Genomic DNA, 57,671 nt, shown 5'->3' with positions numbered 1-57,671 from the left:
CCGAGTGCCTGGGCTTCTTCCGTGTTACCAACAATCAATGATTTCAGCAAAAACGTTGGCAGAATATCGAGCGGCATTACCTGTTCGTACATGCCTATCGGGACCATGGCCCGTTCGTTGCCTTCCTGAGACGTCGAGAACGCAAATCGCTTCGTTCGGTCCAGTGCCGACGAGAAAATTCGTCGGACTGAAAATCGATTTGCCCCGGGGGTCAACCAGCCCAGAAATTCTCGCTGGTTCCCCTCAGCAACAGCAGTCGCCTGCAGATGATAACGACCCAGATAGGCAAAGACTCCCGAAGAGGTTCTGCCGCTGAGTACGCTGCCGGAGATACACCGATGATTTCCCTCCGTAAGTCGTCCTGCGAAAAGTTCATCCAGAGAGGCACCCATTCTCGAACGAATCACCTGAGGAGTCTCAACGGACGGACCTGCAACTGAGATGACTCGATCGACAGACAATCGTCCGGTTGTTACCAGATGACCAATGGCAATCACATCCTGATAATTGATTGTCCATACAGTCTTGGAGGGGCCAACCGGGTCCAGGAGATGAATATGTGTCCCCGGCAGTCCGGCGGGGTGCCGTCCGTCAAACTCTTCCGGCTGAATGCTGTCGCCGTCCTCGCCCGGAAGTACCTGAGCCGGAGGACGGCAGAGGAAAACCGGACCGTCCGTCAAACGCGACAGTGCCAGCAGACCGAAGTGAAAATCGTGTTCCCGTTCCTGAATGACCATGCGTGGCTCTGCAGCCAGCGGATTGGTGTCGATGGCCTGTACAAAGATTGAACGCGGTTGACTCGCCGGCAATGGTATTCGACTGTAAGGTCTTGTACGGAATGACGTCCACAGTCCGCTGCTGACCAGGAGGTCGACCAGTTCACTTCGGTCAACAGACCGGAGATCTTTGTTCGCCAGTGCCGGAAACTCGATGGAGTCGTCACCTTTCACATCGATGACGACTGACTGGAAAACCCGGCGTTGTCCCCGATTGATTTCAGAGACCTGTCCCGCAGCCGGACTGGTAAAGACGACACCCTCTGTTTTTTTGTCTGCAAACAGTGGCTGCCCGAGTTTGACGGTGTCTCCCGGTTGTACCAGCATCGTTGGCTTCATGCCGATATAATCGGCGCCCAGCAGTGCCACTTTTGTGACCGGGGGCCCCGCAGTGATCCTCTGTGGAGGATGCCCGGTGATCGGCAAATCCAGACCTTTTGTGATGCGATGCATTGGTTGGCTACAGATTGTTCGTGGCAAATTGACGGGTAGTGGGCCCACCTGGTGCGATTCGGCAGTCGGATACGGTTCCTGCGATCCCTGCCACGAGGGATCAGACATGATTGAGTACGGTAAAATGCGAGCGGAAACCGGGCGATCATCACGGAACCACCCCCACCCAAACTCACATGTTCGCGCGTATCTTAATCAGGCCCCTCCGTATTGGAAGCCCGATACTGTATGGTCGGAAGTCACCTTCAGATCGGCTCAGAGGTTCCCGACCACGAGAACTTCATTTCCTGGCGACAAAGCAGGTTCGAGCGATTTCGAGCGATGTGGACTGCGATTGGACCACCGGATTCAAGCCATTCTTTCGGCTCGACAGGAAAAATGACCACAATCAATCCACGAACATGAACTCGTTGCTCATCAACAGGACCTGAGCAAGTTGTTCTGTTGAACCTGCGGTCAAAAAATTCGCTGCCATCTGAAGTTCTGCGTGCGACGGCGAGCGTCCCAGCGCTTCAGTGTACAGGTAAATTATCTTTTCCTGCCCGGAAAAATTGTCGGCTAATTTCCCAAGCGCGTCAGCCGCTCTGGCAGTGAACTCCGAATTCATTGCGAACAGGGCCTGCTGTGGAACGGTTGTGTTCACTCGACGGGATGTGGAAGTGTCAGCATTTGCGAAATCAAATGTCTGTACCATCGCCGGGATGTTCTGCCGCTCAACAAATGCGTAAATCGTTCGGCGAGTATTTGAAGATTCCGTAATCAGCAGTGGACGTCCATACATTTTGGTGTCCATTTGGCCTGATACGGCCAGCATGCTGTCCCGCATTTGTTCAAAATCAAGCCGTCTGCGGTTCGCGTGCCACAACAGTTCATTCCTGGAGTCAGATTCAAGCTGGCGGGCCATTCGATCGGTTTCAGGAATTTGTGAGGCTCGCTGGTATGCCTGAGAGGACATGATCAGTTGATGGAGCGGTTTTGTCCTCCAGCCATTCCTGATGAATGAATCAGCCAGGTAGTCCAGCAGTTCAAAATGAACCGGTCGCTTGGTTCTGAGGCCGAAATCTCCGGGGTTTTCCACCAGCGGCTCCCCAAAATGGTGCATCCAGACTCGATTGACCCATACGCGTGCCGTTAAGGGATTGTCAGCAGCAGCGATAGCATCGGCCAGATTTCGTCGACCGCTTCCGTCAGGAAAGCTGATTCGGGGTTCTGCCGACAGGACCTTCAGGAAATGGCGTCCCACAGGTGTTCCTCGTTGACCAGGGTCACCTCGCTGGAAGATCACCGGTTCGTACAAAACTTCACTGTCAGCCAGCACCATGGCGCGTGAAGGCGCGTTCGGGTGCTTCACAGCAATTGCATCGAGTTCACTCAACAGGTCTTCGAAGTCAATCTTGTCAAACCTGGACAGATACAGGCGCAAATCCTCCCTTGGAAACCATATCGGACTTTGCCGTGATACCAGTAACGATCCCAGCGGATCATCCTTAAGTGCCAATTCATGACGCTTTGTCTGAAGTTCCAGTCTGTGGCGTTTGAGTTCTGCAGTCTCAGCACTTCGACGTTGATCGGATTCCCTGGAAAACTGAGGGACAATCTGCGGATTTCCGAAAACAGCCTGGCTGCGTGACGGATTCTGTGCCGATGCGGTGACCACTAGTGTAAGAAAACGTGCGTGTTCAGGAATACGGACGTCGATGTCAATGCCGTTCTTCTGAACGCCAACGTTGTTGTGTTCCAGAATTTTTTGAGCGTCGAGATAGAGACTCAGGTGAAGCCGGCTTTCGTCGGCCTCGCCAGTATGACCAAACACCGTTTTGAATCGGGACGCTTTGAAAATGCATGCGTCCCGCATTGCCTGAATGTCGAAGGTGATCCCCTTGTCGGCGCCTATTCCCAGCATCCGATTTGGAGCTGCGGAATAGTCAATTCCGTCTATTGAGTTCACGGTGGCTCCGCTGACCGGGCCATACCGGAAATAGTCCCAGGTTTGATTACTGGATTCCGTGTTTGTGGTGATCACAAGACCAGTGGAACTGATTGTTGTTTGCCCGGAGTTTGGTACGAACACCCCGTCGATGAATTCGCTGGTCTGAACTTCGACCAGCCGGCCGGGGTGTTCGATGTTCACCGATCCCTCCTGATCGCCTGTGATGTTTCCGGTGGCCGGGTGGATACCGCGACCTCGCCTGCCGCTGCCAAATCCATTGCCGCCGCCGGTGAGATCCGCGATGCTGACCGCATGGGTGTTCCGTTCTGTGAGGCGATCATCAATCTCACTGATCTGTTCGATCAGTTGTCTTTCTGCGTTCCAGACACTGCGGAGAACCTGCCCGTAGGTTCGGGCAATCTGTTCTGGAGTTTCAGGGGAGGCGGCAGTCAGAGCGTTGATGATGCGGGAATCCACTCCACGTTCGCGCCATTCCGTGGTCCGCAGTACGGGGCTTTGCATCAGATCATGCCACGGTCCAAACACAGGATCATCAGGAAACGCACGTTTTGAGATCAATTGTCGCCATCGCCAGGTGATTCCGGGGCGCAGTTGTTCGGGAACCAGAGAAAGAAAGAAAATTGAGGTTTCATCAATATCAGGTTCAGTGGTGGCGACTCGAACCAGATACTCGGGAGTGCGGACTCGTGCCGTATTCACCGTTGATTCGATGTAGGATTTCTGACTCGCCCGGACTTCTTCGAGCTTTGCTGAGTACTCCTGTTCAAATCCGCGGCCGTCTTCAGAGACCTCTGCGATTCGCGGACGATGGTATGGTTCGATACTACTGGCAAAAATGCCGTAAAGGGAATAGTAGTCCGCCGTAGGAACCGGATCGAATTTGTGATCGTGACATCGCGCACAACTGACTGTCAGGCCCAGAAATCCTCGCGTGATGACATCGATCTGGTCGTCAATCACGTCGTGACGATTTTTGTCAAACATGGGGCCCAGTGTCAGCAAGCCCATAGCAGCCAGCTCCGGTGAATGTTTCGGAAGCGACAGCTGATCGCCGGCAAGTTGTTCCTGGATGAACCGGTCAAAGGGTTTGTCCTCATTAAATGAACGGATAACGTAATCGCGATACGTGTAGGCAAACGGTCGAATACGTTCATCGCCGTACATCAGAACACCGTCCTTGGCGTCCGAATAACGAGCAACATCCAGCCAGTGACGTCCCCAGCGTTCCCCGTAGCGAGGCGACGCCAGCAGATGGCGAATCAGTTCAGAGAAACCCTCACGATATGCCGTCTTCTGTTCAGGAGTTGGCGGCAGTCCCAGCAGATCGAATGTTGCACGGCGCAGCAGCGTGTGCGCATCTGCACGTTCCGTGGATGCGAATCCGGCATCGCTGAGTTTTTGCAGGACCAGAAAGTCGACCGGATGAACATCGTCCGGGATCTGAGGAGGATTCAGAGGCTGAAACGCCCAGTGGAGTTTTGACTTCGTGTCGATATCGGTGAGGATCTCTTCGCCGCTTCGAGGATCCACAGCCCCGGTCCGAATCCATTCCTTCAACAGTGAAATGTCCTTGTCGGACAACTTACCGCCTGCCTCATCCGGGGGCATTTTTAGATCCGGGTCCTGCCAGGACACGGCCCGAAACAACAGACTGGACGAAGGATCACCGGGGACAATGGCCGGACCTGCATCTCCTCCTCGTTCCCATCCGGATTTCAGGTCCAGCCGCAGGTTTCCTGATGCTTCGTCTTCGCCGTGACAGTCGTAACAGTGGTTAGCCAGAATCGGACGCACATGATTTTCGAAAAACTCCACGGTGTCCGCCGGCTGATTCGATGCCTGGGCCGTTCCGAATCCGGTCAGGAACAGCAGAAGGAGAAAGCATCGTGTGGTTTCGCTTTTGTGACTGATCATTGACGCACTTTTTACATGCATTGGTGAACAGATTCTATGACGGTCATCGCCATACGCCTCGTTCACTCCTGTTTCATACCATTTGGGTCAGCTGCCACTGGACGGATTCCCTGGGTCGCATCTTCGATCTGTTTCAAAAACCGGTGACGGCCCGGCTGACTAGCGTGGCGACTCCGACAGATTCCGTCAACCGGTTGTTAGCGATGTGGTCTCCCGCCGCGGTTCTGAAAGGACCCGGAAATGTCGCCAGGGTTGGCTACGTGACACGGGACGTGGCTCCGTTGAAATCTCGTCAGTCTCGGGTATCTTCGGTTTGACCGGATGTTGTGGTGTCGACAGTGGAAAACGTCGGTTCAGACAACTGACTGAAATCTTGCAAACAGCCGGTCAATCTCCCGGCGCGTTTCATCGTCGAGGTCCCAGGCGTTCGGCTGAATGCGAATTGTATTGGGATACAGTCCGCGTTTATGCAACAGATATTTTTCGACCGCCAGGAAACCGTCGAGCCCGGCCTGGATCTGCAGAGTCACGATGGCGCAGATCGGCAGGGACAATTCGTAGATTCGGTTTTCATCTCCCGCCTCCAGTGCCTTCCACAGTTCGACAATACCATCGAGTAATTCCATGCCGGGCATCGTTCCCACAATTCCGCGGCGATGACAGTCCACCAGACTGATGCCTCCGGATCCTTCAAAAATCCTTGCCGCTCCGTCGGTTGCATCCCGCAGTTTTGAAAGGTTGGGTCCCAGCGGACTCGCTTCCGGTTTAAACAAAATCCGCTCAAACCCAAACTGATCCAGCAGACTTCGGTAAACCTTTAAATCAATACTTCCCCCCACGTAACTGGATGCATCCTGTACCACCAGGGGAATCGACACGCTTTGAGCGATGGCTTCGAAGTAGGACAGAGTCTGTGCACTGTCCAGTCGGGTTGCCACCGGCGGAATGGCCATGACTGCAGAGGCTCCCAGTTCTTCAGCGTGGCGGGCGTACTCGATCGCCTCGCCGGTGCTTTCTGCACCGGCGCTGATGACAGTGAAACCTCTTCCGGCGACAGCTTCGCAGACTTCAGCGGCCAGTTCCCTTCTTTGATGATAGCCAAGTCGCAGGACCTCACTGACCATGGCCACCACGACACCGTGGGCTCCGATCTTAAAGGCCCAGTCAATCCCTGCACGCAGAGTGTCACGGTCCAGACTGAGTTGTTCGGTGAACGGTGTCTGCAGAACGGTAAGAATGCCGTTCAGTTGTTCGTTACTCGTTGAGGACATGACGGATCGCTTTAGTCATACAGTCAAGTGTGAGTTCCAGGCTGCCCCGGTCAAATGGAGTCTGCCAGACAGGATAAACGTCGGTGTCGTACAGGTCAGCGGGTGGTAAATATCCGATTGAACCGTTGATCAGATTCATACATATGATGACGCGGTCAGGAAACTGTCGGCGTAATTCCTGCTGCAGAACAGAGTACGGTTCACAACAGCACCCAACCAGAACGGTGTCACCGATCCGCCAGGCATGCACCGCCAGTTCCCAGTCAGGACCGTTACCGATCGACCGACGTATATCTCGTTTCCGGCGGAGACGTTCTTCCTCTGCGCGTTCGTCGCAGGCGAGACGCTGCTGCTCCAGTTCCTCCGCGGTGGCCCAGTCTTTCAGCGGAAGCCGCACACTGGTCTGAAACGCTTTCAGTGCCGGAGATGATTCCGACGGCAGATGACGCCATGCCGCCAGCGGTGCCCCGGATTCCACTGCTTTCTGAAAAACCAGTTGAGTCTCAGGTGGTTCCATATCCTCCAGAGCAGATAACGCGGCCAGTGCCAGCTGCCGACCATGCCGATCGGCGACGCTGGGGTCACCCACGTACTGGTAACGAGGTGCGAGATCTCCACAGATCCCGAGCATGAAGAACGCCGGTGCACCTGTGTGGTTCTGCATCGTTTCCCGCATGGCACCCGGATAGTCGGGAGACAGTGCGGTGTTTTCCCACGCCAGTGTTGTGGGATGGCAGGCATAGTTCACCAGAGTCGCACGAATGTTTCCACTGGAATCAGTAATCCTGCCTAACAGCAGTGTGTCATCGGCTTCACCGTCCGGGTTGAAGCCGCACAGCAGGCGATTACGGCTGCTGTCCGGATCGGGCAGGTCTCTTACCGTAGCCAGTTGGCATCGACCTGTGTTCCATTCGAGAATGCTGTCCGTCTGAGCTGACTTTGCCTGACGTACTGCCTGGACGGTGCGGTGGTGCAGTGTTTCCATCCATTCCTTAAGCAGCCCACTTCCCGAAAGAAGATCATCCGGCTGCTCCAGCGGCGGACCCGCATGAGTATGGCTGAGCGCAAAGATCAGGTCAGAAGATTCCACCTCCAGCTCTCGAAGCAGCCGCTTGTGAAATTCGGTAAACACCTGAGGCGTTTTCCACCATCCCAGATCTGCATCAATGAATATCAGTGGTGATTCTTCAGTCTCTGAGGCCAGAGTGAGAACAGAAAGAGTCAGTGATCGGTGAACCGCATCAGCGACGTCGTGTTCAGCAGCGCCCCAGTTACGCGAATAAGTCCCGATGGCGGGCGTGATGTCCGTTCGGGCAATTCCAATCTGTCCTCGGAAAGATGCGTGCCGGAAATGACGTGGTCCGTTCGAGCTCATGGATTACCAGTCTCCCACAGCACCATCGCGATAAAACACACGTTGAGGAATTTCCTGTTCAAACGGATGTTTGAGAACCTCCGCTTCATTAATGGAGATCCCCAGTCCCGGTTTGGACGTTGCTTTGACCGTTCGGGTTGATTCTTCGACCAAAAAACCTTCCTGCACCACATCCTGTCGCCACGGAACATCGTTGTGGACAGACTCACAAATGATGTAGCCGGGTTGTGAAAAACCGAATTCCAGTGATGCCGCTGTACTGACCGGTCCCTGTGGATTATGCGGTGCTAAAGCGATTCGGTATGCATCCGCCAGAGCCGCAATGCGGCGTGCTTCACTGAAACCACCGCAGTGCGTCAGGTCCAGTTGACAGATCTCGCACCCGCGGAGAGTAAACAAATCACGAAATGCAGCAAGATCGGTCAGCCGTTCACCTGTTGCAACCGGTGTAGACACGGCTGCATTGATTGCTGCAAGAGCGGCCGGATTTTCGGGCCAGCAGGGTTCTTCGAAGAAGTACAGTCCGTACGGTTCCAGGGCCGTGGCGAACTGCATTCCCATGGCCGGTGAGGGACGCGCATGGCAGTCCACCATGATATCGATTTCGTCACCGACGGCGTCCCGCATTTCTGCCACACAGGCGGTGGCTGTCCGAATCGGTTTCAGACCTTCCACCGGCATCGTGGGAGGAACCGCCATTGACTTAAATGCGCTGAACCCGTCGGAAACGGCTTCCTGAGCCAGATCAGAAAACTGTTTCGCATTGTCAACCGAAGTTTCGTAGAACTTCTCCAGGTTTCCGCCGCCCAGGTGACAATACAGACGAATCTCATCGCGCACCGGACCGCCCCACAACTGGTGACAGGGCACGTCGTGAATTTTTCCCACGATATCCCACAGGGCAAGGTCGATTCCGGAGATTGCCGTCGAACGAACGATGCCCGAGCCATGCCAAAAATGCTGCCGCCACATCATTTGCCAGAGGTGTTCTACTCGCCGGGGGTCTTCTCCCAGTATGAGCTGTGAAATATCTTCAATAGCTCCTGCCACTGCCCGGGTGTTCCATTCGAGCGTGGCTTCTCCCCAGCCGATCAATCCCGGTTCGCTTGTCACAACCTTCACAAATATCCAGTTCCGCATCCGTGCATGGCAAATGAGTGTTTCGATGCTTTGTATGGTGATTGGCATGATTTCGTGTGGTCAGTGAGCAGGACAGTTCGCAGAGTCAGAGACGATGATAATCGTCACTGGTGATTTGTGCCATTCCACCGAAACATCATTTATGTTCGACAGCAAATCCTGATTCAGCCGTCACGCTCTGGCGCCGCTGGGTTCAGTCCGGCCCGCATGGCTTCGGAGAGGATTTGGGCGTTCTCCACGCGGGAGGGTTTTAGGAACAGCGGGTGACGGAAGCGGGCCGGACTGTTGTCGAGTGAGGAGTCAGAGCGTGGCGTCTGTCCAGCGTCCGAAACGTACAGTCATCTGTGCACCTGTCCGGTATGAGCTGAATTGCGTCAATCCGGTGACCCGTTATGCGGCTCGCGCCAGACGTCGTTTTTCACGTCGAGTCATAGGACGGTTTTCATCGCCCGAAACAGCGGTGCCTCCCTGTTCCTCAGCGGTTGCGTGAATCTTTGGCTCGGGTTGGGGGACTGTGGGCTTATGTGCTGCCGGGATCGTAACGACCGTCGGCTGGTGTCGTGCCAGCAGCGTAAGGATTGCGGGAAGTGGAACCAGGGCGACCAACAGACAACCGGCGACTCCAATTGCCATCACAATTCCCACACTTACAAGTCCCTGATGGCCGACAAACACGAGACTGCCAAAACCGATGATTGAAGTCAGTGACGTGAGGATCACTCCGGTGAGCGTTTCTCCGGACGGAGAATAGTTCCTTGATCCACCGGCCACCTGATGTCGGTAGTCATGTACAATATGGATGCCGTCATCGACACCGATTCCCAGCACCAGCGGCAGCACGATCAAATTCAGCGGGTTGAAGTCCACTTGCAGGATCGTCATTGCCCCTGCCATTACGACCGCGCCAAACAGGGGAGGCAGCAGTGCGAGGATTGTGTCTCGTAGGTTCCGGACGTCGACAACCAGTGCGATAAACACGACCATCGACAGGTAGATCGTCACTAACAGGTTGAGATTCAGTTCGCCGGTTCGATGCTGCATCGTGTAACCGATGAACCCGCTGATTGCCATTGGAATCAGCAGTGTCAGCACTTTCTGACCTGGACGCAGAAAATCAAACAGCAGGAACAGGCTGATAATTGCCAGAGAATAAACAGCAATCGCCTTCCACGAGGATTGCAGCTGTAAAAACGATTCGTAGTTCTGCACTGGTGCCCCGGTTACTTCAGGATCGACCGTACGAATGTCCTGGACGAATGTTGTCAGGTCAGCCTGGTTCCAGATGTTCCTTGCCGGGTAGATTTTGACCAGCCATCGCTGCTTTCCGTCGATTCTGCGGTACAGCCGATTTCTCCATTCGGCAGGAATGTCATCGGGCCGCACGGGATCCAGACTGGTAGCGCGACCGATCCTTTGGAACTGGTGCATCAGCGAACCTGCCAGCAGATCCTGATAGGCACTCAGAACGGCGGTTTGTGTTTTTGTATTCAGTGTTACGAATCGGTTTAGAAAACGGTCGAGTTTTTCGGCAGGTGCGACCGCGGCCGGATCTCGGGAGACTCGCAGTGTGTGGTACAGAGCGTCAAGTTCCGTGCCGATTGTGCGGGGTCGGGCGGGTGAAAATGAGGGGATGCGACGTGCCAGACCGGCCACGCGATTGCGCAGATTCAAAATCCGCTGCTGTCTCGTCTGATCCGGGGCCGGCCGAAGCCAGCTGGCGACTTCACTGACGTGATGAACCGAAGGAAGTTCCTCCATCCGTGAGCTCAGCCTGACTGCGTCCTGCCGGGAATCAGCGACGGCGATTGCATACAGCAATGATTCGTCTGCGGTTTGCCAGAGTCTTCGCTGAGCCTGAACACTGGGCAGGTCAGGATCCTGAAGATGCATCAGGTTAGAGTCGTAGTTCACCTGCAGCTTCGGTTCACCGTGATGCCATCGAATAGCTTTGGAACCCAGTCCTGTGACAGCCAGCAGGGAGACACCCGCAACGATCAGTGGAATACCGGCGACAATACGTCGGTACAGTTTACCGATGATTGGACCGGGTAGAGTCACAGGGTTGGTTCCGGCGTCAGAGATCGCTATCAATGCGGGCAGGAACAGGAATGTGCACGCGACACAAATCAGAATGCCGCTTCCGGTGATGATTCCGAGTTCTGCGAGTCCTGGATATCCGGTCAGCGACGCACTTCCGAAGGCAAGTGCGGTGGTCATCGCTGATGTGATGATACCACCGCCGGAAACCCGTCCCGTCTGCTTGAGGGCTTCTTCCACATCATGAGTGGTTTGACGAATATGAAGATAACGCGACAGAAAGTGCACACCGAAGTCGACACCCAGTCCAATCAAGATCGACGCAAAACACACACTCAGGATGTTGAGGTGACCAACCGTAAGGGTGGCCACGCCAAACGTACAACTGAGTGCCACGACAAGCGTCAGTAATACCAGCATCGGATGGCGTACATTTCGAAATCCGAACGACAGCAGGCCCCCGACGGCGATAATTGCAAGTAACGCCGCGAGGATCATGTCATGACCCGCTCGCGACAACTCGTCGTGTTCCAGAGCGGGGATACCGGTTACAGATACTTTGAGTGGAGCCCCGGTGTCCCGATAGGAGGTTTCGACCTCTGCACAGATTTCCCGCAGACGGAGAACACTGGCGGCACCCGGATCCAGATCCTTTTCCTGTGGAACCACCACAGCATGCAGCCAGCCCATGTTTTGTTCGTCAGTCATCAGGTAGGCGAGACCCTGATCCTCCGCACCGTGATCAATACCAACCGTTATGAAGTCCTGCCATGGTGAAGGGAATGTGGATGACGTGTAGCGAACATCCTGCATGGTTCCGGAAAGGAAATCATCCAGACTGGAGACAAAACGATCAGCGTTTCGCAGGAGTGCGGCTTCCGGTTTGCCGTGTTCATGAGCCCGTCGCAGACCGCCGCGAAGTCGGCGACTGAAAGAGGCAAGATGCAGATTATCCCACTGATCACGGTCCCCGGCATCAGCAAATTTGTCCACGCGGCGTGCAGCCTCCTGCAGTTCGCGATTAGTCAGAAACTGCAGGCCCTTGCTGCGGATTTCACGTTGATCAATGCGGTACAGTATATCTCGAAAGTAATCCGGTTCGTTTCGGAGTCGATTTGCAATTTGGTCGAGTGCCGCCCTGATCTTTAATTTGTCGGGTTTTTTGGTTTCAACCACGACGATCAGATCGCCGTGACTGGAAAAGTCTGCCGTGAACTGTGACCACGACTGTGAAAATTCGTCCGCCGGATCAATCAGTGCGTCCCGACCGGTTCGTAGTTTCAGTTCGGAAACCGTCAAACCGGCGGCAGCACAGCCGAGGATCAATACCGGCCAAATCATGAATCGCGGCCATCGGGCCACTAATCCAACGATTCGCCCGATGAATCGGGACGTCAAGCCGGTTGTGTTTTCAGATTTATCTGCCACGATCGATCCGTCAATCGCCAATAGTCCCGAAAACTGTCACGCTTCCGGTGCCGCTGTTCCGGTGCCGCTGTTGTGCGTAATGCAGCGCTGCAGAAATAATCGTCAAAGGTCCTGCATCCGCAACAGTAGAATCTGTGGTGCTGTGCGGAGTCGCCGTGTTTCTATCGCCTGTGACGCAGGCAACGGAAACTAAAGGGGATGACGGGGGTTCGGGGATCGGCAGGAAGTGCCGCACCGGGGGCGGGCGTGTGCCGACAGCAGCAGGAATCTGCGGAATGTTGCCGAACGAACTGCGTTCCGTGGATCGTTGGGTCACAGCGGAATACGGAACGGTCTCGAGCACTTCCGCTGTGATCTGTGATGCGTCATCAGAAGCACTGTGTCGCCGGGGCGTGTTGAGTTGTCAGTTGACACCGTGTTAAAGTTTTGGCCGTGTGTCCTCTCGTCGCTGATCACGTTCCCGCTGCTGGCGGCGGCGCTGACTGTCCTCAGGAGCAAATTGAGGTCGATTGTTGTTGTTGCCTGGTCGAGTTGGGGTCACCTGCACCGTTGCTTCATTCCAGTTCCAGCCAAGCGGTTGTTCAAGTTCGGCTCTGGCCAGCCAGGCCCAGGGGGTCGACGGGTGTTCATCTATGACCCGACTAAGATATTCGGCGGCAGAATTGTGCAGGTTTTTGACTCGGGCGCCGGCATCACTGGATTCGGACGGAGTCAGAATCCACTGATTGGAACCTTGTTGTCGGAAGGATCGGGGGTTGGATTTCATCTGGGCAAGCATTGAATTGTAGCCAAATGCCCGAACACGCATCGCCAGTACTCGTCCCATTGCGAGGTCGTAACTGGCTCTCCAGCGATCTGTATCGAGCCTGTGACGGTCGCTTTCACCGCGCTCCAGAATTTGATGCAGCTGTTTAAGATAATAGTCGAGCCTTGCCAGCGGTTTCTGTGCTTCGGTGATCTGCTGTTTGAGCACGGCGTCAGTTGTGGCCAGAAAGCGTCGCTGCGGCTGGGAAACAGAATCTTCAGGGATGCTGCTGCCGGCAGCTTCAATCAGCGCCGCTTTTGCCCTGTTAGATGACAATTGTTTTTCATATTCACGCTGCGGCCGATAGTCCGGGGCGTATTGCCGCATGACTGACGGGTCAAAGCGAGGTCCGGTGGTCTGATCGGCGATAAAATATATGCCGCCGGTTTCCGCACACAGACGGGTCAGGGCGTAGGGGCCGAATCCGGAAGACATGCGGGCAAGATTCCGTGGGCTGCCTGTCCAGAACGGCACCTGCAGTGATTCGACCATTGCCGTTTCGGGGCCCTGGTCGACCGGGAGGTCTTCGACAAACCGGTCGCCGTTGGATTCCCACGTGTAGCGAACGAATCCCTTTTCACGACCGAAAACGGCCGAGTTTCCGATGCAGTAAACACGGGTACCGCTTCTGGCACATTTGCGGATGATTTGTTCCAGTTCGCCGAAATCGTCTCCGCGTTCGTCAGTGACCAGGATGAACATCAGATTGGCACGTTGTTCCTTTTTGTGTTTCAAAAACGTTCGCAGCGCCCGGTCCACTGCAGTGAACACGAATTCCTGACCGGTTTGGTCACTTTTGATACTGCGGATCGTTTCGATCAGCTCGTTGCCGGCACGAATCGGAGTTCCCTGAAGCATGTGAACGTCTGCGCCAAAACCGACGATTCCGGATGTCAAATTTTCGTCGACGTTGACATTCAGCTGACCAAGCTGTTCGTAAATTGCTTCAAATCGGTCGGCGATGACGGATCGACGTTTACTGAGCGACAATGATTCGTCAAACAGCCAGACTGCGATGGTTTTGCGCTCACGTAATGAAGCTGCAATTTCCCAGGTAATACGATCGATCGCACCCTCGGTTCCACCAGGATGTTCCGTCGTTCCCATCAGATCAACGGGCTCCAGCAGTTCAGCTTCGCTGGGAACGGGAAGAGTCGCCACCATTGGCAGAGCGGGGCTAATTTCCTCTTCAATGTACCGCATCTGATCGGGATGGGATTCCAGACCGGAAGTCTGAGCAATCGCCAGCGAAGCTCCGGGTATCTTCATGGGGCTGTTGGTACCGATGACCTGGGTAATTTCCGTGTCAATCACATACTCAGGGATCAATGGTTCTTCAGCAGGAACGGTCGACGTCAAGTCCAGACGGGATTCGGCCACAATGACCATACTCACGCTGCCCAGGCCCAGGGCCAGCAGGCCATGAACCAGCAGACTAAGCCCCCATGCCGGTACATCGTTGAGCCACCCGGCATCGCTGCCGGTGTCGCGGGCTCCGGAATTGGGATCAGCGTGTGTTGCGCTCACCGCAGTAGCTTCCATCGCAGAGTTCAGACACCGATTTCACTCAATGTCTGAGCGAAAACCGAATTGAAGTGACGCTTACCGGAGTCTACGGGTTGCGTCCGGTGCTCAGTCGATAACAACCAGGCAACGCGATTTAACTGTTTACAGAACAGACTCCTTCGTACAGAACGGGCCCATGCCATCATAGGTCCGGTTCCAGTATCGGACAATCAGCTTCCTTGCTGAATCCTGTGCTCAACGGTCTGTGATATCGTGTCGTGAGTGTTGTCTTGTTCGGTTAGAGTCGTCCGGATGGCAGCGCAACTCAGGTTCACTGAAACTTCCACGCGCGGCGGGACGGAGATGTTCTTGCTAAACCTGCAGATTCGGTGATGAACGCAGGTGAAAGGGGGTATTTCTGTCTCACAGCAGGCACACGGAATGCGCATCCGGGCGTCTGTTTTCCTTCTGAGGACAGTATCATGGCACCGTATTGGCAGCATCCGGTGGTTCGACGGGCGATTTCGGTTCGCTGGCCGTGGTTTCCACCGCGTGGACATAGTCCTGCCAACTTCGCAGTCGAACGGGAATCGAGAGTGAGACATTTGTTCTGCCCGCGTTACCGATGGTTACGCGGTTGACAAGGACTTCGACTGAGTTGCCGGCTGCGAAATTGCGCAATTCACTAACAAGATCGTCGAATCCTGCGATTTCGCGGTCAGCCACAGCGGTGATCACATCCCCACTCATCAGTCCTGCTGCGTCAGCCGATCCAAACGGTACGACCGATCGAATATGACAGCCCGTACCGGCAGCAACACCACTTCCGGTGATTCCCAGCATGACCTCACCGCGTTCCTGCACACGCTGGCCGAAGATTCCTTTGATCCATGTTTCTGAGTCGCGATCGAGGCTGTTTCCATCAATCAGAAAGACCACCACCGGTGGCTGAGCCCCCTGGTTGCGGCCACCCGGCCGTCGTCGACCGGCACCGGCAACTGCACCAAAACCTGGATTTTTCTGTGCTTCAATCCCCGGAAGACGTCGGAGTAATCTCACCGTTGATGCATCGCCCTGCCATCTGTCGGTAAAAAACACCTGAATGCTTTTCGGTATCGAGTTCTGATTGTTGAACAATATTCTCGGTAACGCATTCTGCGGTCGTTTTCCCTGATTGATGCGACGGCGAGCGTGGACAGCCTGTGCTGCGGCAGCAACCTCCGGAAGCAAAACGGAAACGCCGAGCCGTCGCAGTTCTTTTATTGTCAGCTTTCCGCGGATCTCCCAGTGGTTTGACAGCACCCAGAGCGCTTCTTCACGAACCAGATGCCGCTCCGAACCGGGCAATAACTCAAGGCCCTCCCATGCGGTCCTGGCGGCCGTCGTATTATTGCTTAAAAAATGATACTCCAGAGCACGCACACAACGCACGGCGGTTTCGGCGGCCGGCTGTGTCTTTGCATGATCTGCCAGCAACGCGATCTGATGTTCATCGAGTTTTCTAAGTTGAACCTGAGCTGACTCCCGTGTTGCGAAGTCAGGAGAATTCAACTGCAACAGCACTGCCTTCAAATCGATTGTCCGGTCATCTGTGCCACGCGTTACCGCACAGACAGAAACGCTGCAGAGGAGACACATTATTAACAGGGTGACAAACTTCATGTGTCGTTCGGAAATCAAACCATGTGCTGCGCGAGGGGCAAAACATCAGACGGACTGCGGACGCCATTGTTTCAGCAGAGACACTCATCTGCAATATCACAGTCGCCATGCAGACGCAGAAAGGATGTTCCCGGTTTTGTGAGTCCATCTTCGAATAAATGTTCCGCTGAATTTCGGGGAACAGTCCCCGCCGTATTTGTCTGTTTCGCCCGGAATCACAAGATCCGAACCGTGTTTGGGTGTGCTCGTTGAATCGTTTCCCTCACGGTGTTAGAAAGTGATCGGAACCTCCATGCTCCATCCCGGGTTGGGGCATGGCCACTGACAGGGCAGGCTGCCGGTCGGGAACCGTGTTTTCCGGGAAACTGTCATCGGAAGTACTGTCATCGACTGTGGCTGTTTTCTCCTCAACGCGCGTCGGTCCGGTCAGGAGTGCATGTGATATCATAGGACTCCGGCGAATCAGGGATTGCGGGATGACTTTCAGAGATGTCCGAAACCTCAAAAAGCAAATCCGTCGCACTGCCCTTTCCCGGCGGGACGATCAGCAGCACAAAGATGAACTGAGTGCCCGTATTGTGGGGGCATTCATGTCGCTGCCCGAATATGCCACCGCGTCCAGCGTCATGTTTTACATCGATGTCCGCAGTGAAGTACGTACGCGTCAGTTTCTTCCGGATGCGCTCCACAGCGGAAAGACGATCGTTGTGCCCTGGTGCAACGACCGCGGTGAGCTGGAGCTGTTCCGTCTGGCGGGTCTGGATGAGCTGGAAACCGGCAGGTACCAGATTCCGGAACCTCGTGAAAATCTTCGAAACCTTCCGGACAAACAGGTCAGTTTGGAAGAACCGGATGTGATCATCGTACCCGGAATCGGATTTGACGTCCGCGGCGGTCGAGTCGGATCCGGCAGGGGATATTATGACAAACTGCTGAAACATGTGAGGACAGACACACAAATCATCGCACTGGCGTTTGAGTGTCAGATGTTGGACGAAATACCGGTTGCCGAGCATGACGTCCTGATGGACAAAGTTATTACGGAAGACCGGATCTATCCGGGACAGGGACGCTGATTTCCGGTCCACGGCCGCGGCCAGCTTATAGTCCTGTGACTCGGCTGCGCGGCGGGTATAGGTGGCGGAACCGGATGACACCAAGGTCCCGCTTTGCTCATGCACTCAGGATGAGTGCCATACAACTACCCGGGTCGCCCTGCAAATATTAATGGACGCCGATGAGAAGACAGTCATGCAGGTCGGCAGCTGTCGATTTAATCGTTGTGGAGTTTTCGAAGACGTCCGGACAATCGCAGCATCAGCTGAATCCGCTCAAACTCATTCAGCCATTCCTGGGTAACCTGCCGCAACAATGATGTTTCTGCTGCGGCGATTCCTGACGGGCAGGCGGTTCCCAGTTGTGTGGCCGCCATCTCCCGGTATTTGGCCAGTGTTCGGTCGCCGTAACGACCGCAAATCTGGTGATCTTCACTTAAAAACAATACTGAAGGCACACGCGCGGCCCCGCAGGTCGAAAGAATTTGAGCGAGATCAGCATGTTCATCACGGTCGAAATAGCGAATGTGAATTCTGTCGGTGGCTGTTGCGAAATGGTCGAAGATCGGACATTGATTGACACAGTCCCCGCACCAGGCTCCGGCGAGAACCAGTACCCGCATGTCACGGACAAAACCGGACAGCAGGTTTCGCTGCTCCTCTGTGAGACTGACCTGTTCGTGAATTGTGCGCCATCGCGTCTTTTGTTCGTCTGTCGCAAATTGGGTGAGGAATGACTCGTACGTCAGTCCGGATTCAAATTTTGTGGCAGGAATCATGAAATCTCTCTGAATTCTTTGGTGTGTCAGCATGAATTGGCTGTATCCACGGCGTCATCACGAATGACGCCCGTCCGTCGAGCGAACGTAGAGTGGATGGTGGGGAACCTAAGTGCCGGCGCGACACATAGCAGCCGGTTCGCATGTTGCCGGTATTAAGGTAATGGATACTGACCCGGTGCCCGTCTGATTATTCGCCGTAATCAAATCTAATTGTTTCACAGAATAAACGATAACGCGGACAAAGGGATGTTCAATGGCTCACAGACGAATCATACACAGACCCTGAAAGAGGATCAGAAAGGCCAGACCACCGGCGCGATCAGTAGAGTGACAAGACCAACCAGAATGGTGAGCGGAACGCCCAGTCGCAGATAATCACTGGAACGATAAGCACCCGGACCGTAGACCATCATGTTGGTTTGATAGCCAAATGGAGTGGCAAAACATGCGGCACAACCCATGATCACCGTCACCGCAAAGGGGGCAAACTGGGTGCCAAGTGACTCGGAGGCAGCCTGAGCAATATTGAGTGTTATAATGGCAGCCGCCTTGGCGGTAATCATGTTTGACAGCAATGATGCGATGACGAACACGGCCGTGAGCATGATGTATGGGTTTTGACCTACCACGAGAGTGAGCTGCTGTATGATAAAGTCATCGGCGCCGCAGACATCCATGGCGTTTCCGATTCCGATGCCCGCTGCCATGACTGTGATCACATTCCAGTCAATCGATCGTCGCGCTTCACTGGCGCGTGTGCATCGAAAAAGAATCATCAGCAGGGCAGCCAGCAGGGCAGCCAGCAGGGTAGCGGTGCTGCCGGGCAGCCACCGGGTCAGAACAGACGCTGCCAGTACAAAACTGAACATCAACAGGCGGGCGGTCCAGGCATATTCGTGACGAACCGGACTGGAATCCTGAACTTCGCTGACCAGAAAGAAATGTCGCGAGTTGCGCTGTTGTTTGGCAAATCCGTCACTGGCTTCCAGCAGAATTGTGTCGCCTGGCTCCAGACGAATATCGCCGATCTTTTCTGTGAGTCGAACACCGTCACGACTGACAGCGATAATGGCCGCATTGTAGTGAGAACGAAATTCTGAATCCCGGACTGTCATCCGCAGGAACGGATAGCTGGTGGAGACCACAGCCTCCACCAGACTTCGCAGAGATCGCGGACCGTCCAGTTGAAACAGTGGATCAATAGCAGGTTCCAGCCCCGGTATTCTCTGGAGGTCTACCACAGATGTGACAATTCCAACGAAGACCAGCTGGTCTCTGGCCTGCAGCACCGTTTCTGAACCGACCGCAGGAATCACCGTTCCGTTTCGGTTGATTTCCATCAGATACATGCCGGAAAGATGACGCAGACCGGCAGCTTCAATCGACTTGCCCACCAGCGGACTGCCTTCCTGTACAATCATTTCAACCGTGTATTCACGAGGGTCGTCCATCGCAGTAAATGCAGGCCGGCGTTCGGGCAGCAGCCATTGGGTGGCGGCTGCGATGAATCCCAGACCAACAACCAGTGCGGGAACTCCAATAATGGACAGTTCGAACATTGACAGTTGCATGTCCCGACTCAGTTGATTGTTGATCACGATCGTAGTGCTGGTCCCAATCAACGTGCAGGTGCCGCCCAGAATGGCCGCGTAGCTTAGCGGCAGGAACAAATGGCTGACGGAGATGCGATATTTTCGTGACCAGTCGTTGATAATGGGCATCATCAGCGCCACCACGGGGGTATTGTTCAGAAACGCACTCAGGATTGCGGCAGGGACCATAGCTCTCATCTGAGCTGACAGCCGACTTTTCGGCACGCCCAACAGCTGTAGTCCGATCCATTCAAAGGCACCGGTGCGGTACAGCCCGTCAGCAAGTACAAACAGAACTGCGACTGTCAGTACGCCCGGGTTTGCGAACCCCTTCAATCCGTCCTCGACACTCAGTCCGTTCACCGGGTCAAACACACCATAAATCAGCAGCAGGGTCAGGCCGCCCAGCAGAGTGATGTCTGCCGGGAACCGGTACAGCATGATGCCGGCAATTGAAGCGACAATGACCAACAGCGTGACAGTAACAGCCAGCCATTCCATGCGATCTGATTCCAGGGCTTAACGCTGGTAATCGGGCACCAGCCTGAGTGGTTTGCTGAAAAAAAATGTGAGTCCACCGATTGCTCGGGGCGACGTCCGTGAGTTTCTGCAGATCAGGCCGGTGCGCACGTGCCAACCACGTCGACCACCCGCTGATGAAACCGGCCGTTTGTTACGATCATTCCTTCGTTGGTCGACAGTGTCCGGCCATGATTGAATTCCGGCGGGATTCCATGAATGTCCGTGACACAACCACCGGCTTCTTCTACCAGGATCACGCCGCCGGCATGATCCCAGATCTTTTCCTGATAGTCCCTGCGCGTGGGCAGCCTGAGATAGATATCGGCATCTCCCCGGGCCACGGCGAGGTATTTGCACTGGCTGTCAATTCGGAATGGCTCTCGTGTGATGTTCAGAACAGAAGCAATTTTGCCTGACCAGTCGTGCGAACTATGGCCGGATTCGACTGATTCACAGAACCGGCCGGCGGATGCCTGTTGTGTATCCGTGACGTGGAGTCTCCGGGGAGGCGATTCGGCAGAATCCAGAGGAACCATCCAGCTGCCTTTCCCTTGAACAGCCCATGCGAGGACACCGCAGGCCCCGTCCGGTTCGCCAGAATTGACAGGCAGACCGGGACATCCAAGAACTCCCAGCGCGATGGTCCCGTCAATGATCAGAGCCAGTGAGATGGCGTATTGATCTTTTCGCAGAAAGCCTTTGGTGCCATCGATCGGGTCGAGTGTCCAGAATCGAGAGCAATAGGCGGACTGCTGACCGCGATCGATCCAGTCACAGACATCGTCGACAGAACAGGGTTCGCCGGCTGCGACACATTCCTGATGGACAAGCCGCAGAAACGCCCCCCCTTCGGGTTTACGCAGTTGGTCGGCTCCTTCTTCTCCGATCACCGGATCGTTCGGATACTCCTGCTGTAGCTGCCTGCAAATCAGAGCCTGACTCGCAAAGTCGGCTACGGTTACCGGACTGCTGTCTTTCTTTTTCAAAGCATCCGGATCCATCGATGCCTGAACGGATCGACAGACAACTGCTGCCTGACGCACTGCCGTCAGAGCCGCGTTCAATTCCGGAAGTTCTGAGGGGTTCATAAAATATGACAGCCGAAATAGTTCTGCGGAACGGACGAGTGAGCGGTGATTGTCGTTGTGTGGTTTCGAAAAACAAGCTTTAGCACACTCGTTCGTGTGATCGCTGAAATTCAGCTGAACGAGGTTCGATAATAAAGAGTGTGACGATCCACGAAACAGCAGACGCTGCGGAGACAAGTAAGAATGGAAGAACGTATCCTGTGTGGGTAATCATCACTCCTGCGACCGGGGACAGGAAAATGATCGGTGTGGTGCTGAGAGCTGTGGTGCTGATGTAGATCGGATGCTGCTGAGGCGCGGTCAATTCAAGCACGTAATTGATTTTCATCCGAAACGTGACCGGAACCGTGCCCAGCCATAAAAAAGTAATCCAGTACCAGTCAGCGCTACCGATGAGCCACAGTCCCAGCGGAACGATAGGCGACAGGGTTGCTGCCAGGGTCAGCATTCGCAGTGCACTTCGTGTCCCTCGGGAGTCAGCAATTTTTCCGGCAACCCAGCTGAAACCCGCCGCGCCCAGATTCTGGCAGATTACCCAACTCATCAGCATGTGATTTTCATAGTCAGGCAGACTGCGTCCCAGTCTTTGATAGTACGGAAACAGCACCATTGGGCATGCGACCAGAGCACTCAGCATACACATCCGTCTCAGATGCCGGTCGTTTTGCAGAAAATAGACGGCATCCCGCAGGGGCTGACGTCGTTCTGCCGACGGAATCGGTTGATCTGCAGACTCCCGAAGAAACCGTGCACAAAAGCCGGCAATCACAAAAACGCAGCCTGTGAACAGGAAAACGGCCCAAAATTTGGGTGAAGACTGGTCGACCCAGGGACGCATGACGAACACAACCGCGAGAATGGACACCGGTGATCCGATGTAGCCGGCGACTGCAATCAGTCGACCACGCCGGTTGGGAGTAATCAGCTTACCCTGAATCGTGTTGAAGACTGCCTGATTCATGCCTGTCGTCGCAAAGAACACCGCGTACAGACACAGGAATATTATCGGCATGCTGTCCTGAACCTCTGATCCCGACCAGGCCAACAGACCGCTCAACGCCAGAAACGGGATTCCCATTAACATGGTTGTTCTGAACAGCCAACGCGACTTGCGGGGTGTGTCCCGCAAGCGTCCGGACAACAGCAGAGGTGTCACGGACTGGCCCAGGCGATTGAGCGGAGGCAGCAGTCCACTCAGCCAGCCGGTCGATGTGATGCTGTCCAGAAATGCCGGCATCACCACGCTCTCGGTCTTGAAAATCCATGCAACACGGAACAGGACCTGATGGAAAATCAGCGTGATTGTATTGTGGCGTTCTGTGCAGATCTGCGAATCGACTGATTCCGGTTCTGCTGCGGAAGGTGATTGTTCTGCTGTTCCCCGCAAATTCGACAATGGCGTGCTTTGACTGTGGTGGATGGGGTTAATCGAAAAATCCGGGTTCCGGGTTAATCCTGTATTTGCGACGATGCAGGCCTGTGGAAAAGAGCGACAGGTCGAAATTGCCCCCGCACAACCCGGTGCTTTGTGAGACTGTAGCGAATCACAGGCCCGTAAATCCGGCTGAATCTACCGGATTTTCGAGGATTCAGGTCCTCTGAAAAGAGAACAAGGATGACGCAGAGCCTGCCATCTGGTTAAGCTGGGGGGGCGAAGATGCGAGATTTTAATCGAATTGTCACAGCATGGCGGGAGCTGCAATATCCCGACAAGTTTCAGGTCTGTGCCGCCGATGGATCGCATAGGACCCGTTTTCAGACGGTACCGCGGCAGCGACAGGTTCCCGGAGGTTCGAATGACAACAATCGGAAAAGTCTTCCTGTGGCTAACTGTCATCGGTCTGGGTGTAATTTCCGTGTGGCTTTTGCCCGCTGTTGGGAAGCACCACAATGATGTGTCCACCAAGCTGGTGAGCAGCCGGGATTCGCTTGACAAGGCCATCACTCGTCACCGGGACACTCAACGGGAACTCTCAGAGCAGCAATACCAGCTTGCAGGAGTCAAGATAGGCTGGGATAAAAGCTGGAATATTGAACAGAGTGCCGAATCCGGAGTAGAAGTTGATGGGGGACGCCTGAATGTACGCGGTCTGGGAACGAATGTCGGTCTGATTCCTGTTCTGGATGACGCCGGACAGTCGGTCGAACCGGCGGTGTATGCCTTTAAGCAAATGGCAGACGGCAACATGTTTTATGTGGGTGAATTTCAGGTTGAACAACGCAGGGACATAGAATGTACGCTGCTTCCTAACTGGCAGGTGACCCAGGAGGAACTTAACGTCTGGCTGACAGATCCTGAGTTGCCGTGGAGATTTCGATCTTTGGTTCCGGCCCCGCTGCGACTGCAGATTGATGAACTTCACTCGCAACTGCAGAAACTTTCTGAAGATTACTCTGAAATTCAGGCGAACGTTGCTCAGCAGACCATTCTGCTTGAACAGGCAAAATCACAACTGGAAATTCGCAGGCAGGAACTTCTGGGTCATTCCGATGCTCAGGTGATCCCCGGACATCCGGAATACACCGACGGACGGCTGAAGGCAGTCTCCGTCATGGAAGAGACCCGGAACGACCTGTTGATTCAAGTCGATCGACTGCGGCGGGAAATTCGGCAGGCCGGTGAGCTGCGTGATCAGTTACAGCGTCGACTGGACGACTCCAATCGACAGTTGGCGACTGCACAGAAGGATCAGCTGAACCCAAACGGAGAGGCCGTCGGGGTGGCCGTGTCTCCGAAGCCGCGCTAGAGTTCATGGTGGACAGCGGCCGTTACCGTTCGGTCACTGCCTGACGGCCTGCAACGTCTGTTGGTGGATTTCGATATGGGGATCGACTCTCGCGAATACCTCAGAGACGATGGTGACGTCGCGTTCAATGGTCGCGGGTCTGTCCAGCCGATGTCCGTGGTGACGAAGATCATTCTGGCGACCGTGGCCGTCTTCGTACTGCAGGTGGTGCTAAAATCGCAGGACGGCAGGTCCGTACTCGAACGATGGTTCATTTTAAACGGTTCGGAACTGTTCGGTGGACAGATCTGGCGTTTGCTTTCTTACGCATTTCTGCACGATACCGGATATCTGCTGCACATTGGGCTCAACATGTACATGCTGTATGTGCTGGGCCGGGCAACGGCGCAGCTAACGGGTAACCGCGAATTTCTCTGGTTTTATGCGGTCTCGGCGATGTTTTCCGGTCTGTGCTCAGTGTGCTTTTATCGTCTGCTGAAGGTCGATCCAAACATTCTGGGAGCATCGGGTGCTGTTTATGCGGTGTTCACGCTGTTTGCGATGCACTACCCGCGACAGAAGCTGTACCTTTTTGGACTTCTGGGAATCGAAGTTCGCTGGCTGCTGCTGATCTACGTAGCCATTGAGGCCAATCCGGTTATCCGACAACTGGCGGATGGAGAACTCGGCAGAGACGGAACGGCTCACAGCGCGCACCTTGGAGGCCTGTTGTTCGGCTGGCTGTATTTTCGCTGGAACATGCGATTTTCGAACTGGTGGGATGGTGTCGCAGGTCGCGCGTCCACCCGCATCCGGGCCGGAAAATCGGGTTTGCGAGTCTATAATCCCAAGGAGCAGCCGGAGTCCAATCTTTCCGACCGGGTTGATGCCATTCTGGCCAAGATCTCCCGCGAGGGTGAACAGTCGCTGACGGACCGTGAACGCCGCATTCTTCGCCAGGCAAGCGAACAAATGAAAAAACGCCGTTGACCGGTCGTCAGCAGCTGGCAAACACTGTCCGGGCAGCCAGGTTCGTTTATTGCTTTGTGGATGCCTGTGCGTTGTTTTTGACTGTGTCCCTGACGTCTACCTGCTCCGTGTCCAGCAGATCTGCCACATACTGAGACACTTTGTTGGCCAGCAATCCGCTGGGATCGCATCCAGCCGCGATCGACCGGATTTTTCCGCCCTTTTCGATCAGAAAGTTGGTGGGCATGGTCTTTGTCTGGAAGGTCTTCCAGCTGTTGCCGTCCGAATCCACGGCGTACATCATCTTCAACTTCTTTTGTTGGACGTAATCTTCGACCTTGGCATCCGGCTCGCGGAAAATTGCCAGGCTGGTGAGGCCCAGCTCTTTGTATTCCTCATGCATGGTCTGAAAATAGGCCAGTTCCTTGTCGCAGCCGGAGCATCCGCAGGTGAGTCGCACCAGCACGGGGCCCTGATCGGTCAGTTGTTTCAGGTCGATTTGTTTGCCACTGGAATCTTTAATCCTGAATTCCGGCGCAGTGGCTCCAATGACGACCGTCTTTTTGACTTCGGAATCTTTGGTGGCTGCGTCCGCCGACTTCTCTTCAGCCATCACCACTGACGACCCCACCAGCACAAACATCAGCATTACGGAAAGACGTGACTTCATAACGGGCTCCATTGAACTCAGAGTGTTAGGTGGGAAATTACAGTTATGGTCGGCACCTGGCGAAGTGGCCTTGTAAATGGTATCAGTCAAAGTTGCACCCAACAATCCATGTCAGGGTATCCACGGCCACCTCAGGCATCAGATGCGTACGACAAGCTGTTTTCTGTCGTCATCTTCGGCTTGATCGCTGATATCTTTTACAGTGCGACAGTGCGTGCTATCTCATGTGAGCTCATGAATGATCTACAGGACGTTATCGAAGGCGGATGCTGCGGACAGCGATTCCAGGCTGCAGCCCGCACACCACAGGAACTTCACGATACGTATCAGTGAACTTTTAGCTTGGTTCTGCGAACACTTCCGGGGAAGTCTGCCGTCCGTGTGAGCTGCGTTTGAATCGATATCCCGTTCAGGTACCCGCGATAGTGGGGCGGTTGTTTAAGCACAGAGACCGCTCTTCGCTGCTGCTGATCGGGATATCCAGGCAGGAATTCCTTCAAACGGACAGACGATCGGCCGAAATTCCGGTTCAGGCTGGCGAAATTCCGACTGACTGTCAGTAAATCATGATGCACGACGGGCTGGGAATCGTCACCGGTTTGCCGACCGGAGTAATTGCTCCGGATTCAGCATCGATTCCAAATACCAGCACATTGTTTCCCGGCATATTGGCGCACAGTAGCCAGCGTCCATCCTGAGTGACTGCCAGATTCTGAGGTCCCTGTCCCAAACTGGGTACGATTTCGCTGAGTGTCAATCTGCGTTCGTCGTCAACACGATAGACGGCGATGCTGTCATGACCACGATTGGTGCCATACAGGAAACGTCCGTCGGGTGTGAATTTCAGATCGGCCGTGTGGCTGGTGCCGGTAAACTCGTCGGGAACCGTGGAAATGGTTTGTTGCTCAATCAGCATTCCGGAGTTCGCATCCCAGTCAAACGAAGTGACGGTGTTTCCGGTTTCGTTGATCACGAACAGGTGCTGCCGGTCAGGATGAAACGTCAGGTGTCGGGGACCGGCACCCTGCGGTGTTCTCACGAATGGTTGTTGTGCGGGAATCAGTTGGGCCGTGTCTGTTTCCAGTCGGTAACACAGCACCTGGTCAATGCCCAGATCCGCGGAATACACGAAACGGTTATTCGGGCCGGCAACAATGCAGTGTGCATGAGTCACGTCCTGCCGGGAGGGATGTACTCCCGGGTCCCTGTGTTCAAAGAAAGAAACAGCCTTGCCAACTGAACCATCGTCATGAATTGGAAACGATGCCACGCTGCCCGACGAATAGTTGGCGACGAACAGGGCCTGACCAGTCGCGTCAACGTGCAGATAACAGGCTGCCGTACCACGGGCCGACTCCCGGTTCAGCAGATTCAGTTTACCGGTGTCTGACTCAATGCGGTATGCGGCAATCTGATCACTCTGTTCACCGCCAAACTGGTCTGTGTGAATCGAGTACAGAAACCGGCGATCGGGTGACAGTGCCATGAAAAACGGGTGTTCGGCATCCGTGGTGCGATGAGTTTCGTTCAGTTGTCCGGTCTGTGTGTCGAGCCGAAACGCATGAATGGCTCCGTGATCGCCGGGAGCGAACGCGGAAATGAAGATCAAAGGCTCGGAAGCATTCGTTGAATCAGACAACACAGACATGACACCTGCCAATCCTGTAAACAGAAAACACCACAGAGTTCGTTTCATTGCCGACTCACTGGCTGGAAGACATTGCACGCAACAAGCTGCCTGCGGACTGTTGTATTATGGCATGCTGACTCAGGAAATCGCAGTCCTAACCCGTGAATGCTGTCAGGATCCCGAATGACTGTCGACTCCTGGTGAACTGAATGGAACGGGATCCGGCGGGCGAAGTGGAATTGTCTGGAAGATGGCCCGGGGATTGAGCGCGGTGTAGCGGCGCAGGTGTCGGGCAGACCATCCGCGCGGCGGCAATCCGCAGGGAATTGTTCAAACTGCTGGCGAGTGCCTGAATTACCGGTTAATCTCGCAGTACAACTGAAGCAAAGGGGGCGATAGTGCACGGTAAACTGATCAGATTTTTTTCAGCAGTCAGTCTGTTGACAGTTTTTGTGTGTATGACGTCGGGTACGTGTGCGGCAGCGACGGAGAAGTCTGAACGCAGCCCCAACGTAGTGATCATCTTTTGCGATGATCTTGGCTACGGCGATCTGGCGTGTTTCGGGAGTCCGAACATTCGGACTCCGCATCTGGATCGCATGGCAGCGGAAGGACAAAAATGGACGTCGTTCTATGTGGCGTCTCCTGTGTGTACACCCAGCCGGGCCGCGCTGATGACAGGACGGTACCCGATTCGCAACGGCATGATGAGTAACAAACGTGCGGTGTTGTTTCCCGATTCCGGCGGAGGCCTGCCGGCAGACGAGATCACACTGGCAGAATTACTGAAGCAAAAGAATTATGCGACGGCCGCGTTCGGGAAATGGCATCTGGGGCACCTTCCCCGGTTTCTGCCGGTGGCTCAGGGTTTCGACACCTACTTTGGCATACCCTATTCAAATGACATGGACGCCACTCAGTCGGCCGGGGAGTACCTCAAAAAGTCGCGACGGGATGCTGAATTTCATCCATCGCACAGCTGGTGGAATGTTCCACTGATGCGGAACGCGGAGATCGTGGAACGTCCGGCCGATCAGCACACGATTACGAAACGATATGCGGATGAGGCCATCCGGTTCATTCGGGAGAACAGGGAGCGGCCGTTTTTCGTGTATCTGGCCAACAATATGCCTCATATTCCTCTACTGGTTTCTGAGGCCTTTCGCGGCCGGAGCCCGCGCGGGCTGTATGGTGATGTCGTGGAGGAGATTGATTTCCACATCGGTCGTGTCTTGCAGACGCTGCGTGACGAGGGCCTGCAGGAGAACACGCTGGTGGTGTTCAGCTCAGACAACGGACCATGGCTGTGGTTCAACGGACACGGTGGATCGGCCGGACCGTTGAGAGCCGGGAAAGGTACCACGTTTGAAGGCGGCCAGCGTGTGCCAACAATATTTTGGTGGCCAGGTACCATTGAGGCGGGGTCAACAGTTGCTCAAATGGGCTCGACGCTCGACGTGATGGCTACACTCGCCTCCCTGACCGGTACCAGTCTGCCGACAGATCGCAAACTGGACAGCTATGACCTGACACCTGCATTGCTCGGTCAGGGAGACAGCCCCCGGGAATCATTTTACTTCTGGACACGAGCGAAGCTGCACGCCGTTCGTTCGAATGCGTTCAAGCTGCACCGGCACCAACGGCAGCCTGTCGATTACGGACACGAAGTTCAGCTCGAATCTCCGGAACTTTACCATGTAGGACATGATGTGTCGGAGAAGTTCGATATCGCGGATCAAAACCCGCAGATCGTGCAGCGACTGAACCGGATGTTCACCGCGCATCAGGCCGATATCGATCCTGTGCCGGATCAGCTGGCCATTCCGCTTCAGCAGTGAAGCTTGTCGCCAATCTATTTCCGAATTCCGTGATGCCGGGTGCAGGTATCACGGCGTAGATCCGCACAGCAGATCGGAAGTGTGGGATTCGACGTGGCACAGCACGACCACCACTGTCAACATCCTCCGTGAACCGCTTCGATGGACGGCAGCCGGCTGAGTTTCCTGAAACAGCTCAGGTCGTACCGAGTTGAATACAGGTGGAGAATTGAGATCAGCCGTTTTTGCTCAGTCCGTGCGCTGTTTGACCGCACGGAGTGAACGAACCTTGCCTCGTTTTATTCGCCTGCCTGTTGGCGGATTCGGTTAATAACACGCACCGCACAGGTTCGAACGTGGTCTCCGGCGTGAAAGCGAATTTGTGATGTTTAAATCTCAGATTCGTGATCAGACGTCTGGTCACCGATGCAGTAACGTTTTCAGGATCAGGTCGCCGGAGTCTCGCCACAATGATTTTATCGCAGCGGAGGTCACTGACTCGCCTCTGTCCTGCCGGTCTCGAAGCTGGAACAGCAGGCCGGAAAACGGACGTTTGCCAATTACCAGAGCGAACGACTTCCTGTCGGGCGCATGCCTGTGATCAAACCATGCTTCAAGCACCTTTCCGTAGGCTTTCGTGACCATTTCCTTAAGTTCGAAGAATCGCTCGCGAACTTCAGGAAAGTAAGTTAACAACTCGTCTTCTTCACCCTCCAGAATGAAATGCAGAAGATGCCGCGGGTCATATAGATTCAGTCCTTCTCCTTTCATCCTGTGCCGACCGAGGTAGGCCGGGTTTTTGATCTTCCAGCGGCGATGGTCTTTGTCGCAGATCACAACACCTTCAAAGGTTGGGTCTTCTTCCGCCTGTTTCTGCAGAAAATCCTGTATCTCATCGACGTTTGAGAACTTATACAGTCTGGGGCGAAGCATGTTTCCCGCGCGAGCAAATTGATCGCACTCGGACTGCGTCAGTTCCTCACACGTATTGCGGTAGAACGCGGTGAGCAGATAGAGCATAGGCTTGTCATACTTACGGACTATTTTGTTCCAGGGAGACACAAATTCACAGACATAGGAACAGTGGGGATCCAGCACGGGATCCAGGTCGTTCAGAGTGTTGACTCCAAGTGCCTGACAGATGCCCTCACTCCAGGTGAATCTCTGAAACGGCATGTTGTCTTCTGCAAATGATCCACGCGTGTTGGCTCGCCATATTCCCTGAAAGTGATACAGCAGCACAAGACTACCGTCTTCCTTGGACTGAGCCGTGAAATCAGAGAAGTTGAAATGGGCCATATTCTCAACGACTTCTCCCCAGTTGAAGAAGCGATGGAAGGATCTGGCGACAACTTCCAGCGTCTTCGTATGCAGGACAAGACCACGGCACTCGCAAACAACCGGGTGCGTCTTAGGAGACTCAATCTGGTCGTAGTTGAGGATGGCCAGCGGGAGTGTTGTGTGCCGATTGACTTTGATTCCAAGTTGTCTCGTCAAATCGTCAAATCGTCAAATGATCGTTGACTTAGAAATTTCTGCACTTCAAGCATCGGTATTTCAACATCCGTAAGTGAAACCGCCTTCGACGGCTACCTGGCGAAACTGCAGGACACACGAACTCCGAAGACATTATCCCGCCGGTCTGGCGTGTGACAGAGACGGACCACTGAAACGCCCGTAATCATAAAGACTGATTTGAAACGTCGCTTTGGTGCAATCGACGGATGACCTCCAGGGATCGCTCAGTCCGGTACCGGGATACTCTACCTTCATGTCGCTATCAAATATTACCGTGCATGTCGTATGCTCCGAGGCCGGGGCAGGACCGTACGACGGGATGCCGGGTTGGGCATTCTTACCAACTTTCCGGTGTTACGCGGTTGATCACGGAGGATCTGTGCCCTTGCGGTTCAGTGAACCAGTTGGTTCAGCAATGTACCGAACAACCTGAACTACCTCGAATACAATAAATCCGAAACCGTGTTCCTGTTCGGCAGACAGTGTGGTCCGGTCGCGGGTTCGCATCTCTGGTCCAAACACGCCGATCATCGACTAAACCGGAAGAAATGTGAGTGTGGGGCGACGAAGATTCACTGTGTAGAACCTCGCTCTCATGAAATTCGTTAATCAGCGTGATAAAAGAATCAGCTATAGAGATTGGTACGGGCAAACAGTGGCAGATCCGGTGATGATCGGTATATCAGGATGTGTTTTCTGTCGGCTGTAAGAGTTTTTCATGCCGACGGCGGTATGTGGCGCGGCTCAGGAGTCATGGTTCGGGTGTTGGTCTGCTGAGTTCCGTCTCTGTTTTGGATCTGCGGTGATCGGTATGGCCGAACTTGGTCGATTCGTAGACGGAAACACGATCCGGCTGCACGTGTAACAATGCGTGTTATTATGCTGCAAGCTATATACCTTCGACAGAAGTCTCCTGGATCAGGCTGTATTCATCAGAAGTCGACCTCGGGGAGTCTGTCGGGCTGTACTTGTTCACGTCGATCCTCGGGAACCTGTCACTTATGCTGCCGGGTGTCGGTTGTATTACAACTTCGGTTGTCGGTCAGTTATATGTGAATTCAGGTTACAGAGATCAGTGGAGCGCATGGCGGACATCGTTCTGACAACTTTGAACGCTCGTTACTGGCACAGCGCATTTGGTCTTCGCTGTTTGCTGGCAAACATGGGAGATCTCAGAGAACGCACCTTGATGCTCGAGTTCAGCATTGGCGACAGTCTGATTGAGGTGCTTGCTGATATCCTGGAACATCGACCGCGGATTGTGGGAATTGGAGTTTACGTATGGAACGTGCGGCAGGTCACAGATCTGGTGGCCGGCATGAGACGCGTGGCTCCGGACGTTATTGTTGTCCTGGGTGGTCCTGAAGTCAGCTACGAATGGGAGACCTCGCCCGTGGTCCATCAGGCGGACCACGTGATCACCGGAGAAGCTGACCTGGCGTTTGCTGAACTGTGCGAAAAAATTCTGCGGGACGACGGTTCGCCGGCACATATGATTCATGCTGAAGTGCCGCAGTTTTCCGAATTGAATCTGCCGTACCATCTGTACGATCAGGAGGACATTGCCCACCGGGTCATTTATGTCGAAGCTTCCCGCGGCTGTCCCTTCACCTGCGAGTTCTGTCTGTCGGCACTGGAGATTCCCGTGCGGCAGGCTGACTTAGCTGAGTTTTTGGCGGCGCTGCAGTCACTACTGGACCGCGGGGCTCGACAGTTCAAGTTTGTCGATCGAACCTTCAATCTGAATATCCGGGTGAGTCAGAAGATCCTGACGTTTTTTCTGGATCGCTGGAGCGAAGGATTGTTTCTTCATTTCGAAATGGTTCCGGACCGACTTCCGGATTCACTCCGCGATCTGATTGCAATGTTTCCTCCGGGGGCGCTTCAGTTTGAGATCGGTGTTCAGACTTTCAATGACAGGACAGGGGAGCTGATCAGTCGGACACAGGATAATTCGAAACTGGAAGACAACGTTCGTTTCCTGCGGGACAGTACGGGCGTGCACATTCACACCGATCTGATTATTGGTCTGCCCGGTGAGGACCTGAAAAGTTTCGGAAAGGGATTTGATCGACTGCTGGCACTCAATCCTCATGAGATTCAGGTTGGTGTCCTCAAGCGACTTAAAGGAACTCCGATCATCCGGCATGATGAAAATTTTGAAATGGTCTACAGCGATCAGCCACCCTTCGAAATCCTGAGGACCCGAGATATTGATTTCAGCAGCATGATGCGTCTGCGACATTTTGCCCGAACCTGGGACCTCATCGGCAACAGCGGCAACTTTCTGACGTCGCTGGAGTTCTTGCGGAAAGAGGGCACGTCAGTATTTGAGCAGTTGCTCGCATTCAGTGATTTTCTTGTTGAACGCGAACAACGCCTTCACGGAATTTCATTGATCCGGCTCGCGGAATCGCTGTTCACGTTTCTCGTTGAAACTCAGGCGATCTGTCCTCAGCAGGCGGCCGAGGCCCTGTGGTGTGATTATACCCGGTCCGGCCGTTCGGATCGTCCGGAATTTCTTCGCGCCTTTCGTCTTGAGCAACCAGCGTCGGCACAAGTGAAGCGAATGAGTTTGCCGGCCCGGCAACGTCGACATCATGTGGAAGTCCGACGCTGAACTGAAGCTTGAAGATAGGGACGATTTGGTCAAGTTCCGCCGGGAACCGGATCAGAGTTGCCGGTAGTAACAGGTGTTGATGATTGTTCGAGTGGTGTGGTGGCTGACGAGGATGAGTAATTGGCTGCATTCTACTGCCCAGGCTGTAATGAACCCTTCTTCTTTCTGTCCGGCGGACCGGTTTCCGGTTGTCCTCGTTGCGGGATGAACGGCAAACAAGACGACACCTGGATTTCGTCGTCTGATTTGTTCCCGGAGTTTTGCGATCGTAGTGCCGCAGGTTCGGGTTCTGTAGACACACTCGAGCACCCTGTTGACGATCTGATTCCGGAAGGACAGCAGTTGCACATCTATGACTGCCGGCGGATGCTTGGTCGTGGCGCGATGGGAGTCGTCTATCTGGCACACAACAGATCTCTGCATCGGTTGTGTGCATTGAAAGTTTTGTCTCCTCGTCGTGTTTCGCTTGACGTTGATTACACGGGGCGCTTTCAGATTGAGGCGCGTGCGGCGGCGGCACTGGTGCACCCCAATGTGGTGACGACACATGCGGTCGGGGTCTGTGACGAACGGCACTATCTGGAAATGGAATATGTGGCCGGCGGATCCCTGCAGCGCGAAATTCAAGTCTGTGGTCCGCTGGATCCGATCCGTGCAACACAGTTTGCCTTAGGTGTTGCTGACGGACTGGCGGCGGCTCATCGTCTGGGAATCATCCATCGGGATCTCAAGCCGGACAACATTCTGGTGACACCGTCCGGCAGCCCGAAAATCGGTGATTTCGGACTTGCCAAACGCGTGCATTCGGTGGAGGCCGAACACGCCCGACTGGCCGGTACTCCGAATTATATGGCTCCGGAAATCTTCCAGGGAGAGCCGGCCACGACTTCAAGTGATGTGTTTGCTTTGGGCGTTTGTTTTCACCTGATGCTGACCGGGAGACTGCCGTTTGAAAGTCACAGCATGCACGGACTGATGAATGTGGTGATGTCGGGAGACTATCGACCGGTACGTGAACTGAATCCAACGGTGCCGCTGGACGTGGCCGAATGCGCGGCAATGCTGCTGTCACGCAGTCCTTCCAATCGGCCGGCGAACGGAGCTGGCGCCAGTCAGTTGCTTCAGGCGGTACTGGGTGACTCTCGGGATCTTGAGACCCTGGTGAACGATGCATTTGACGAGGTGCCGATAGCAGAATGTCTGCAGCGTGGCCATAGATTTGAAATACGGATTCAGCTGCCGGGCGGGCGGGGGCAGTCTGTGTTCCTGGAAAACAGCGATCATCCGGCGGGACATCGGTTACTGCTGATTTACAGTGTCTGCTGCCCGGCGGAAGCGGAATTCTATGAACAGGCACTTCGTCTGAACGCAAAGGTCCTGCATGGCGGCCTGGCGATTCGCGAGGTCGAAGGGTTGCCGTATTTCGTAATGGTTGATACCTATCCGCGGGCAACGGTTGACGGAGAGGAGATTCGACGCAGCGTGGTGGAAGTTGGACTTCAGGCCGACAGGATTGAACGTCTGCTGACCGGCAAGGACTTTCACTAGTCGCTTTTCAGACTCGACGATGCTGGACGAAGCGAGGCACACGACAGTGTTGATTCTCTGCATCCAAATCTGTTGTTACCTGAGAATAATCAGGCACGACGAATTTTTTCTCGCCCTTCGGTCACATTCACTGTGGCATTACGGGTATCAAGTACCATTCTTGAATGACGTACGATCTGGTGATAGTCGTAGGAGGAATGATCAGTCGCAATCAATACGCAGTCCTGGCTTTCCAGATATTCTGGAGTCAGGTCCTGACTGCTGGTTGCCGAAAAATCATAGTTCCTCATCTTTCTGAGCAGCGGAATATGAGGATCGTTGTAGGTCAGGTTCGCTCCGCGTTCCAGTAACAGTTCCATCAGTTCGAATGACGGACTTTCCCGAGGATCATCAACATCTTTTTTGTAAGCCATACCCAGCAGCGCAATTCTACTGCCACGGATGGGTTTACCGACGTCGTTGAGGAATTCACCCAGTCTGTCGATGACGTATCTCGGCATGCCTGCATTGACTTCACCGGCCAGTTCAATAAACCGTGTCGACATTCCCTGTCGGCGGGCCAGCCAGGTGAGGTAGAACGGATCAATGGGGATGCAGTGACCGCCCAGTCCAGGTCCAGGATAAAAGGCCTGAAAGCCGAATGGTTTGGTCTTTGCTGCGTTGATCACTTCCCAGACATCGATGTCCATTCGATCGAAGAGCATCTTTAGCTCGTTGACCATGGCGATGTTCACGGCGCGGTAAGTGTTTTCCAGAATCTTGCAGGCTTCTGCCGCTTCAGTGCTTGCCACGGGGATGACCTGGACAATGGCGTGTGCATACAGGTCACAAGCCAGTTCAAGACTGGCATCGTCAAGTCCGCCCACAACTTTGGGGATGCCGGCTGCCGTATAATCGGGGTTGCCTGGATCTTCCCGTTCAGGACTGTAGGCCACGAAAATGTCCGCACCGCAGCGGTGTTGAGCCGGATTGTTGTTCAGAATCGGCACCAGTACATCACGAGTGGTGGTTGGATAGGTGGTGCTTTCTAAAATGACCAGTTGACCGGGACGCAGAACGGCTGCAATTGCACGCGCAGTTCCTTCCACATAACGAAGGTCCGGATCGCGGCTTTCGTTAAGCGGGGTGGGGACACAGATCAGCAGTACGTCCGCTTCGCCCAGTCGTGTCATATCGGCGGTTGCTTCGAAGACCTGCCGATCGTTCCAGTCCTGCACCTGACTGCCCGAAATGTGCTGGATGTAACTTTCGCCATTGTTGAGTGATGTGACCTTTGAATGGTCGACATCAAATCCCAGGCACCGAAAGCCGGCGTTCGTAAATGCGCTGATTAGCGGCAGCCCGACGTATCCCAGCCCGATGACTCCAACCCGGGCAGACTTTTGTTCGATCTTTTGCTGCAACTCGACAAATGAGTGGGAAACGGAAGGCATGATTCATGAATTTCCAAAACAACAAACATGGGATCGAAAACAGACTTAATACTCACCGGCTTCTGCAGAAACAGCTGTCGCTGTTCGCCTCGTCTGTACCAATCAGGATGAATCTATCCGGGAAACGATCAGGTTTAGATCAGACAGTCTGCTCAGCGTCAGACCGTCTCGAGTAGTTTTACCAGTTCGTTAAACCATATCTCCGACATACGACCTTTCGCGTTTCAGCGCGAATAAAAAAGAATCATCAGAAACTTTTAGCCTCATATGTATGACAAAGGCAATTTCCTTCCTGATATTTTTCGGGCTCATCGGATCACACCGTCCGCAGAATGGACTGAACCCGGTCAATCCTGCATTCCGGCAGAATTCGGGATCTCGCCTGTGAGTTTCGGATCACAATGAACATCTGACCATTCAGGCAGGAATTCTTTGATTGTATTCCGCTGTTAACCGGGGAAAACCCGTGTTGTCGACGGAGTAGACGGCCAATTTCTCACCGCTGTCGTTCGGTTTGCCAGGCCGGTCTGTCCCCGTTTATGTAGTGATGTGTCCCGCCGGACGGACCACTTGACGGCGTTTCTGTTCGTTGTTTTTGCCTCCTGTCAGCCGATGTTTTCAAATCGGCACCACTGAACAGACCACTGTTCAGTGGTGCTGCCCACGTTTGTCGTAACTCATCGTTGTATCTGGTAAACGAGGAGGTGGTTTTGTTATGTTCGGACGAATCGGAGGAAATTGTGAGAATTCCGACGGTCAGCAGTTTCAGGTGGCACTGACTGAAATCAGTTATCTGATGGTGGATGCTGATTCTGAAGAACGCACGAATTGCAGATTCACGGGATGCAGGAGGTCCATGAACTGATGGTGGTATTCGGAATTCAGGGTGATGTGGTGTTTTCGGCGAGTCGTCAGACGTTCGCTATCCTGGGCGACAGCACCGTGATCCGGACTGGTGATACGCGGGTGCTGCAATGACGGAGATGCCTGGATCGTCAGCAGATGTATTGGGAGCAGACGGCAGTGTTGCCCGACGACTTGCCAACTACGAGCATCGTCCTGAACAGCTTGCCATGGCTGAAGCAATTGAGCGGGCCGTTCTTGACGGTCAACATCTGGTGACGGAAGCCGGAACGGGAGTTGGCAAGAGTTTTGCCTATTTGGTGCCCTCAATACTTGCAGTCCGGGCCGGACAGACAACGGGACAGCAGAAGAAACGCATTATCGTTTCCACGAATACAATCAGTCTGCAGGAACAGCTGATTACGCGGGACATACCCTTCCTGCAGTCCGTACTGCCGGTGGAGTTCTCCGCAGTGCTGGTCAAGGGACGAGGCAATTACATCAGCCTGCGACGCACAGAACGGGCGTTCAGTCGTCAGGTACAAAATACACTGTTGAAGCCGGAGTCCGCAGAGCAGTTAAGGCAAATCACTGAATGGTCACAGGAGACAACCGACGGGAGTCGTGCCGATCTGTCGTTTCGACCGGATCCTGCGGTGTGGGATGAAGTGGTCAGTGATCACGGGGACTGCCTGAGAAAATCCTGTCCACACCACAACAACTGTTTCTATTACCGAGCCCGAAGTCGGGTCTGGAACGCTGATTTGCTGGTGGTGAATCATGCGTTGTTTTTTTCTGACCTGGCTCTGCGGCGTGAAGGGGCCAGTATTCTGCCGGATTATGAGGTTGTGGTGCTGGACGAAGCGCACACAATTGAAAGCGTTGCAGCAAGTCATCTGGGATTGTCGGTGACAGAGGGACAGTTCAGTTATCTTCTCAATCGACTTTACAACCGGAAAACGCAGAGAGGGCTGCTGTGCGTGCATCAGCTGACGACTGCTCAGGATCGGGTTTCAACGATTCAGGCCGACTGTCGTCATTTTTTTTCTGAACTCGACGAATGGTGTCGTCGTTTCGGTCGTGCCAACGGTCGGATCACCGGACCGGTGGAAGTCATCAACACCGTTTCTCCGCGGCTGCGGGATCTGGCAGCTCTCCTGGAAACTGAATCCGGCAGAATGGTTAAAGAGGACGATCGGGTTGAACTTTCCGGTGTTGCCGACCGCTGTGGGATCCTGGCGGAATGTCTGGATTCCTGGTGCACACAGAGCCAGGCGGGGAATGTGTACTGGCTAGAGAAAAGTGGCGCCAAACGCGCAATCAAACTGACCAGCGCGCCTGTCGAAGTCGGTCCGCTGTTGAGGGAACACCTGTTTAACGAAGTTCCGTCTGTGATCTGTGCCAGCGCGACGCTTTCAGTCGGTTCGGATGATTTCAGTTTCTTCCGGAATCGTGTCGGACTAACCGACGGGAGTGACAGTCGGCACGGAAGTCCCTTTGACTATTCCTCACAGATGCGACTCATTTTGTCGAAGGGGATGCCTGATCCTGGAATGGATGCATCCGGATTCCAGGCGGCCTGCATTCCTCGTATCAAACGTCATTTACTGGAAACAAAAGGACGAGCATTCGTTCTGTTCACCAGCTACACCATGCTGGAGTTTTGTATCCATCGGCTGCAGAGCTGGCTGTCAGAACATGATCTGACGTTGTATGCCCAGGGACGAGGGCTGCCGAGATCAGCGATGCTGGACCGGTTTCGCAGGGATCCTCAGGCTGTTTTGTTTGGTACGGACAGTTTCTGGCAGGGAGTCGACGTGCCTGGAAAATCTCTTCAAAACGTCATCATTCCGCGTTTGCCTTTCAGTGTGCCCGATCATCCACTGCTTCAGGCCCGTGTTGATGCGATCAGGGCTCGAGGAGGCAATCCGTTTCGGGAGTATCAGATTCCCGAAGCAATCATCAAGTTGAAGCAGGGCATCGGACGACTTATTCGTTCACAGACGGACACGGGCCGCGTGGTGATTCTGGATCCCCGCCTGCTGACCAAATCATATGGCCGACTGTTTGTGTCGAGTCTGCCCGGCTGTCAGGTTGAGTTCGATGATGGTGATTCGCTGATCCCGGCGGCCGCGATATAACTCTATCACAACTGGCCATCCTGTCTGATACCGAGAACAACGGGTGCTTGGACAGGTGTCCGGCGGAAACCGATGCGGAGAGCCGGTCCGAGCGTAACTGCAGCGTTTGCTCAACACGGGAAAACCCTGCCGTTCACGCTCAGGTGATCGTGTCTGGTGTTCCTGTCGACAGACGTGCAGACGCTGGGTTATTCTGAACACGCGGACCCGTTTCGTGGACTGCTGATTCTGCTCATCGGACTGGGGTTCTACGGGCCGTTCATCGCGATTGTGTTTTGTATCGTGTTCACGAACGTTTGAGAATCTGCGATACAGCCATGCACCGTTCTCAGTGTGAAGTTCCGGAGCTGTCAATCCTGCTGAAAAACTCTCCAGGATTCTACTGTGGTAAGAGTGACGTGGGTCCCCGTGCTACTTAACATTCGGGTGTTGATGTTGTTACCCTGAGTTTCAGGACGACTGCACGAAAGTTCTGTGCGGATTGAATACGGATGATGTCTGCCACGAAAGACTGCAATGTCTGAATTCGAAGAAAGACTGAACCGCGCGATTCATCGCGGTCGTGGTATGCGTGATGCGAAGGGACGTCAGGAGGGAAAAATAAAAGCAACCGAGGATGAACTCAGGAGCCGTCATTCCCAACTGCGTCTGGCATTGAGCGAACACATTGAGACGTGCCTTCGGCATCTGGCCGACCATTTTCCGGGTTTTGAATATTCAACCGTGATTAATGAAGACGGCTGGGGCGCCCGAATCAGTCGGGACGATGTCAATATGACACGCGGGACCAGTCGTAACCTTTACAGTCGTTTTGAGATGCTGATCAGACCGTGGTCGGACGCCAATATTCTGGAACTGGTGACCAGAGGGACTATTCGCAACCGAGAATCCCTGAATCGCAACAATTTTCGGTTGCTTCACGAAGCGACGGAAGACGGATTTCGGGAAGTGATTGATGGATTAGCTGTTGAGTTTGCCGAACAATATGCAGCACAGGACTAGTCCCGGAGCGCCGACCTTGACTGAGGGGCGTGAACTGCCATGATTCCGCTGAAACACTTCATCAGGCAGGTCTGTGTGGTTACTGTTCACCGGACCTGATTTCGGATGTGTGTATTCTGTATCACTGTCACTGCAGCAGTATCCGGCTGTTGCTGAGCTCCGATGACATTCATCAATCTCAGCCTGCTGTTTGGTTTGGGACTGGTCAGCGTTCCGGTCATCCTGCATCTGATCATGCGCTCCCGGCCAAAGAGAATAGAGTTTCCTGCACTTCGTCTGCTGGAAGCTCGACGCTCTGCGAATGCTCGCCGATTGAAGTTGCGCCACCTGTTGCTTCTGCTGTTGCGGATGAGTGTACTGGCAGCGATCGTGCTGGCGCTCACACGCCCCTATTTGCCACCTGCGAACTATGGTCTTTCGTGGTTCGAATGGCTGCTGACAGTCCTGGTCATTACCGCCGCCTTTGTCGTATACAGATGGTTGGTGACAAGAGCGGAGAAACGGGAGACCCCTGACTACCTGCTGAGAGAACGGGTTGCCCGGATTCGAACATTAAGCGTTGTGTGCGGATGTCTGGCAATGTTGGTGATTGTGGGAATGCCGTGGGGGATCCGCGTCGGTGCAGAAGTTCAGTCACCTGGCAGTGATCTGGCTGTGGAAACTCCTGTTTCAGCAGTGTTCATTTTCGACACCAGTATCAGTATGTCGTACCGTCATGAGAGCAGAAGCCGTCTGAAACAGGCCAAACAGATTGCCACAGACCATTTGCAGATGCTGCCTTCGGGAAGTCGTGTTGCCGTCGCTGTGAGCGGCGCCGGTCCAACGGAGGAAATCGTCTTTCAGTCAGATCTTGCTGCGGTCAACTCCAGGATTGATTCACTTAAAACCACTGCACGCGGCAGCAAACTCAATCGAACTCTGCAGCGAGCTCTGAAGATTCAGCGCGATGATCAGCAGTTGGTGCGGACCGAACTCGGAACAACTGCCGATCGTGATGTTTACACACGCGAAGTGATTGTTTTTACGGACCTGTCCAGAAATGAATGGGCTCTTCCGGACGATACCGGATTGCGCGAATTGTTGCAGGAAAATGACTGGCTGCACGTATTCCTGGTGGATTTGAGTGTGGAAGATCCAGTCAATCTTTCACTAAGAAATCTGAAACTTTCGGCCGATTCGATCGTGGCCGGACGCAGCGTTGGTCTGTCTGTTGATGTTGTGAGAACCAGGGCGGCCCAGGCCTCTGCCAACGTGGAAGTCTTTGTGGTTGATGATAATGGAGACGAAACCCGGACTGCTGCACCTGTACATGTCAGTCTGGATACTGAATCTGCCAGTGCACGAATGCTGGTGCCGGTCCCGGAAGATGCTGATTTCCTGACGGGAATAGTCAGGATCAGTACATCCGATCCGCTGCAGGCGGACGACAGATCCTGGTTCGTTCTGGGTGTTCAGCCGCGGCCCAGAATTCTGGTGGTGGCGGATCAGTTTTCAGATGCTGCGAATTTTTTGGCGGCACTGGAATCGCATGCAGGAGGCCCTTCCAGTCAGCCGCACTGTGACTGCACGTTTGCTGCGATATCAGGTCTGCATCGTCAGACTCTGAACGGTTTTGATGTAGTGTGTCTTGTCAACTGCCAGCGTCCCGGTCGCGACCTATGGCGATCGCTTCATGGATGGGTTCAACGGGGCGGGGCACTGCTGACCGTTGTGGGAGGGGAGCGTCGTGCTCTGCACTCGGCATGGAACGTTGATGAAAGTGAACCACTGCTTCCCGGACGGATTCTGCGTCCGCTTCGGTTTCGGGAACAGCCGCAATCGTTCCGCTATGAACCAGGCCATCCGGTCACGCGTACACTGGATGATGTTCCTGAGGCTCGAACGGAGCTGCTGGGGATTACGGTTCGGCGACGTTGGATCGTGGAACCCTCTTCGGATTCCCGGGTAATTATGTCGTACACCGGATCCGGCGGGTACCCGGCCCTGCTGGAGAGGCGAGTCGGTGAAGGTCGATCGCTGATGCTGACTACGGCGGTCAACTACAGCCCGGACCATGCAACCCAGTGGAACGAGCTGCCGGTCAGCTATACGTTTTTCATGCTGACGGACGGAATGGTCCGGTATCTCACGGGCGCCACGGACCAGCGTCGCAATTTTCGTACGGGTGAACCCGTCGAGATCCGTTTACCGGCAGACAGCCCATTCGACCGGTACCTGTTGAGACGGCCTGGGCCGCGGCAGACGTCCGGGCTGCTGAAGGCAGGGCAGCGTACTGTGTTGATTGACGATGCTGAACAACCAGGCCAGTACCGACTTTGGCTTCCGGAATCCGGTGTGTTTCGTTCCGAATTTGCCGTCAATATGAACGACGACGAAACAGATCTGACGCCCATAACTGCAGTGGAACTGGACACCCTTCTTGGCGAGGACCGTTTTGCCGTTGTTCGCAGCCCGGGTGAACTCAAACAGGCCGTTGACACACGCAGGATGGGAATTGAGGTATTTCCGGTTCTGGTTGGACTACTGATCATTCTGTTCTGCGGTGAGCACCTGATGGCCAACTACTTTTACGAGCTGGAAACAACGCCGGGAGCGGTTGAAGCCGGGTGAGCGGGAGGGGGAGTTGCCTTTTACACCCCCAATATTTGTGGTGAGTTTACGATTGGTCGCACTGATCGGGTTTTGATGTTGTTTTATGGCAACATCAAATTCACGGGTTTAGGTAACAAGCCTGTTGAGTGGTAGCGGACAGTCTGCGCAAAATAGACGGAGTGAGTCTCTGCCCCGTATGACTCGTTGACAAATGTTCTTTGCTTTTTTGTTCCGGCTCCTGGTAATCACATGGGATTCCAGTAGTCGAAAGATGGGCGAATCCAGGACGTGGACCACTTTGATCGATTCTTTTCTGACGACCGTAATGTTGTGATGGACACGAATATCTTTTGCCGACTCAACCGCAATCGACTGTTTTATGTCGCTTGTCGCGTTGCATTCCTGAGGGTGTTTGACAGCCTTTTGAACGAATTTATTTCGGCGTCTGTTTCAACGCGGCCGGTGGGATTTCTGGATAGAATTCCATTGCTTGCGGGCACGGCACCTCAGGTTCAGCTGGCGCTGTTACTGCAGACCTGGCAGACTCTGCACTCCGGCAAGCCGCGATCTTTGACTGTTCAGGAGCAGGTGATCTGCTTCGCGGCGATCGGTGAGCTGGCAGATGCCGGATCAGAGGGTGAACACCGCATGATTCGTCGGGCTGAACGCGGTCCGGACCGAGTGGATTCCGGTGATATGATGTGGCTGACTTCACGAGTGAGAATGCTTCAGATCATGCTCCCATTTTCTCCGCATCCTGCAGTTCTTCAAATCGAGACGGGTGTAGCTGCTGAGGATCTGGATCCTGTTCGGTCGGCAGGTGGCGTCGAACAGGAGACGCTGGCGGGACTCCTTGACCTGCTGGGACACTGGACCGTGAGTGAACGGTTATTTGAGAACGCCAGTGGTCTGCTGACGCCCGCGGAGTTTGAAATCCTGCGGGCATTCTTTGCTGAACATCCGGAACTGATTGAGCGAGTCACGGCGTAACCGTTGAAGTTTCGTTATTCAGCGTGACAAAACACACACGAAACAGCAGATGTCTTTGCGGTTTGTTTTGTAATCCCGTCTGCTCAGCATCTGACACTGCTTTGGAGATAGATGACGGGCGTTAGGCGTCCTCAAGTGCTTGAATGGAAGCAAAGGATCTGCCTTCCAGCATCGCAAGACTGGCTCCACCGCCAGTGCTCACGTGCGTCACCTGATCAGCCAGTCCAAACTGCTGAATGGCGGCCGCACTGTCACCACCGCCGACGATAATTGTGGCTGAACTGTCAGCAAGTGCCTGAGCTACGGCTCGGGTACCTTCATCGAAGGGAGGTACTTCAAAAACCCCCATTGGTCCGTTCCACACGACTGTGGCGGCGTCCTCGATGATGTCCGTATACAACGCTGTGGTTGCCGGACCAATGTCCAGACCTTCGAATTTATCAGGAATCTCTCCGGCGTTGGCCACAAATTTGCTGCAGCCGGACGTGCAGGAATCACCACAATGTGTGTCTGCCGGGAGTACCAGTTTGGTTCCTCCCTCTTCAATCAGTTCGGCCGCCAGTTCAATTTTATCCGACTCGACGAGGCTTTTTCCGACTTCACCCCCTTTTGCCAAAGCGAACGTGTAGGCCATGGCGCCCCCGATAAGTACTTTGTCACAGATCTTCAGCAGGTTGCGGATGACCTGAATTTTGTCGGATACTTTTTTTCCGCCCAGAATGGCAACAAACGGGCGCTGAGGATCGGCGATGGCATCGCTAAGGAACTGAATTTCTTTCCGGACCAAAAATCCGACAACTCGTGGACGGTGGTCCATTGCCAGGGGAACGCCGATCATGGAGGCATCAGTATTGTGACACGATCCAAATGCATCATTGCAGTAGATGTCACCCAGAATTGCCAGTTGTGACGAAAACTCTGGGGAATTTGCTTTCTCACCTTCGTGGAACCGAAGGTTTTCAAGAACCAGAATCTGACCTGGCAACAGTGATTTAGCACGTTCCTGTGCGTCGTAGCCGACACAATCGTCCACAAACATCACTTCCGCGGGAATCAGTTCCGCCAGTCGATCAGCCACCGGCTGCAGACTCAGGGCCGGGTTGTTTTCACCGGACCTGGGCCGTCCCAGGTGACTCATAATGATGACACTGCCGTCTCGATCCAGTACCGAACTGATTGTCGGCAGTGCCATGCGGATTCGGCGATCGTCGGTGATTTCGGAACCGTCCAGTGGAACGTTGAAATCAACGCGCATCAGGACGGTTTTGTCACACACATCAACCTGATCAATCGTCTTTTTTGCCATACTGTCTGGACCTGTTCCACTGGTTGCCGGAGGAGTGCTCTTTCACTTTGTCTACACATTAGAATTCACCGCTAGTCGTGGCCAGACCGGGCTGGTGAACCGTATTGGACGAAGCGGAATTCCAAAGAATGCGAAATTCAGCAGAATACTGACAGACGCGGATTGCAGAGACAGACATCAATGATCTGTGGTCAGTCTTTCACTTTCGTTCCCGTTCGGAAGATTCAACGACAATGTCAGTAGATTCCCCGGATTTCCGTGACCGTAATCGACGTGCCTGGAATCATTTCGCTGCTTCGGGCAGTCTGTTTGCCCGGGTTGCCACCGACGATGAAGTGGCACATCCTCTGAAAACACTGGACGGTCGAGGATGGCTGCCATCGTCGGTAAACGGCAAAGATGTGCTGTGTCTGGCCTCCGGGGGCGGCTGGCAGGCCATTCTGTACGCCGCTGCGGGGGCCAGGGTGACTGTGGTCGACATCAGCGACGAAATGCTGCAGCTTGATATTCGTGAATCCCGTCGACGAGGACTGAATGTGAGGACGCTGGCGGCTTCGATGGATGACCTGTCCGACCTCGGAGATGCCACTTTCGACATCGTTCATCAGCCGGTCAGCACGTGCTATGTGCCGGATCTGTCGGCTGTCTACAGAGAGACAGCACGGGTATTGCGGGATCAGGGGATCTACATCAGTCAGCATAAGCAACCGACCAGTCTGCAGGTCAGCCACCGCAACGATCGTCACCATTTTGTGATCGGTGTTGAGTATTACCAGGATGGCCCTGTTCCACCTCAGGTCGATGAGTCCTACCGTGAATCCGGAGCGGTCGAATATCTGCACCGCTGGGAAGAGCTCGTCGGCGGCCTTTGCCGTGCCGGATTTATCCTGGAAGATTTGACGGAACCCTGCCGCGCTGACCGGTCAGCTGACGTGACACACTACGGATACCGAGGTCGATACATTGCGCCGTACGTGCGAATGAAAGCACGGCGACGCAGTCGGTCCGGTCAGGATACAACAAATGCCGAAAACCGTTTGTGGATACCGGATCAGACCGCATCCGAAAGAGGATGAACTGCGGATGATTCGAATTCAGCAGGATCGTTTGCTAATCCGACTGATTCTGTCCGATGTTCTGCTGCCGTGTTCTCGAGAGCCGCGTTTCCACGTTCGCTGATGCGGTATCTCAGTCCGGTGTGTCGATTGCTGATCTCAAATTTGAGCATTCCCATTGCAATCAGGTCACCATGAATCTGTGTCAGTTGATCGGGATCCGCAGTGTCAATGGTTTCCAGACGCTCAACCCAGCCGTCGTGCTCATGATTGGATGTCTTCAGAGACAGGGAACGGTCTGCGTATGACTTCAGGACCAGCAGATTTTGCTCGCTGAGACGGTCGAAGAGAAAGTCGTTTTGAGGCATGCCCCGTTTATCGACCGTCTTAACCGGAGGTTCCAGTAACACCTCGGAACTCGACACGATCGTTATGTGCGGTAAAGTTTAACACCGGCCAGCCTCCGGAAGAGTACCTCAACGGTTAAGGCGGAGCAGAAATTTTGCCGCTGCACCCGTTGGCCGGTGACAGGTGTTGCAGAAAATAATACGAAGCCTGGAACCATCGAAATGACGGATTCCGAGGCGCTGGGCCAATGTGATTCAGTGCTTCAATGCAAATAGTCGACTGCAGATTGCCTCAGCAAATACGATGACTGTTGGTAATGCCGGATTCGCGGACAGCTGCACGCCGTCAGCGAATCCGGCTCGTCGGTTTGAAATATCCAGGCGAAGTTCGGCGAATCGTCAGAAGTCACATGGCTTTCGGAAATGTCCGGGACGTTTTGCGCTGAAGAATTTCAGCATGCTGTTCCGGAATGCAGGTTGCTGTAAACTGAACTCCCGTTTTTATGACTGCGAAGAGGTGTTTCACACGGAATGTTACACACCCGGTGTCGGTCCATGTCGATACCGTCAATCACATGGACATCACTATTTGGTCACAGGCCGGCACACTCGTTTGAAGCACTGGCACGCCGAATGCCATCCATTGCATTCCGGCTGACTGAGTGCGACAATCAGCCAGACTTTTTGTTGATAACCAGGGCTTCTTCTGCATCGCCTCAGGGGCTGTTTGGAGCATGTTTATGCCGACGTCTCGCCTTTCGGATTTACTTATTCCAGGTAAGGTTCGGTGTGTAAATGTTGAGTGTACGGGCGATGCAATGGTTCGACTCAAACGCATGGGAATATGTGACCAAAGCATAATCGAAGTCATTCAGCCCGGTGATCCAATGGTGCTGCGTGTGGTTGGAACCCGCCTGGGAGTTTCCCGACGGCTCGCTGAGTCTGTTGTTGTGGATCGGGTTTCCACAGTTGTTTCGTCAACACAGTTTGATGCCGACGAGAATGAGTGATCTCAATCATCAGCAGGCACCGACGCAGTTGCTGTCGCGACCGTCTCATCAGGCCCGGATTGCCCTCGTCGGTAACCCGAATACAGGTAAGACGACACTGTTTAACCGGTTAACCGGACTTCGTGCAAAAACGGCTAATTATCCCGGGATCACAGTTGATCTTCGAAGAGGATCAATGTCGCTCGATTGCGGTCGGGTCGAGATGGTCGATCTTCCCGGCACTTACAGCCTGGATTCGACAAGTCCGGAAGAGAAAGTGGTGCAGTCCGTTCTGACAGGACAGCATCCCGCAGAGCCGGTTCCCGACATCGTGGTGCTTGTCATCGATGCCACGAATCTGGAACGCAATCTTTTCCTGGCGAGTGAAGTTCTGGATCTGAAACTTCCCGCGGTTGTTGTGCTTAACCTGATTGATGCTGCAGACGCAGCGGAGATCAGGATTCAGCTGAGTCAGCTTTCGCAGCAGTTGGGCTGTCCGGTGGTGCCTGTCAGTTCAAAACGCGGCACCGGGATTGACGAGCTGAAAGAAAAGCTTGACGGTCTGGTCACCGGCAGGATTCCCGTCCTGACGGAGGAGCATTCGTCATGTACGGCCGGATGCACCGGGTGTACTTTTTCTGCCCGATATGACTGGGCGGCGAGGGTGTCCGAATCCACGGTTGCCCTGCCTGCGGGGCTGGGCGAACGGACATCGAAAATCGATCGTGTGTTGACGAACCCTGTGATGGGAACCTTGGTCTTCCTTGGCATCATGCTCGGTGTGTTCTATCTGATATTCTCGCTGGCCTCCGTGCCGATGGACCTGATTGACGGAGTCTTTTCCACTGTCGGCGGATTTGTGGATCAGGTGATATCTGCTAACCGTGTTCCTGTTTTCCTGTGGCCTGGTGTCGCAGGATTGGTTTCGATGCTGATCTTCCTCGGCAGTTACCGTGCTGCACGAATTCGATGGACAAAAATCAGTACGGTAGCGGCCGTAGCGGTTTCTGGTCTGGTGGCGTGTCTGCCGGAAGACGACTTTCGCAGTCTGATGATTGATGGAGTGGTCGCAGGTGTCGGTGGTGTCGTGATCTTTCTTCCCCAGATCTGCATTTTGTTTTTTTTCATTTCTGTACTGGAAGACACTGGCTATATGGCCCGTGCGGCTTTCGTGATGGAACGACTGATGAAATGTGTCGGGCTTCCTGGAAAGGCCTTTGTGCCGATGTTGTCGGCTCATGCCTGTGCGATTCCGGGAATCATGGCGGCGCGAACCATTGAAAACTGGCGAGATCGACTGGTAACAATTCTGGTGCTGCCTTTGCTGACCTGTTCGGCACGCCTGCCGGTGTATGCCATGATCACTGCACTGCTGTTTGGTGACTCGCCGGGTATGGCGGCTGGTGTGTTCGTCGGTGCCTATGTCCTGGGAATCGCTGCGGCGCTGATGTCTGCGTGGTGTCTCAGGAAAACCATTCTTAAAGGGGAAGCTGTTCCGCTGGTGATTGAATTGCCACCCTATCGGCTGCCCGGCATTCGCAACACGGTGACGGCGGTTGCCGAACGAGCGATGCTGTTTGTCAGACAGGCCGGTACGGTCATTCTGCTGATCTCGGTGGTTCTCTGGGCGTTGGCGACCTATCCCAAATTGCCCGAAGACGCATTGTCTGCTGAGGCAACTGAACGAATCAATGCACTGCGGGCAGTCGCTGACCCCACCTTGTCGACTGACGAAATCGATCGTGTGATGGCTCAGGAATCACTGGCCTGGTCAGTTGCCGGTCGCGCCGGGAAACTGGTTGAACCGATTTTTGCTCCGTTGGGATTCGACTGGAAAATCAACGTTGGTGTGATTACTTCCTTTGCTGCTCGTGAAGTGGTTGTTTCGACACTGGCAATCGTCTACGGAATCGGAGAAGACGCGGCAGAGGACGAAACCAGTTTGGTGGACATCCTGCGTCGACAAACCAGGGCTGACGGCCGTCCTGTGTTTAGCATGGCAGCGGGGCTCAGCCTGCTTGTGTTCTTTGTGCTGGCGATGCAGTGTCTGCCCACTCAGGCCGTCACGCGAAGAGAAACGGGTTCATGGAAGTGGGCAGCATTGCAGCTGGTCTATATGACACTTCTGGCCTGGGTCGCTGCTTTTGCCACGTATCAGGCCGGATGTGCGGCCGGACTGGGCTAAACTGTTTAAGTCGGCGATCTCCGGATGTAGAGTTTTTGAATTGCAGAGTATCGGGGCAACGGATGGTCCGGATGGTGATTTCGCGATGATCACCGAGTCGACGAGTGTTTCACCCCGGTCAGCTGGACCGTGTTGGAGCAACAGGTTCGCGAACCACCACGGGTGAATTGCCGGGGACATGACATGCATTGGCTGTGGGGCTAAACTAAGTTGGTTTTCTTTGTGCCCTGTTTACGTGTTGAGGTCACTTAAACGGCATGAAGTTGGACCAGCTGCATTGGGAACTCATTGTTCCGTTTCTTTCAGAAAGAGTGATTGATGAGTTATCGAATTCAGTGTTCACTCTGTGGCAAAAAATACAAACTGCCTGAGAAATATGCAGGTCGAAAGCTGAAGTGCAAAGAATGCGGCGACCTCCTGCCGATTCCGCAACAACAAACATCCGATACCGATGCGTTTATAAGCGCTCTGGATGCAGCTGTGGATGAAGAGTCCGATTATCAGCCGATGGATGTTCGCGGTCTGCCACCGCGGGCGGTCGGATCCAGGCAGAAAAGGAAACAGGCGACGTCCGAACGAAAACCAAGGCTTACGGCACAAAAAGTGTACCTTGTTCAGGGGCTGGTTGCCGGCGGCGTGCTGGGTTTCGCGTGGTCTCTGGTCTGGTCAATTTTTCATTTCGATCAGACCGGGTGGACGCTCTTGTTTATCAATACGGTGGTGGGAACAGTCTGCACATCGTTTTTTGGCGGTGCAGTGATGTCGGCCGCCGGAAAATTTGACTCGATATTTGCCGGATGCATCGCCGGCGCCATTGTGATGGTCCCAATCAATGGTGGCGAGGCGTTTGTTAACGGGCTGCTTGGGAATGAAATGTGGCCACTATATATTTACTTTATACTCGGAATTCCAAAAGGAGTGATTTGTTCATTCTGGATTTTCAGGATGGCTAAAGACGTCGAAGTCGAAGAAGAATGACCACTCGTTCTAACGGCCGGTCGGATTCCGGAGGAGTCCGACACTTCTGTTCTATGTGGTGAGGAAATCGCGAACGTAAAGGTCAGGGCTGTTTGGTATCACTCCAAAGAAGCGCGGAACCGGGCCGGCACGAATACACACGGGAGGAGGGCGCCGTCGTTTTGCTGACCGGCAGCGGCAGGTTCAACAATTCACAGCGTTGCAGCTGATTGCCCGGTGATGTCTCAGAGGTTCGGTCAAAAGGGTGTCGGGCATTTAGACGAAGAAACCGCAGCGGCGCCTCTTGTGACCATGCACGATGACGGCAAACCGTCTGGCGGACGGCGAATTCAAAACGTTCGTGAATTTGCAATACGCTGAAAATCATTGCCCACTGATGTTTGATCGTCCGTTTTCCTGGTTGACACCCGGTGCCAAAAGGCTTCCACGGCAGGCAGATCTCTCATCGTCTAACGTCACGTGTGGTTACCCTATCGGGATTCGCCAAGAAGTTTCTGCAAAGCTGACTTTGAGATGCGATCGTCGGGGGCCAGGCGGATGGCCTCACGGAATTCTCCGATGGCTTTGTCACGCTGTCCCGTCATGTTGTAGACACTTGCCAGAGCTCGACGCAGGCCAGCGTTATCGGGCTGCAGACGCACGGCCTCCAGAAGATGGACCATGGCCTGCTCTGTGTTCCCGGTCCTTTGCAGGAGCATTCCCAGATTCAGGCGAGTGAACGCATTTTCGGGATCAGTCTCAACGGCTTTCTCACCCGCGGCAACAGCGTTTGGCCAGTCCTGTCGAAACTGCAGTGCCTGAGAACTGATCCGCCAGGCGCTGGAGAAATCGGGTGCTGTCACAAGAACCGCATTCATATCTTCGATGATCTTACCCGTGAAGAATCTGTCGTTCTTCCCGCGATTCAGGTCACTCTGAACGCGGGCAAGCACTCGGTTCTTCTGGTCGAGCAGAGCGGGATGATCGGGCATAAGCTGCAATCCTGCTGCGATGTGCTGCAGCGGTGTAACCGTGTCCTGTCGTTGCTGAGCCTCAATGATGTGCGTGGATACCTCATACACGATCTTGTGTTGTGCAGTCCACTGCTCGCGTTGCGCATCGGAGAAGCCGGTCCAGTCGATGTGCTTCAGAAGGGAATCTCGCCGAACGCTTCCGATGAACTCGTGAAAAAAAGAACTCTTCATGAGGTCATCCTCATCGAGGTTGAACTCTACGTACGGTGTGTAGTCACTGTTAGTCTCGTACTCCTCTCCGACATATCGCCTGAGGTCGGTTTCATCCCCGACATAGCAGCTCAGGACGTCGTGACTGTTCCGATAACGGAGAATGTTGAGTCTGTTGCTGACGTTTTCCCGGGCGAGTTCGTTGTCGATGTGCTGAGGCGAATACGTTTGCGGTTCACGTGATCCGACGAGATAGAAGAATACGTGTGGCTTCGTGACCGGGAACCAGATACTGGCGTGGGGAAAGACGTCCATGAATGTACCGAGGATGCTGTCGAATCCCGATCGGGAGACACTGGTCAGGTGCATCTTGGTCATGAACAGACCATTGGGATTAAGATGTTCTCTTGCGTTGATGAAGTGCTCCCTGGCGAACATCGGAGCGCTGCCGGTCTGACTCGGAACGTTCGCGCCGTTCATGATGAGGTCGTAGTGCTGGTCGGTCAGATGCAGGTAATTCTTTCCGTCCATGTACATCATGTTGACCTCGCTGTTGAGATCATCGCCGAGGTTGATGTCCCCGAAGTGCCGCAGCGCGAGCTCGACCAGTTCCGGTGAAATCTCCACACAGTCGAGACGCTCAAGGTTGTGCGTGGAAAGACAGGCCGAGGTCTCGCCGGATCCAAAACCGACGGTCAACACTTCCCTGCTGTTTTTGTTGAGGAAGGTGCCGAGGTGTCCCAGAGTCTGCTGACCGCTGCGGATGTCTTCATCGTTACCCGCGACAACCAGTCCGGAAGACGCCAGCAGCTTGATTGCTGCATTATTCACGGGGACCTGGTGAACCGATACGGTCGTGGTCACGCCTTCCTTGGTATCCAGAAGTTCGGTGTTCGGTATCCGGACCACCTGCTCGGTGACCGTTTCTGAAGGCAGGACGATACCGAGCACGGTCAGGAACAGAAGCACGACGACGACACCGAGCTGCATCGTCCCGGTACGCCGGGTCGAGAATGTGAGCACCATCGCTCCACCGATCCAGATGGCGCCAAGTCCAAGTACGCTCATGGACATCTGGGCCCCGACCAGCGGCAGCAGAACGAACCCGCTGGAAATGCCTCCGAGTACGGCGCCGATTGTATTGATCCCGTAAACAGTTCCGGTCGTCTCTCCGACTTCGTGTTTGAGGTTACTCCACGCCTGAAGAGCCAGCGGAAATCCAATTCCCATCATGATCGCAGGAATAAGGTACAGGAACGTACTGTGGATCAGTGGGGCAAAGGATTTTGTGAACGCGGGCCGACTGGCGAGTTGTCCAAATACAGCCAGGACCTGATCCGCTGCCGACGAGTGCCACTGTCCAAGCCAGCGGAAGTAGAACAGTCCGAGGATGCCGAGTAGCCCCAGACTCACACCGAACGCCACGGCAGGGCGTTCAAGACGTCGTGACAGTCGACTGCCGATCCAGGCGCCAATGAAATTGCCCAGAAGATACACGGTCAGGACTGAAGAGAAGACGTAGGTGAATGCGCCGTGCCTGAAGACGATACTGCGCATCCAGATGATTTCGTATCCGATACTGATCAACCCGCTGCCAAAGAAGCCGAGCATCAGCAGGAGGCGATGATTGCCTGGGATTTGCTGTTCATTGCTGTGATCGGGAACGGTCGTCGCGGGTTCTACCGCGGGAGCCTGATTCCGGGACAGGACGTAGCCGCCCAGAGCGACCAGAAGGTTGAGTGCCGCTGCGATGTACAGTGTGGGCATCACACCCACACTTCGGATGAGAACTGTCCCCGCCAGAAAGCAGCCGGTGGCGGCTCCAAGTGTATTTAGCGCGTACAGACGTCCTACGTACCGGCCGATGCCGCCACCAACCTGCGTGACGTAGCGTCCGAGCAGAGGCAGGGTGCTGCCCATGACCATGGCAGGGACCAGCAGGATTGCCGCGGACGTGATGATCTGCAGAAACAGTAAACCGGTGGTCGAGGGCCGATAAACGGCGTAGAACCAGCGGTAGACACTATCAGCGAGTTGTAACATCCACGGAAGTGCCAGCGCCGAAAACGTAGCACCGACTTCCAGCACCGCATACAGACGCATTGGGTGACGGACACGGTCGGCGAATCTGGACATCACCAGAGCCCCCGCGGCGAGCCCTCCCATGAACATGGAAACCACGATGGTCGAAGCGTAAACGGTGTTGCCGAGGATCAGTTTGAGCAGCCGGACCCAGACAACTTCGTCAATCAGTGAGCACAGGCCGGAACACAGGTAGATAAGCATGACCCAGTTAAGCCGTGCCTGATCCACTGCTGTGCCGCTTCCCGCCAGCGGGGCGGCAGGGCTCTGCGGTCTTTCGTCGACCTGGTGGACTGCGGGTTTCGATTTATTGCTCATCCCGAGTTTCCTCGCAGTCTCGCCTGCTTACGAAGGTTTCGACGGCCTCCGGGTCGGGACTGTAACTAATAGCAATTTTACTGACAGGAATTTTGATTCCACCCAGGGTAACAGGAAGAACTACTAAATTCGAGGGGCGTGTGTGCAAACCGCGGGAGGTGCGGTTGTCTTTGTCCGGCGGGGCTTCAGGTGTTTCTGTGTTGACTTAGTTTCGCGTATCGTGCGCATTGCTTGAACACCAGGCATTGTGACAAATCAAGTGCGAGTCCTGCGGCGGAACGTATCGGACAAACGTCAACATGAAATTGGGGGACGAAAGGATTTCGAAACCATAGATTCGTCAGCACATTCGTGTTGATAGTCCCTCAAACCACTGCATCTCCATTGCCCCGCAAACCTCGTTGATCTGCCGTATGTGGCATACACAATGTGGGACATATGCGTGTATTGAGAACGGGTTCCCGGCCGAACCTGTCCATTTTCAGTGGCGGCCCGCATTTCAGGGGACAATCACCCTGTCGACTGCTTGCCTGTTTCTCATATTGATTGGGGCCCGGCTTTGATGATTTTGACAGATCCGTGATATTGGCGATGCGCACAGAAAAACGCCGGCACTTTTGCGCTCGGCGTCTTCGTGTCAACTGGCAGACAGTCAAAGTTGGCTGCCGATTATAAGGCTCCCCCACTTGGACTCGAACCAAGGACCTAGCGGTTAACAGCCGCTCGCTCTACCAACTGAGCTACAGGGGAATGGAGCTTCACGACTGCACACAGGGCCAAATCATGAAGAGGCGGAAGGTATCGTGGAGACAGTCCGGTTTCAAGGTCAAATGCTGTCAGATGTGGAACGCAGGGTTTGCTCACCTCAACGGACAGTCAAAATCGGCCATCACAGCAGCTGTGTGTTGATCTCAGCGCCCGGTATTATGAAATACAGTCAAACCTGCTACGAACACCGCTGTCGGAGATCAGGCCAAAACCTGTCATGATTTCTGTGTGAAAACCGTTCATCCCGTCTTACGGAACGGCCTCCGCAATGCTTCGGGCGTCACAGGTGCGATTCCAGTCACACAGCAGCCGGTTTGACGGGCCAGATCCGGTATTTCCCGGTCGGTATCTGCCGACAGATCTGGTTGCTTGAGGGACGGACACGCTGCGGTCGGCTACAGGCAATCAGGGGAAGGGGGGCTGTGACTGCTGACACCCGTGAAGCGAGATCATGTTTCTGCGATGACTTCAGGAATCGGACAGAATTGCGAGTGCCGTTTTCCCCCGGTCAGTGTGTGGTTCCCGAGCGGCAATTCGCCGCAGGTGCAATCGGGCGTGTTCATCCCCCGCACGCGATTGTGCCACCGCTTCATCGAATGCTATGTCCACATATTTGGTAATTTTCGGCAGGACAGGATTGTCGAACTGCTTCCAGTAGTACTGAAGGTCGGTCTTTGTCCAGTGGCGATAAATATCCTCCCACGTCAGCGGACTCATTGCCGACAGATGTGGATCCAGCATGTGGTCAGCGATCGGATCTTTTACCCGCTGATAGCGATTGTCCAGTGAGATTCGCAGGCGATCGTTCGTCAGATTGGGCAATGCTTTGTGAATTGTGAGTGCCGGAAACATTAGCGTGTCACCTGTTTCATAGTCCGTGGTGTGCCATTCCGTGCCCAGGTCCGGATACTGCAACGGATCGACATTCAGACTTCCGGCTCCCAGTGAAAAATGGTGGTCCAGAATACGATTCACCAGGTGTGATCCCCGCAGGACGGCCAGCCCTCCCAGTTCCCGGGGACAGTCGCCCACCGGACTCCAGCAGGTGAGATTATCGAAGGAGCCCTGAAAATGAACAAAATCCTGATGAGTTGGAGTGGTGTGTTCTGAAAATTGCGGGAACCACATTCTGGCAACTTTTTGAGGCAGCGGCATGATGCTGCATTCCCGTACACGCTCCAACACGTCCAGGATCTGACGGTTGTGTGCGATCTCGTGGAATAACTGCAGTTTGTATACCTGATGGTAGACGGCCGTGTATTCAGGATCTCCTTCGGTCGTACGCGCAGCCGGTTCAGCAATTCCTTGCATCAGATCTGTACCGGACATTAACCAACCACCCTGCTGAATCACCGACAACATCTGTCTTCTCAACTCCAGAAGTGCGTCTGCAGGCAGAAGTTTTCTGAAAAACAGATAACCATCATCCTCCAGCCGGCGCTGTAGTTCCGAGGTGTCAGAAATCACATCATTCGATACACGAAGCTCACTCATTGCAGGATGACTGTCGAAAATTGTGTATGAAGAAAGATTGACGGCGGCAGCCTGTCCAAACTTAATTTACCGAAACCAGCAATTCCTACTGATCGTGCAACGGACGAATGTACGTCTTCCGCTGACCGGGGCAGAATCATATGTGGTTCACTCAGAATGTGGTTACAGATAAACAGACATGACAGATGGTAAACGCGATATCAGGCACAACAGACCGTTCTGAAACTTTTGGAAGCAGTGGTTGTAAAGCCTGAGGGAAACAGTGTACTGCATGTCTTTCGTCACGGAGGAAGGTCGTCCAACACTGAATATTGCGGGTGTACAGTTGATGGGGAATTCATGCAGGTCAGATACCAGACTGCAGGATCGGAACAACGAATGAAAATCTGGGTTGATGCGGACGCCTGTCCTGGCGTCATCAAAGATGTTTTGTTTCGAGCAGCCGGACGCTGGGAAATTCCGGTGACCCTTGTCGCCAACATGTCCCTGTCTACGCCACCGTCGCCGTTTATTGACAGCGTAGTGGTCGGAGCCGGTTCCGACGTTGCTGACCGGAAAATTGCTGAGAGCACGCGGCCGGGGGACATTGTGGTAACTGCCGACATTCCACTGGCGGCGCTGGTGGTGGACGCAGGAGGAATTGCCATTGATCCCCGCGGGGAACTTTATACGGAGCAAAACATCGGAGCCCGTCTGCAGGCCCGTAATCTGATGGAACAGCTGCGAAGTTCGGGCATGGAAACGGGTGGTCCACCTCCATTCAGTGATCGCAATAAACAGGAATTCGCCAATCAGCTGGACAGACTGCTTGTGAAACGAAAGCGACAACAATCACGGTGATTTGCCCAAATAAATTCGATTTCACTCAGGAATGCTTTATCGCTTTTCTCTCGTAATATCTAGGACAGTGGCGATTCTCGGACAGCCTCCTGGTGCGCCGATGGTAAAGACCTCGACGATCTAAGGTGTAAAGCCCAACTTGTCGGCCTCGGCGAAATCAGCGGCCGCTTTGAGGTTGTTGCTTTGCCCTACATATGCACGTCCACGATTGTAGTACAGCTCGCCCCTGTCAGGTTCGAGCTGTATCACTTGAGTGTAGTCAATAATTGCCGCGGTGTACTTGCCTTGAA

General features: G+C 54.3%; 38 protein-coding genes and 1 tRNA gene (1 of these 39 running past the window's edge). 18 read left to right on the top strand and 21 right to left on the bottom strand.

Annotation, left to right across the window (positions count from 1 at the left end; translation table 11 throughout):
- The 8 genes from MK110_11040 to MK110_11005 form a co-directional block, all read right to left on the bottom strand.
- Window positions 1–1,337 carry the 5' portion of a Na(+)-translocating NADH-quinone reductase subunit A gene (locus MK110_11040; GenBank protein ID MCH2211830.1) on the bottom strand. Its footprint begins 115 nt before the window's first position, so 1,337 of the gene's 1,452 nt are visible here — the first part of the coding sequence; the start codon lies at window positions 1,335–1,337; its stop codon lies beyond the left edge, outside the window.
- 280 nt (window positions 1,338–1,617) lie between these two features.
- Window positions 1,618–5,094, bottom strand: coding sequence for a PSD1 and planctomycete cytochrome C domain-containing protein (locus MK110_11035; GenBank protein MCH2211829.1), 3,477 nt, complete (start codon window positions 5,092–5,094; stop codon window positions 1,618–1,620).
- Between the two features lie 353 nt (window positions 5,095–5,447).
- On the bottom strand, window positions 5,448–6,365 hold the full coding sequence (locus tag MK110_11030; protein ID MCH2211828.1) for a dihydrodipicolinate synthase family protein: 918 nt from the start codon (window positions 6,363–6,365) through the stop codon (window positions 5,448–5,450).
- Complete coding sequence (locus MK110_11025; GenBank protein MCH2211827.1) at window positions 6,349–7,740, bottom strand: alkaline ceramidase; 1,392 nt, start codon at window positions 7,738–7,740, stop codon at window positions 6,349–6,351. The genes MK110_11030 and MK110_11025 overlap by 17 nt, the downstream gene beginning before the upstream one ends.
- Before the next feature lie 3 nt (window positions 7,741–7,743).
- Window positions 7,744–8,928, bottom strand: coding sequence for a D-galactonate dehydratase (locus MK110_11020; protein ID MCH2211826.1), 1,185 nt, complete (start codon window positions 8,926–8,928; stop codon window positions 7,744–7,746).
- Between the two features lie 342 nt (window positions 8,929–9,270).
- A complete protein-coding gene (locus MK110_11015) occupies window positions 9,271–12,345 on the bottom strand; it encodes an MMPL family transporter (GenBank protein MCH2211825.1) in 3,075 nt (1,024 codons plus the stop codon).
- A gap of 418 nt (window positions 12,346–12,763) precedes the next feature.
- Window positions 12,764–14,677: a VWA domain-containing protein gene (locus tag MK110_11010; protein ID MCH2211824.1), complete on the bottom strand. Its 1,914-nt coding sequence runs from the start codon at window positions 14,675–14,677 to the stop codon at window positions 12,764–12,766.
- A gap of 459 nt (window positions 14,678–15,136) precedes the next feature.
- Window positions 15,137–16,219 carry a PDZ domain-containing protein gene (locus MK110_11005; GenBank protein ID MCH2211823.1) on the bottom strand — a complete coding sequence of 361 codons (1,083 nt, stop codon included), beginning with the start codon at window positions 16,217–16,219 and terminating at the stop codon, window positions 15,137–15,139.
- A gap of 575 nt (window positions 16,220–16,794) precedes the next feature.
- On the opposite strand from MK110_11005, the gene MK110_11000 reads away from it, so the two are divergent.
- Window positions 16,795–17,394: a 5-formyltetrahydrofolate cyclo-ligase gene (locus tag MK110_11000; protein MCH2211822.1), complete on the top strand. Its 600-nt coding sequence runs from the start codon at window positions 16,795–16,797 to the stop codon at window positions 17,392–17,394.
- A gap of 197 nt (window positions 17,395–17,591) precedes the next feature.
- Here MK110_11000 and MK110_10995 read toward each other — a convergent pair whose 3' ends face one another.
- The 4 genes from MK110_10995 to MK110_10980 all read right to left on the bottom strand — a co-directional run bounded on the left by MK110_10995 (window position 17,592) and on the right by MK110_10980 (window position 22,594).
- Window positions 17,592–18,152 (bottom strand): thioredoxin family protein, encoded by a 561-nt coding sequence (locus MK110_10995; GenBank protein ID MCH2211821.1) that lies wholly within the window; start codon window positions 18,150–18,152, stop codon window positions 17,592–17,594.
- Between the two features lie 296 nt (window positions 18,153–18,448).
- On the bottom strand, window positions 18,449–20,248 hold the full coding sequence (locus MK110_10990; GenBank protein MCH2211820.1) for an SLC13 family permease: 1,800 nt from the start codon (window positions 20,246–20,248) through the stop codon (window positions 18,449–18,451).
- Between the two features lie 113 nt (window positions 20,249–20,361).
- Window positions 20,362–21,357 (bottom strand): 3'(2'),5'-bisphosphate nucleotidase, encoded by a 996-nt coding sequence (locus MK110_10985; GenBank protein MCH2211819.1) that lies wholly within the window; start codon window positions 21,355–21,357, stop codon window positions 20,362–20,364.
- Between the two features lie 79 nt (window positions 21,358–21,436).
- Window positions 21,437–22,594, bottom strand: a complete 1,158-nt coding sequence (locus MK110_10980) for an MFS transporter (protein MCH2211818.1) — start codon at window positions 22,592–22,594, stop codon at window positions 21,437–21,439.
- Between the two features lie 559 nt (window positions 22,595–23,153).
- Between MK110_10980 and MK110_10975 the strand changes: the two genes are divergently transcribed.
- Window positions 23,154–24,104: a hypothetical protein gene (locus MK110_10975; GenBank protein MCH2211817.1), complete on the top strand. Its 951-nt coding sequence runs from the start codon at window positions 23,154–23,156 to the stop codon at window positions 24,102–24,104.
- Window positions 24,105–24,179: 75 nt separating this feature from the next.
- Complete coding sequence (locus MK110_10970) at window positions 24,180–25,073, top strand: rhomboid family intramembrane serine protease (GenBank protein MCH2211816.1); 894 nt, start codon at window positions 24,180–24,182, stop codon at window positions 25,071–25,073.
- 46 nt (window positions 25,074–25,119) lie between these two features.
- On the opposite strand, the gene MK110_10965 is transcribed toward MK110_10970, so the two are convergent.
- Window positions 25,120–25,722 carry a redoxin domain-containing protein gene (locus tag MK110_10965; GenBank protein ID MCH2211815.1) on the bottom strand — a complete coding sequence of 201 codons (603 nt, stop codon included), beginning with the start codon at window positions 25,720–25,722 and terminating at the stop codon, window positions 25,120–25,122.
- Between the two features lie 108 nt (window positions 25,723–25,830).
- On the opposite strand from MK110_10965, the gene MK110_10960 reads away from it, so the two are divergent.
- Window positions 25,831–26,055 (top strand): hypothetical protein, encoded by a 225-nt coding sequence (locus MK110_10960; GenBank protein ID MCH2211814.1) that lies wholly within the window; start codon window positions 25,831–25,833, stop codon window positions 26,053–26,055.
- 223 nt (window positions 26,056–26,278) lie between these two features.
- Here MK110_10960 and MK110_10955 read toward each other — a convergent pair whose 3' ends face one another.
- Window positions 26,279–27,418: a lactonase family protein gene (locus tag MK110_10955; GenBank protein ID MCH2211813.1), complete on the bottom strand. Its 1,140-nt coding sequence runs from the start codon at window positions 27,416–27,418 to the stop codon at window positions 26,279–26,281.
- A gap of 392 nt (window positions 27,419–27,810) precedes the next feature.
- Here MK110_10955 and MK110_10950 point away from each other — a divergent pair, with 392 nt between their 5' ends.
- Entirely contained in the window at window positions 27,811–29,190 is a 1,380-nt protein-coding gene (locus MK110_10950) for a sulfatase (protein MCH2211812.1), read from the top strand.
- Between the two features lie 399 nt (window positions 29,191–29,589).
- Here MK110_10950 and MK110_10945 read toward each other — a convergent pair whose 3' ends face one another.
- Window positions 29,590–30,666 carry a T4 RnlA family RNA ligase gene (locus tag MK110_10945; protein ID MCH2211811.1) on the bottom strand — a complete coding sequence of 359 codons (1,077 nt, stop codon included), beginning with the start codon at window positions 30,664–30,666 and terminating at the stop codon, window positions 29,590–29,592.
- A 1,105-nt stretch (window positions 30,667–31,771) separates the two neighbouring features.
- On the opposite strand from MK110_10945, the gene MK110_10940 reads away from it, so the two are divergent.
- The gene (locus tag MK110_10940) at window positions 31,772–33,307 is read left to right on the top strand and encodes a B12-binding domain-containing radical SAM protein (protein MCH2211810.1); all 1,536 of its coding nucleotides are present in this window, start codon (window positions 31,772–31,774) and stop codon (window positions 33,305–33,307) included.
- Between the two features lie 204 nt (window positions 33,308–33,511).
- Window positions 33,512–34,855: a serine/threonine protein kinase gene (locus MK110_10935; GenBank protein MCH2211809.1), complete on the top strand. Its 1,344-nt coding sequence runs from the start codon at window positions 33,512–33,514 to the stop codon at window positions 34,853–34,855.
- Between the two features lie 89 nt (window positions 34,856–34,944).
- Here the strand turns inward: MK110_10935 and MK110_10930 are convergent, their stop codons facing one another.
- The gene (locus MK110_10930) at window positions 34,945–36,288 is read right to left on the bottom strand and encodes a nucleotide sugar dehydrogenase (protein ID MCH2211808.1); all 1,344 of its coding nucleotides are present in this window, start codon (window positions 36,286–36,288) and stop codon (window positions 34,945–34,947) included.
- Between the two features lie 974 nt (window positions 36,289–37,262).
- On the opposite strand from MK110_10930, the gene MK110_10925 reads away from it, so the two are divergent.
- From MK110_10925 to MK110_10905, 5 genes are all read left to right on the top strand, one after another.
- Window positions 37,263–39,272: a helicase gene (locus tag MK110_10925; GenBank protein ID MCH2211807.1), complete on the top strand. Its 2,010-nt coding sequence runs from the start codon at window positions 37,263–37,265 to the stop codon at window positions 39,270–39,272.
- Between the two features lie 156 nt (window positions 39,273–39,428).
- Complete coding sequence (locus tag MK110_10920) at window positions 39,429–39,572, top strand: hypothetical protein (protein MCH2211806.1); 144 nt, start codon at window positions 39,429–39,431, stop codon at window positions 39,570–39,572.
- Window positions 39,573–39,788: 216 nt separating this feature from the next.
- Entirely contained in the window at window positions 39,789–40,274 is a 486-nt protein-coding gene (locus tag MK110_10915) for a hypothetical protein (protein MCH2211805.1), read from the top strand.
- A gap of 162 nt (window positions 40,275–40,436) precedes the next feature.
- A complete protein-coding gene (locus MK110_10910; protein MCH2211804.1) occupies window positions 40,437–42,884 on the top strand; it encodes a BatA domain-containing protein in 2,448 nt (815 codons plus the stop codon).
- Window positions 42,885–43,154: 270 nt separating this feature from the next.
- Window positions 43,155–43,856 (top strand): hypothetical protein, encoded by a 702-nt coding sequence (locus MK110_10905; GenBank protein ID MCH2211803.1) that lies wholly within the window; start codon window positions 43,155–43,157, stop codon window positions 43,854–43,856.
- A 121-nt stretch (window positions 43,857–43,977) separates the two neighbouring features.
- Here the strand turns inward: MK110_10905 and MK110_10900 are convergent, their stop codons facing one another.
- Window positions 43,978–45,162: a phosphoglycerate kinase gene (locus MK110_10900; protein ID MCH2211802.1), complete on the bottom strand. Its 1,185-nt coding sequence runs from the start codon at window positions 45,160–45,162 to the stop codon at window positions 43,978–43,980.
- Window positions 45,163–45,395: 233 nt separating this feature from the next.
- Between MK110_10900 and MK110_10895 the strand changes: the two genes are divergently transcribed.
- The gene (locus tag MK110_10895; protein MCH2211801.1) at window positions 45,396–46,238 is read left to right on the top strand and encodes a class I SAM-dependent methyltransferase; all 843 of its coding nucleotides are present in this window, start codon (window positions 45,396–45,398) and stop codon (window positions 46,236–46,238) included.
- Here MK110_10895 and MK110_10890 read toward each other — a convergent pair.
- Window positions 46,214–46,642: a hypothetical protein gene (locus tag MK110_10890; GenBank protein ID MCH2211800.1), complete on the bottom strand. Its 429-nt coding sequence runs from the start codon at window positions 46,640–46,642 to the stop codon at window positions 46,214–46,216. The two genes, MK110_10895 and MK110_10890, sit on opposite strands and share 25 nt — an antisense overlap.
- 662 nt (window positions 46,643–47,304) lie before the next feature.
- Between MK110_10890 and MK110_10885 the strand changes: the two genes are divergently transcribed.
- The 4 genes from MK110_10885 to MK110_10870 all read left to right on the top strand — a co-directional run bounded on the left by MK110_10885 (window position 47,305) and on the right by MK110_10870 (window position 51,076).
- Entirely contained in the window at window positions 47,305–47,574 is a 270-nt protein-coding gene (locus MK110_10885; GenBank protein ID MCH2211799.1) for a ferrous iron transport protein A, read from the top strand.
- Window positions 47,567–49,738 carry a ferrous iron transporter B gene (locus MK110_10880; protein ID MCH2211798.1) on the top strand — a complete coding sequence of 724 codons (2,172 nt, stop codon included), beginning with the start codon at window positions 47,567–47,569 and terminating at the stop codon, window positions 49,736–49,738. Before MK110_10885 ends, MK110_10880 begins: the two co-directional genes overlap by 8 nt.
- 318 nt (window positions 49,739–50,056) lie before the next feature.
- Window positions 50,057–50,716 (top strand): zinc-ribbon domain-containing protein, encoded by a 660-nt coding sequence (locus MK110_10875; protein ID MCH2211797.1) that lies wholly within the window; start codon window positions 50,057–50,059, stop codon window positions 50,714–50,716.
- 219 nt (window positions 50,717–50,935) lie between these two features.
- Entirely contained in the window at window positions 50,936–51,076 is a 141-nt protein-coding gene (locus tag MK110_10870; GenBank protein MCH2211796.1) for a hypothetical protein, read from the top strand.
- Between the two features lie 110 nt (window positions 51,077–51,186).
- Here MK110_10870 and MK110_10865 read toward each other — a convergent pair whose 3' ends face one another.
- The 3 genes from MK110_10865 to MK110_10855 all read right to left on the bottom strand — a co-directional run bounded on the left by MK110_10865 (window position 51,187) and on the right by MK110_10855 (window position 56,541).
- Entirely contained in the window at window positions 51,187–54,279 is a 3,093-nt protein-coding gene (locus MK110_10865) for a fused MFS/spermidine synthase (protein MCH2211795.1), read from the bottom strand.
- 677 nt (window positions 54,280–54,956) lie between these two features.
- Window positions 54,957–55,029, bottom strand: a tRNA-Asn gene (locus MK110_10860).
- Window positions 55,030–55,515: 486 nt separating this feature from the next.
- Window positions 55,516–56,541, bottom strand: coding sequence for a phytanoyl-CoA dioxygenase family protein (locus tag MK110_10855; protein ID MCH2211794.1), 1,026 nt, complete (start codon window positions 56,539–56,541; stop codon window positions 55,516–55,518).
- A 378-nt stretch (window positions 56,542–56,919) separates the two neighbouring features.
- On the opposite strand from MK110_10855, the gene MK110_10850 reads away from it, so the two are divergent.
- A complete protein-coding gene (locus MK110_10850) occupies window positions 56,920–57,381 on the top strand; it encodes a YaiI/YqxD family protein (protein ID MCH2211793.1) in 462 nt (153 codons plus the stop codon).
- Window positions 57,382–57,671: the final 290 nt, after the last annotated feature.

It is taken from the genome of Fuerstiella sp., assembly GCA_022447225.1.
GTDB lineage: Bacteria > Planctomycetota > Planctomycetia > Planctomycetales > Planctomycetaceae > S139-18.
This window is presented reverse-complemented; position numbering and strand designations above follow the sequence as displayed.

What these genes read in the sequence shown, in the direction of transcription:
- MK110_11035 (MCH2211829.1), bottom strand. Translation starts at nt 5,094, where the DNA reads ATGATCAGTCACAAAAGCGAAACCACACGATGCTTTCTCCTTCTGCTG.
- MK110_11030 (MCH2211828.1), bottom strand. Translation starts at nt 6,365, where the DNA reads ATGTCCTCAACGAGTAACGAACAACTGAACGGCATTCTTACCGTTCTG.
- MK110_11025 (MCH2211827.1), bottom strand. Translation starts at nt 7,740, where the DNA reads ATGAGCTCGAACGGACCACGTCATTTCCGGCACGCATCTTTCCGAGGA.
- MK110_11020 (MCH2211826.1), bottom strand. Translation starts at nt 8,928, where the DNA reads ATGCCAATCACCATACAAAGCATCGAAACACTCATTTGCCATGCACGG.
- MK110_11000 (MCH2211822.1), top strand. Translation starts at nt 16,795, where the DNA reads ATGACTTTCAGAGATGTCCGAAACCTCAAAAAGCAAATCCGTCGCACT.
- MK110_10995 (MCH2211821.1), bottom strand. Translation starts at nt 18,152, where the DNA reads ATGATTCCTGCCACAAAATTTGAATCCGGACTGACGTACGAGTCATTC.
- MK110_10990 (MCH2211820.1), bottom strand. Translation starts at nt 20,248, where the DNA reads ATGGAATGGCTGGCTGTTACTGTCACGCTGTTGGTCATTGTCGCTTCA.
- MK110_10985 (MCH2211819.1), bottom strand. Translation starts at nt 21,357, where the DNA reads ATGAACCCCTCAGAACTTCCGGAATTGAACGCGGCTCTGACGGCAGTG.
- MK110_10980 (MCH2211818.1), bottom strand. Translation starts at nt 22,594, where the DNA reads ATGCCGGCATTTCTGGACAGCATCACATCGACCGGCTGGCTGAGTGGA.
- MK110_10975 (MCH2211817.1), top strand. Translation starts at nt 23,154, where the DNA reads ATGACAACAATCGGAAAAGTCTTCCTGTGGCTAACTGTCATCGGTCTG.
- MK110_10970 (MCH2211816.1), top strand. Translation starts at nt 24,180, where the DNA reads ATGGGGATCGACTCTCGCGAATACCTCAGAGACGATGGTGACGTCGCG.
- MK110_10965 (MCH2211815.1), bottom strand. Translation starts at nt 25,722, where the DNA reads ATGAAGTCACGTCTTTCCGTAATGCTGATGTTTGTGCTGGTGGGGTCG.
- MK110_10960 (MCH2211814.1), top strand. Translation starts at nt 25,831, where the DNA reads ATGTCAGGGTATCCACGGCCACCTCAGGCATCAGATGCGTACGACAAG.
- MK110_10955 (MCH2211813.1), bottom strand. Translation starts at nt 27,418, where the DNA reads ATGAAACGAACTCTGTGGTGTTTTCTGTTTACAGGATTGGCAGGTGTC.
- MK110_10950 (MCH2211812.1), top strand. Translation starts at nt 27,811, where the DNA reads ATGACGTCGGGTACGTGTGCGGCAGCGACGGAGAAGTCTGAACGCAGC.
- MK110_10940 (MCH2211810.1), top strand. Translation starts at nt 31,772, where the DNA reads ATGGCGGACATCGTTCTGACAACTTTGAACGCTCGTTACTGGCACAGC.
- MK110_10935 (MCH2211809.1), top strand. Translation starts at nt 33,512, where the DNA reads ATGAACGGCAAACAAGACGACACCTGGATTTCGTCGTCTGATTTGTTC.
- MK110_10930 (MCH2211808.1), bottom strand. Translation starts at nt 36,288, where the DNA reads ATGCCTTCCGTTTCCCACTCATTTGTCGAGTTGCAGCAAAAGATCGAA.
- MK110_10925 (MCH2211807.1), top strand. Translation starts at nt 37,263, where the DNA reads ATGACGGAGATGCCTGGATCGTCAGCAGATGTATTGGGAGCAGACGGC.
- MK110_10915 (MCH2211805.1), top strand. Translation starts at nt 39,789, where the DNA reads ATGTCTGAATTCGAAGAAAGACTGAACCGCGCGATTCATCGCGGTCGT.
- MK110_10910 (MCH2211804.1), top strand. Translation starts at nt 40,437, where the DNA reads ATGACATTCATCAATCTCAGCCTGCTGTTTGGTTTGGGACTGGTCAGC.
- MK110_10900 (MCH2211802.1), bottom strand. Translation starts at nt 45,162, where the DNA reads ATGGCAAAAAAGACGATTGATCAGGTTGATGTGTGTGACAAAACCGTC.
- MK110_10895 (MCH2211801.1), top strand. Translation starts at nt 45,396, where the DNA reads ATGTCAGTAGATTCCCCGGATTTCCGTGACCGTAATCGACGTGCCTGG.
- MK110_10885 (MCH2211799.1), top strand. Translation starts at nt 47,305, where the DNA reads ATGCCGACGTCTCGCCTTTCGGATTTACTTATTCCAGGTAAGGTTCGG.
- MK110_10880 (MCH2211798.1), top strand. Translation starts at nt 47,567, where the DNA reads ATGAGTGATCTCAATCATCAGCAGGCACCGACGCAGTTGCTGTCGCGA.
- MK110_10875 (MCH2211797.1), top strand. Translation starts at nt 50,057, where the DNA reads ATGAGTTATCGAATTCAGTGTTCACTCTGTGGCAAAAAATACAAACTG.
- MK110_10870 (MCH2211796.1), top strand. Translation starts at nt 50,936, where the DNA reads ATGTCTCAGAGGTTCGGTCAAAAGGGTGTCGGGCATTTAGACGAAGAA.
- MK110_10865 (MCH2211795.1), bottom strand. Translation starts at nt 54,279, where the DNA reads ATGAGCAATAAATCGAAACCCGCAGTCCACCAGGTCGACGAAAGACCG.
- MK110_10855 (MCH2211794.1), bottom strand. Translation starts at nt 56,541, where the DNA reads ATGAGTGAGCTTCGTGTATCGAATGATGTGATTTCTGACACCTCGGAA.
- MK110_10850 (MCH2211793.1), top strand. Translation starts at nt 56,920, where the DNA reads ATGAAAATCTGGGTTGATGCGGACGCCTGTCCTGGCGTCATCAAAGAT.